The following is a 47,588-nucleotide window of genomic DNA, read 5'->3' as shown; positions in this document are numbered from 1 at the left end:
GGGGGGGCCCGCCCGCGGCCCGCTGCCTTTGGGGGGGGGGCCGGGCCCCCGCCCCCGGCCAACGCGGCGGCCGCAACGACACGCATAAAAAAACGCGGCGCCAGGCGCCGCGTTCTTCGTTGACCCATCGGCCGGCCGATCAGGCCTTGGCGACGGCCTTCTTCGCCACGGCCTTCTTCGCCGGAGCCTTGGCCACGGTCTTCTTGGCGACCGGGGCAGCGGCGCCTACGGCGACCTTGCTCGCGGTGTGCGAACGGGCGTTGCCGTAGCTGGCGTTGTAGCGCTTGCCCTTGGCGGTCTTGCGGTCACCCTTACCCATGTCTTCAACTCCTCAAATGTGAAATCTGGTTACCCCGTGCTGACACGGGTTCGGCGGGGCCGCCTTGCTGGACGCCCCCGCGCACGATCGGAAAGCCTATCACGGAGCGCCTAGTGCGCGCAGCTGGCGTCGTGTACGTGGCTGTGGTTGAGCCGCAGATTGACCAGATGGGCAACGCCGACCAGCAGACCGCCAATGGTCATCACCACCGCGTGCGGCACGGCATTGTGATGCAGCGGGTCGTACAGAACCCCGGCCCACAGCGCGACCAGCCCGGGAATCAGGAACGCCAGCGCGCGCAGGGCGCCATGCCGGCGGTAGCCCCAGACAAGGCTGAACAGACCCAGCAGGGTCACGAACACGACCAGCGCCTGTTCAACGCCATCGCTGAGCCAGAACGACAGGCCCAGCGAAGGCGCCGCGGCCAGCAGCACCGGAATCACCGCACAGTGCACTGCGCACAGCATCGATCCGGTGGCACCGAAACGGTCGAGCAGATGGCGCAGGTGGGAGGAGAGGGACATGACTTCCAGCAGGGTCGGCGAATCGTTATGGAATAATATAACATCCCTCCCTGGTCCGCACGATCTCCTCTCCCCCTGTCCCGCGACGGGATACGTGCGCTTCACAATTGATACACAGTAACAAGGATTTCTCGATGCCCGCCCCTTCCCTGCGGTTCAAGCCGCACACCCTCGCCCTGGCGCTCGCCGCGCTGCTGCCGTCCGCCGCATTCGCCGCAGCCGACGACGATGCGCACCGTGACCGCCACCTGACCGAGCTGTCGTCGGTGCAGGTCACCGCCTCGCCGCTGCAGGGCGATGCCGAGTCGCTGGCGCGGCCGGTCGAAGTGCTCGCCGGCGAGCGCCTGGACGAACAGAAGGCAGGCACCCTCGGCGATACGGTGGCCAAGCTGCCGGGCGTGCAGAGCACCTTCTTCGGCCCCGGTGTCGGTCGTCCGATCATCCGCGGCCAGGAAGGCCCGCGGGTGGCCGTGCTGTCCAACGGCATGGGCAACATGGATGCCTCCACCGTCAGCGCCGACCATGCCACCAGCATCGAGCCGTTCCTGGCTGATCAGATCGAAGTGCTGAAGGGTCCGGCGACACTGCTGTTCGGCAGCGGTGCGATCGGCGGCGCGGTCAACGTCGTCGATGGCCGCATTGCCCGCGAGCTGCCCGACCGTCCGCTCAGCGGCCGCGCTGAACTGCGCGGCAACTCCGTCAATGACGAACGCAGCGGCATGTTCCGCCTCGACGGCGTCAGCGGCAACGTCGTGCTGCATGTCGACGGCCTGGTGCGCAACGGCGACGACTACCGCATTCCCGGCTACGCGGTGATCGACAGCCTGGAAGACCACCACGAAGACCATGACCACGACCACGCGGGCGAGGAAGGCGACGAGCCGCGCCGTGGCCGCCTGGACAACAGCTCCATCCGCACCCGGGCCGGTGGCGTGGGTGCCACCTGGCTGGGCGAGGGCGGCTACTTCGGCGTGTCGGCCAGCACCTATCGCACCAACTATGGCATCCCCAATGGCGCCCACGTCCACGCGGACGGCGACGATCATGACCACGATCATGATCATGATCACGGCGAGGAGGAGGAAGGCGGCGACGAGCATGACGTACGCATCGACATGGTGCAGAACCGCTTCGAGACCAAGGCCGGCATCTACAACCCGGTCTCGTTCCTGAAGAACATCAATGCCCGCGTGGCCTACACCGACTACGAGCATGTCGAGCTGGAGGCCGGCACGCCCTCCACACGCTTCACCAACCGCGGCATCGAAACCCGCCTGGAAGCCGTACAGCAGCAGGTCGGTGGCTGGGACGGCGCCTTCGGCGTGCAGTTCGGCAACAGCGATTTCGGCGCCAAGGGCGAAGAAGCATTCGTGCCGGACACCGGAACGAAAAACATCGGCCTGTTCGTGCTGCAGGAGAAGCAGTTCGGCCCGTTCAAGCTCGAACTCGGCGGCCGCCACGACCAGGTCAAGCTGGACCCGACCGGCGATTACCGCCGCCGGCAGTTCGATGCCACCAATCTGTCCGCGGCCGGCATCTGGAAGCTCAACGACGCGGTCGACCTGCGCATCGGCGTGGACAGCTCCGAACGTGCCCCCACCAATGAAGAGCTGTATGCCGCTGGCGCGCACATTGCCACCCGCTCGCTGGAAATCGGCGACGCCAACCTGAAGACCGAGCGCGGCCAGCGTGTCGAGCTGGGCATCCACACCCACAGCGATCGCCTGGACTTCTCCGCCTCGATCTACCAGACGAAGTTCAAGGACTTCATCTACCTGGCCGACACCGGCGTCACCGAAGGCCTGCCGGTGCGTGCATGGACGCAGCAGGATGCGGTGTTCAAGGGTGCCGAGGCGGAAGCCCTGGTGCATCTGTTCGAAGGCGTCGCAGGCGACTGGGATCTGCGCCTGTTCGGCGATTACGTGCAGGCCAAGCTGGACGGCAACGGCAGCCGCAACCTCGACATCGCGGTGCCGCACGGTGACCACAACCACAACTACACCGTGGAGCTGGCCAACACCGGCTACCTGCCGCGCATCGCCCCGGCCCGCGTCGGTGCCGACCTGCGCTGGGCGAAGGACGGCTGGCGCGCGTCGGTGGGCGCCGTACGTTACAGCCGGCAGAGGGACGTGGCGCAGAACGAAGAGCCGAGCAACGGCTACACGCTGGTCGATGCGCACCTGGCCTACCGCTGGGATCGCAACGACAGCAACAGCTATGAGGTGTTCCTGGATGGCAGCAACCTGACCAACCGTGAAGTGCGCCCGCACACCTCGCTGCTGCGCGACTACTCGCCGCTGCCGGGCCGCGGTGTCGCATTCGGCATCCGTGCGTACTTCTGACCCGTCCAGCAGCAGGACGCCGATCCACTGATCCCTGACGACGCTCGTTGTCGTTCTCTCCCGGGGGGGCCTGCTGGCCCCCCGTTTTTTTTTTGGACACGGTACGGCTTCAGTCGTGAGCCGCATCGTGACGTGATCAACATGGCCGCGTGGCACCTCCCACCTGCCATGGATAAGAATTCACACACCGATCACAAAGATGTGCGTAGGACAACAACCGGACAATCCCGTCACTCAATGTCTCGCACATCGGACACTTCTGTCCGAAAATGAACCCATGACCGCTCAACGCGCTGATGCCGCTGCCCGCCGTGCCCTCATTCTCGACGCCGCCGACCATGTGTTCGGGCAACACGGCGTCACCGCTCCGCTGGACCTGGTGGTCGAACGCGCCCAGGTGGGCCGGGCCACGCTGTACCGCAATTTTCCCGACCGCACCGCGCTGATCCAGGCCCTGCTGCAGCGTGCGGTCGACCGCATCCGCCGCCAGGTGGAGCAGCTGGGCGACCGTGACGACGCCCTGTTCGAGGTGTTCGAGGGGATGGCCCAGCGCATCATCGATTCACCTGCGCTGGCCGATTACTGGCGCGCCGTTGATTCGGACGTGCCCTCCATGCGCGCCGCGCGCGAGACCGTACGCGACCTGCTGGAAGCACCGATCCAGCGGGCCATCGCCGCAGGCCTGTGCCGTCCCGATCTGGAAAAAACGGATATTTCACTGATCTCCGGCATGCTGGGAGCGGCCCTTCGCGGCAAGACCCGTGACGAGCGCGCCCGTCTGGCCGGGCGTGCCCTGCAACTGCTGCGCGGAGGACTCCAGGGAGCAGCCAGCGGAGCACGCTGATGGTGCAGCCGTATCTGAAGCCGGTGCCGGACTGGGAGGAGCATGAGAAGCCCACCATGCCCGGATCGGCTTCCATGCCGTGGCACCCTCCGTACCGGCGTGCAGCCTATGCCCTGGTGTCCCTGCTGGTGGCCATCACCGGCGGCCTCGGCAATGCGCTGGTCACCGCCAACCTGCCGTTCCTGCAGGGGCAACTGCAGCTCACCCCGACCCAGGGCAGCTGGCTGGTGGCCGCTTACGCGATGGTCAACGTCACCGCCAACCTGCTGGCCTTCAAGTTCCGCCAGCAGTACGGCATCCGCCTGTTCGCCGAGATCGGCCTGGGGCTGTATGCCGCGCTGGCCGTGCTGCACCTGTTCGTGGGCAGCTTCGAAACCACGATGCTGACGCGCGCGGCCAGCGGTTTCGCCGGTGCGGCGTGTTCAACGCTGGGTACGCTGTACATGCTGCAGGCGTTGCCGCGGCGCTTCACCGGCAACCTGCTGGTGGTCGGCGTCGGTCTGTCGCAGCTGGCAGTTCCGCTGGCCTGGATCGTGTCGCCCGGCCTGGTCGATACCGGGCAATGGCACCAGCTGTATTCCTTCGAAGCAGGGCTGGCGCTGTGTGCGTTCGCGGCGGTGGTGGTGCTGAAGCTGCCGCCAGGCGTGCAGATCAAGGCCTTCGAGCCCATGGATTTCCTCACCTTCAGCCTGCTTGCCCCGGCGGTTGCGCTGCTGGTGGTGGTGCTGGCCCAGGGCTACACGCGCTGGTGGCTGGACACACCGTGGCTGGGCTGGGCGCTGGTCGCCTCGATCGCGTTGTCGACCACCGCGTTCATCATCGAGCACTACCGGCGCAATCCACTGCTGCAGACGCGCTGGCTGGCCAGCCTGCCGGTACTGCACTTCATCGTGGGTGCGTTCCTCATCCGCTTCCTGACCACTGAGCAGTCCTACGGCGTGGTCAGCCTGATGCGCACGCTGGGCATGGGCCCGGACCAGCTGCGCCCCTTGTTCGTGGTGATTCTGGCAGGGGTTGTCACCGGCATCATCGGTACCGCCGTGACCTTCGGCCCGAAGCGGCTGATCCCGCAGCTGCTGATGGCGATCCTGCTGCTGGGTTCGGCGGCGTTCTTCGACCAGAACCGCACCAGCATGGACCGTCCCCACGATTTCTACCTCAGCCAGTTCCTGGCCTCGGTCGGTGCCGGGATGTTCATGGGCCCGCTGATCATGCTGGGCATCTCCGCCGCCCTGAAACAGGGTGTGGACCACATGATCACCTTCCTGGTAACGCTGTCGATCACCCAGACGCTGGGCGGGCTGGCCGGCTCGGCGCTGCTGGGAACCTTCCAGCTGCATCGCGAACAGCTGTATTCCAGCGCGCTGACCAGCCAGCTTGATCCCGCCGACCCGGTGGTGGCGCAGCGCCTGCGCATCCAGCAGCAGCTGTACGCCGCGCAGATCACCGATCCGGTGCTGCGCAGCGCGCAGGGCACCGCGCAGCTGGCACAGACGACGCGCCGCGAGGCCAATGTCCGTGGGTTCAATGATGTGTTCACCCTGAGCGGCTGGCTGGCGATCGGCTTCCTGTGCTGGTTGCTGCTGCTGTCGCTGCGTACCGCCGTGCTCAAACAGTGGCGCAAGCGCCATCCGCCCTCCTCCGCTGCGGCCTCCCCCGCAGCGCCCCGCTGAGTCCTTCGCCATGCCTCCCGTCCCGCCCCGTCCCGACGATGCCGACAACGTGACTCCACCGCCGCCAACCGACGCGGCACCTGCGCCCACGCCGGTTGAGCCGGCGGTCGCGCCGAAGTACCTCAGACCCAGCGCGCGCAGCGTGGCAGTGATGGTGGTGGTGGCCCTGCTGGGCATCGCACTGATCCTGCGCGCGTGGCACCTGTGGCCGTTTGCCAGCAGCGTGATGGTCACCGACAACGCCTACGTGCGCGGGCAGATCACGGTGATGGCACCCCAGGTCAATGGCTATGTGACCGAGGTGCTGGTGAAGGACTTCCAGCACGTGAAGAAGGGCGAACCACTGCTGCGCATCGATGACCGCATCTATGCGCAGCGCGTGGCGCAGGCACAGGCCACGCTGGACAGCGCGCGCGCGGCGTTGGCCAACTCCGATCAGTCGCAGGCGCAGAACCGCGCGCAGATCGCTGCGGCCCAGGCCACCCTGTCCGCCGGCAAGGCCGAGCTTGAGCGCTCCCGCAACGAGCTGAAGCGATACGAACAGCTCGCCGCACAACGCCTGGTATCGATCAATGACCGCGACCGCTTCCGCACGACCCAGGCGTCGGCGCAGGCCAGCGTGCAGCAGTCACAGGCACAGATCCGCATCGCCGAGGAAACGCTGGTCTCCACCCAGGTGGCACGCAAGAGCCTGGAGGCACAGGTGGAAAGCGCACAGGCGCAGCTGGAACTGGCACGCATCGACCTGGCCAATACCGTGATCCATGCGCCGCGCGACGGGCAGATCAGCGAGGCCAGCGTGCGCACCGGCCAGTACGTGGCCGCCGGCTCGCAGCTGCTGTTCCTGGTGCCCGACGCGCTGTGGGTGGTCGCCAACTACAAGGAGGGCCAGACCTGGCAGATGCGCATCGGCCAACCTGCGACGTTCGCCGTGGACGCGTTCCAGGGCCAGGTGCTGCGCGGCCATGTGGAGCAGATCGCCCCCGCCACCGGCTCGGAATTCAGCGTCCTGCGTCCGGACAATGCCAGCGGCAACTTCACCAAGGTGGTGCAGCGGCTGCCGATCCGGATCTCGATCGATCCGGGGCAGGAGCTGGCCGCGCGACTGCGTCCCGGCATGTCGGTGATCGCACGGGTGGATACGGCGGCCGAGCCTGCGCCGGCCCGGTAGGGTCGAGCTCGTGAAACGGGGGTCAGATCCCTTTTGCCTTGGCAAAAGGGATCTGACCCCACTCGCGCCGGCCGCTCAGCCTGCGCAGCGGGCGCAGAGTCCGTGCACTTCCAGCGTCTGCGCCTGCGGCTGGAAGCCGAGCTCCTTGGCCCGCTTCTCCAGCTGGCCGACGATCTCGCGGTCTTCCAGTTCCACCGCGCTGTGGCAGCTGTTGCAGATCAGGAACGGCACCGAATGCGCCGCACTGCTGGGGTGGTGGCAGGCCACGAAGGCATTCACCGATTCCAGCTTGTGCACGAAGCCGTTGGCCATCAGGAAGTCCAGCGCGCGGTACACGGTGGGCGGGGCATCGGCGCCCACGCCCTTGCCGTTGCGCACCCATTCCAGCAGCTCGTAGGCCTTGACCGGCTTGCCGGCTTCGGCGATCAGCTTCAGTACGTTGGCGCGGATGGGGGTCAAGCGCAGCCCGCGTTCGCGCGAGACACGCTCGACCACCGCCACGAAATCCGATGCGTCATGGACGTGGTGGTGGGGGGCGGTACAGGCAGTGGCAGTCTTGGCGGGCATGCGCGTTCTCCGGTTCGGCCTGGCAAGGATGCCTCAGACCGTTGCTACCTTGGTAATGGCCGCGTCGATGCGTTTCAAGGCCTGCTCACGGCCGGCCAGGTACACGGTGTGGGAAATGTCAGGGCTGACCTGGGTACCGGTGATGGCCACGCGCAGCGGCTGGGCGACCTTGCCCATGCCGATCTCCAGCGCGGCGGCCGTGTCGTGCAGGGCCGTGCCGACCGCTTCGGCCGTCCATTCCGGCAGCGCCGCCAGCAGTTCACGGGCCTTGCCCAGGGCGACCTCGGCCCCGGCCTTGAAGTGCTTGGCCACTGCGGCTTCGTCGTAGTCGTTCAGCGGCTGGTACCAGACCACGGCCTTCTCGGCCATTTCCTTCAGGGTCTGCACGCGTTCACGCAGGGCGATCACCACGTCTACCGGTGCCGGGCCCGCCGCCACGTCCAGGCCCAGCTTCTGCAGCTGGTAGAGCAGGTGCGGCACGATGTCGGCCGGTTCCACGGTCTTCAGGAAGTGCTGGTTGACCCAGCCCAGCTTGGCCATGTCCAGGCGCGACGCCTTGGAGTTGCAGTCCTTCACATCGAACAGGTCGATCAGTTCCTGGCGGGTAAACAGTTCCTGGTCGCCATGCGACCAGCCCAGGCGGGCCAGGTAGCTCAGCAGTGCGTCCGGCAGGTAGCCGGCATCCCGGTACTGCATCACGTCGGCGGCACCGGTGCGCTTGGACAGCTTGGCGCCCTGCTCGTCCAGGATCATCGGCATGTGGCCGAACTTCGGCACCGGTGCACCGATGCCTTCGTACAGGTTGATCTGGCGCGGCGTGTTGTTGATGTGGTCGTCACCGCGGATGACCTCGGTGATGCCCATGTCCCAGTCATCCACCACCACCGCGAAGTTGTAGGTGGGATAGCCGTCCGGACGGAAGATGACCATGTCATCCAGTTCGCTGTTGGCGATCTCGATCCGGCCCTTGATCAGGTCATCGAACACCACCGTACCCTGCAGCGGATTCTTGAAGCGGATGACGCGGTTCGGGTCGTCCCGGTATGGCAGGCCCAGCTCGCGCGCGGCACCGTTGTAGCGCGGCTTTTCCTGCCTGGCCATGGCGGCTTCGCGCATCGCGTCCAGCTCTTCCCGGGTTTCATAGGCGTAGTAGGCCTTGCCGTCGGCAATCAGCTGCTCGGCGACTTCCCGGTAACGGGCCACCCGGTCGGTCTGGTAGATCGGACCTTCGTCGTAGTCCAGGCCCAGCCACTCCATCGCCTCCAGGATGGCGTCGATCGCCCCCTGGGTGCTGCGTTCACGGTCGGTATCCTCGATGCGCAGCACGAACTCGCCGCCGCGGTGGCGGGCCTCCAGCCAGCAGTACAGCGCGGTGCGGGCGCCACCGATATGCAGATAACCGGTAGGACTGGGGGCGAAGCGGGTGCGGCAGGTCATGTGGGGCTCGAGGAACGGGAATTCCCCGATTTTACCACCAGCCCCGCGCCGGCACGGAGGGACGGACGGAGTCCGCCCCTCCGGCTCACGTCACGGCTGCGGCTCGGCCTTGCGCGGGAACGACTGCTCTCGCATCGCCGCGTTGTAGGCAAAGGAGGCCACGATGGCCGCTGCCTGCTTGAGATCTTCGGGCTCGGCGTGGTCCCAGGTGTCCAGATGGCTGTGGTGGACATTGGTGAAGTAATCCAGCCGGTCCTGGATGAACTGGAAGCCGGGCAGGCCGATGCGATCGAAGCTGATGTGGTCGGTGCTGCCGGTGTTGCGGGTCGCCACCGTGGTGGCGCCGACGTCATGGAACGGGGCGAGCCAGGCCTCGAAGATCGGCATCGCCGCCAGGTTCTCCTGCGCGTAGATGCCACGGAAGCGGCCGGAGCCGTTGTCCATGTTGAAGTAGACCTGGAACTTGCTGTAGTCGCGGGTCTTGCGCAGCGGTCCGGTGGGGTCGCGCAGCGAGGCCGGCAACGCCTTCTGCGCAGCGTCCACCGGTTCCGGGAACTGGCCGAAGTGCTTGGCGACGTAGGCCTGCGAGCCGATCAGGCCCTGCTCCTCGCCGCTCCACAGCGCCACCCGGATGGTGCGCCGGGGCTTGGCACCGGTGGCCTTGAGGATGCGCATGGCTTCCATCATCACCGCCACGCCGGCCGCGTTGTCGGCCGCGCCGGTGCCGCTGTGCCAGGAATCGAGGTGCGCGCCGATCATCACCACCTCATCCGGCCTGCTGCTGCCCCGGATCTCCGCCAGCGTGTTGTAGCCGGGCTGATCGCTGTCGTCGGTGAAACGCGCGCTCACGTCCACCCGCAGGCGCACGGGCTGCTTGGCCTCCAGTGCACGCACCAGCGGATTGAAGTGCTCGGCGATCATCGCCAGCTCCGGAATGCCGACCGATTCCCCGGCCTTGCGCGAGCCGCCACCGGCCACGCGGATGATGCCGTTGTCCCAGCTGCTGATGCTGATCGAGGCCAATGCGCCTTCCTCGACGAAGAAGGCGTTGACCTTGGCCGCCAGCGCCTGCCTCTCCTGGTACTCCTTCACCCGCTTGGCGCGCTCGGCGGTGGCGTCCTTGTCCTTGGGCAGGGTGAATTCCTGCAGTCCCTCCAGCGAGGTGGCGTCGTGACGATGCGAGTCCGGCTCGGTACCCCGCTTGTACTCGCGCGCCTCGCCGAGCAGCAGGATCTTCCCGCGCAGCTTGCCGCGGTACTTCTCGATGTCTTCCGGCTTCTTGATGTCCACCTGTACCAGCTCGCCCTCGACCGGTCCGCGGGTGCCCGGCGTCCAGGCCTTGGGCAGTGCGTGCAGCGGCATCACGCGGTCGCCGAGCATCTCCACGCTGGCCGAGGTGAACTCCCAGCCACGGCCGAAGTCATCGAACGCTTCGTCGTGGACATTGTCCAGCTTCCATTCGGTGAACTTGCTGCGGGTCCACGCGTTTGCGCGCCCCATCGCCGGGGAGTTGGTCAGGCGCGGCCCGATGCGCTCGGTGAGATAGCTGAAGGTGTCCATCACCTGCGAGCGATGGAACGCCTCCTGGCGGATGCGGCTGACCATGTCCAGGTCCACCGGCTCGCGCTGCTGCGCCATCGCATTGCCGCTCATCGCCAGCGCAACCGCCAGCACGCCCCACTTCAGCACATCCCACCCCTGCCCTTCGGCTCGATCATCAACCCCTCGAGTCTAGCCAGCGGGGGCGCTTGGCCCCCGTCCCATCGGTCATGGGCGGTGCAGGCGCCTCATCCGCTCCAGCCCAGCCACAACTGGGCGCGCATGGGCAGCAGCAGCAACCAGTGCCGCCGGTCAATGCTGCTGCAGCCGTAAACCGCAGCATGCGCAGGCCAGTCGCCGGGCAGGCCGGCGATGCCGATCTCGGCCAATGCCCCCGGCCCGGCCTTCCAGGGCCGGTAGCGCGGCACCTTTCCACCCAGCACGCCACGTCCCTGCCGTGCACCGTCCAGCCACTCCAGCCCCTGCCCCAGCACTCCTTCGCAGGTGGCCGCTGCCAGCTGGAAGCGGACCAGGCCGGGGGCGATCCGTGCCCCCGGCAGGGCCGCCAGCACGCCATGCGCCTGCAGCAGTGCATCCACTTCGAGCAGGGCCGGAATGCCTTGCTGGGCTCTCAGCCGCAATCCCTGGCGCCATCCCATCGCGTTCTCCTCACTTTGCTTCCGCGCCCAGCGCATACCAGTCCACGCGGCGGGTCACCCACATCGCCAGCGCCAGAATCACGAACAGCAGCAGCGAGCCCATCAGCAGCGCGTTGTTCTCCGAGACCAGCAGCCCGTAAAGCGCGCCATACAGCACGGTCAGCAGCGCGGCGAAGCCCAGGCCGCGCTTCCAGTGACCGAGCACGTTGGCCAGATACACCGCCTGCACGCCGATGCAGGCCGCCGCCGAGACCAGATAGGCCTTCCAGAAGGCGATGTGCTCGGACAGGCTGATCAGCAGCAGGAAGAAGATCGCCAGCGCCAGGCCCACCATCAGGTACTGCAGCGGGTGGATGCGCAGCGATCTGATCAGCTCGAACAGAATGAAGCCGACGAAGGTGAGCAGCACGAACAGCACGCCATACTTGGAGGCGCGATCCGCCTGCGTGTAGGCATCGACCGGATCGACCAGCGACACGCTCACCGACTGCGACGCCCCCGCGCCATCGCTGCGCAGCTGGCGCTGGGCATCGGAGGCCAGCGAGGACACCGCCCAGCGTGCGTCGAAGCCCTGCGCATCGACGCGGCGTTCGTTCGGCAGGAAGGCGCCGGCGAAGGACGGATGCGGCCAGCGCGAACGCAGTGCGATGCGGTTGTCATCGCCTACCGGCACGACCGACAACATCCGGCTGCCGTCCAGCCGCAGCTCCAGCTCCACCGTGCTTGCTGCCAGCTGTCCACCCTGCACCCCGGCAAAGCCGGCCACGGGGGCATGCAGGCCGCGCCCCAGTTCCGCAGCGGCGCCGACACCCGGCAGCAGGCGCACCTGGCGGCCATCCACGCGCAGGTTGGGCGTCCCGACCAGGCCACGCGCGTCAGATACGCCCAACGCCACATAGGGCTGGCCATAGGTACGGCCTGGCTTGACCGGATAGTCGTCAGCCGCGAAAGAGGCCTTCAACTGGCCGTTCCAGCTGTATACCGGCACCTTGAACAGCCCGACCTCACGCTGGCTGGGCAGCATCTCGCCGCCAATGTCGAGCGAGGCCGGCATCTGCAGCCAGTGCCCTTCGCTGACCTGCACCTCGGTCTTCTTGTTGCCCTTGGCGTCGACGACTTCCACCTGCTGGCGCTCCACCCACGGCACCACCCGCACCGGCCCCACCAGCCGCTGCGCGCCGGCGCGGCTGTCAGCGACCCGCGCGAAGGCTTCGTCGCGGTATTGGCTGCGCTCGTTGATCACGCTGCGGATCATCATCAGCGGAATCAGCAGCAGCAGGATCAGTCCGCCGACAATGGCGAACCGCAGCAGCATGTTCAGGGATTTCATGGTCCATCCTCGTTGGAGAGGGCTGCAGCATGGACCGTCGCGGTGAGCGGGGTTTGTGGCGAATTTGAAGCGGATGTGAAGTCAGCGCCGCGTGCGCGGGCCGGGCATGCCCAGCGGCAACCACAGGCTGGCCACGGTCCCGCCGCCGTCGCGGGCCTGCAGCTGGACACGGCCATCGTGCAGGCGCGCTACTTCCTGCACGAACGGCAGCCCGAGGCCGGAGCTGCGGCGGCCACTGCCGGGACGGGCCAGCGAATAGAAGCGCTCGAACACGCGGTCACGGGCATAGTCGGGGATGCCGGCACCCCGGTCGGCCACCTGCAGGCGCACGCCGCCGTCCTCAACCTGTGCCTGCAGCACCACCTCCGTCCCCGATGGAGAGAAGGCAACCGCGTTGTCGACCAGGTTGTTCAGCGCCTGCCGCAGCAGATAGGCATCACCCTGAATGCTCAGATCCGCCACGGCATCAGTGCGTACCTCGACGCCGGCCGCCTGCGCGCGCACCTGCGCGGCTGCGACGGTCTGCCGCAGCAGGTCCGGCAGCGCGATCGGAGCACGGGTCTGCAGCCAGCCATGCTGCTCCACTTCGGCCAGCGCCAGCAGCTTGTCGATGGTTTCGGTCAGCCGCTCCTGCTGCTCGAGGATGCTGCGCGCGAAGTGCGCACGGTCGGCATCGGCCATCGGTTCCTGCAGCAGCTCGGCGGCGCCGCGTATCGCGGCCAGCGGACTCTTCATTTCGTGCGTCAGCGACTGCACGTACTGCTCGACGTAGGCCTTGCCCTCGAGTTTGCGCCGCATGGTCTCCAGTGCCTGGCCGAGATCACCGATCTCATCGCGGCGGCGGCGTGGCGGCGGCACCGGCTCACCGGCGGTGACCGCGCGCGCATAGCGGCTGAGCTGGCCCAGGCCGGTGGTCAACCACATCGTCACCAGCACCCCGACCAGCGCCGAGAGTCCTATCAGCCATGCGCCGCGTTCGATGATGGCGCGCTGGCTGGCCGCAATGAACGGATCGATGCTGCGGTTGGGCTGGGCCAGGGTGAGCACGCCGATGAGGGTGCGGCCATCGCCCGGGTCGTACACCGGCGCGGCCACATGCATCACGGTGTTGCCCTCCTCGCCCGGCGTCTCCGGGCTGGAGCGGGCGCCGTACTCGCCGCGCAGGGTGCGGTAGACATCGTTCCAGCGCGAGTTGTCACGACCGACGTCGCGGCCCAGCGAATCGTAGATCACGATGCCTTTCGCATCGGTGATCGTCACCCGGTAATCGAGGGCGCGCTTGGGAAAGCGCCACACCATCGCTTTCAGGTCGCGCTGCCGCGCCTTGGCCAGGTTGCGGGTGAAACTGCCACTGTTGATGGTGCCCGCCTTGACGTCCGCCGCCGCCATCTCGGCCAGCACGTTGGCCGCATCGACCAGGGTCGATTCCATCGCCTGGCGCACGCCCGGCTTCACTTCGTTGACGAACACGCGCATGACGAAGAACGCGGCGATGCCCACGATCAGGAAGAAGCCCAGGAACAGCTTCATCACCAGACGCATCGCTCACACCTCCAGGGCGTAGCCCAGGCCACGGTGGGTCCGGATCGGGTCGGTGCTGGCGCCGGCCGCGCGCAGCTTGGCACGCAGGGTCTTGACGTGCGTATCGACCGTGCGGTCGGCGCTGTCGGCACTGCTGTCCCAGCCGCGGTCCATCAGCTGGGCGCGGCTGAGGATGGCCCCGGGGCGTTGCAGCAGGGCTTCTAGCAGGGCGTACTCGTAGCGGGTCAGGTCCAGCGCCTGGCCGTGGAAGCGGACACGCCGGCCCTCGCGGTCGATGGCGAAGGCGCCATGCGTCTGCCAGCCTGCATCGGTGTCGCTGGCAGCAGGCGCCGCCCGCCGCAGCCGCGCGCGTACCCGCGCCACCAGCTCGCGCGGCGAGAACGGCTTGGCCATGTAGTCATCGGCGCCCAGCTCCAGGCCCAGCACCCGGTCCAGTTCGTCGTTGCGGGCGGTCAGGAAGATCACCGGCAGCTGCGCCTGCGGCCCGGGCAGCGCACGCAGCCGACGACAGACCTCGAAGCCGCTCAGGTCCGGCAGGCCCACGTCCAGCACCACCACATCGATGCCACCGTCCCGCAGCCGCTGCAGGGCATCGCTGCCGAGCAGGCAGTGACTGGCCAGGTAGCCCTCGCTGCGCAGCGCGTAGAGCACGGTTTCGGCGATGGCGGCTTCGTCCTCGACCACCAGGACATGGGCAACGGGAGCTGTCATGGCGCGCAGCATAGCCGCTGCGGCCGCCGCCCCGTACACTGCCCGCATGAATTACCGCCATGCCTTCCACGCCGGCAACCATGCCGATGTCCTCAAGCACATCGTGCAGCTGGCCCTGATCGACAGCTTCAAGCGCAAGGACAGCCCGTTCTTCGTGCTGGACACCCACGGCGGCGCTGGCCGCTATCTGCTGGCCAGCGAAGAGAGCCGCAAGACGCTGGAGGCCGAATCCGGGGTCATGCGCCTGATGGCGCAGCCGAAGCTGCCGGACGTGGTCGAGCGCTACCTGAAGGCCGTGCAGGCCGACAATCCGGTCGGCGCGCTGACCAACTACCCCGGCTCGCCCCTGCTCACCGCCCAGGCCATGCGTGCGCAGGACCGGATGGCGGTATGCGAGCTGCAGGAAGACGAAGCAGGCACGCTCAAGGCCCTGTTCGCCCATGACAGCCGGGTCGGCGTGCACCCGGGCGACGGCTATGCACTGCTGCGCTCGCTGCTGCCGCCGAAGGTCAACGGCAGCAAGATCGGCCGCGGCCTGGTGCTGATCGACCCGCCCTACGAGGCCCAGGACGCCGAGTACCAGCGCATCCTGGCAGCGCTGGCCGAGACGCTGGCGCGCTGGCCGCAGGCCACCTGCGCGGTGTGGTTCCCGATCAAGCAGCGCCGCACGATCCTGCATTTCCTGCGCAAGGCCACTGCCCTGCCGGTCAAGTCGGCAGTGACCATCGAGTTCCTGGTACGCCCCGACGACTCACCGCTGCGCCTCAACGGCAGCGGCATGCTGGTGCTCAATGCCCCCTGGCAGTTCGACCGGGCGGTCGGTCCTGCCCTGCCGGCGCTGCGCCAGCACCTGGGTGAGCCCGGTGCCAGCACCCGCCTGGATTGGCTCAAGGCACCTGAATAATGGCCTTCACGAGGCTGTACGCCCGTGAGCCTTTTGTTCACGGAAGACAGCCCCGGTGATGCCACAATCGATGGACCACCAAGGAATCACCCGGTATGGCCACTCGCAACCGCATGCCGCCCTGGCATGAGATCTTCAAGGCTCCCAGCGGCCACGAGCTGCTGATCCGCCCCATCCGCCCGGAAGACAGCGCGCCGCTGCAAGCGGCCTTCAGCCTGTTCGGGCCGGAAGAAATCCGCGACCGTTTCCTGCAGGCGGTGACCGAGCTGTCACCGGAAACCACCCAGCGCCTGACCCATCCGAATCCCAAGACCGAGATCACCCTGGTCGCGGCCGAGTCCCTGCCCGCCGGTGAGGCCGTGGTCGGTGCGGTCGCCCGGGCCTCGATCATCCCCGGTACCCGCGAAGCCGAGTACGCGATCCTGATCAGCCGCTTCCTCATCGGCCAGGGCCTGGGCCGGCAGCTGATGCGCAAGCTGGTGAAGTGGGGCCGGGGCAAGTACCTGGATCGCCTGTACGGCGATGTGGCGGCCGAGAACGAGCCGATGAAGCAGCTGGCCGCCTCGCTGGGCTTCAAGCCCGTTCCGCACCCGAACGGCACCGAAGGGCTGGTGCGCATGGTGCTGGAACTGGACAACTGACGGTGACGCCGGGCGCGGCCCGGCGATGCCGTTGCAGCCACTGCGCACGCCGGGCATGGCCCGGCGCTGCCCGCTCACGCAGCAATCATGGGGCGGGTGGAGGCTTCTGCTAAAATCTGCGGTCCATGTCGCGTACTTCATACCCCGCCCCGCCGCTGCCGCGCGCCGGCCAGCTCCGCGCCTGGTGGCGCGCCCCCGCTTCACCGACCGCCCTGGCCTGGTACCTGGCCCAGGCGGCGCGCGCGCATGACGCGCCGTTGCTGGTGGTTGCCCGTGACAACCACGGCGCCAACCAGCTCGAAGCCGATCTGCAGACCCTGCTGGGCAACGATCCCGCGCTGCCGGTGATCGCCTTCCCGGACTGGGAAACCCTGCCCTACGACCGCTTCAGCCCGCATCCGGACATCATCTCGCAGCGCCTGGCGGCCCTGCACCGCCTGCCTTCGCTCAAGCGCGGCCTGGTGGTGGTGCCGGTCCAGACCCTGCTGCAGCAGCTGGCCCCGCGCAGCTACGTGATCGGCGGCAGCTTCGACCTGAAGGTCGGCCAGCGCCTGGACCTGGAGGCCGAGAAACGCCGCCTGGAAAGCGCGGGCTACCGCAACGTGCCGCAGGTGATGGACCCCGGTGACTTCGCCGTGCGCGGCGGCCTGCTCGATGTGTTCCCGATGGGCGCCGACGAGCCCTTGCGGGTGGAGCTGCTGGACGAGGACATCGACTCGATCCGCGCCTTCGACCCGGAAAGCCAGCGCTCGCTGGACAGGGTCGAGTCGGTGCACATGCTGCCCGGCCGCGAAGTACCGATGGATGAGGCCAGCATCGGCCGCGTGCTGGCCACCCTGCGTGAGCGCTTCGATGTCGACACGCGCCGCAGCGCGCTGTACCAGGACCTCAAGTCCGGGTTGGCCCCGGCCGGCATCGAGTACTATCTGCCGCTGTTCTTCGATCGCACCGCCAGCCTGTTCGACTACCTGCCTGCCGGCAGCCTGCCGGTGGTGTGTGCCGGCGCCGGCGAAGCCGCCGACGCGTTCTGGGCACAGACCGGCGAACGCTACGAGCAGCGCCGCCACGATGTCGAGCGCCCGCTGCTGCCGCCCTCGGCGCTGTACCTTTCGCCTGAGCAGCTGCGCGAGCGGCTGAACGACGCGCCACGCATCGAAGTATGGGCCGCCGACCATGCGCGCATCGCCGATGCACATGCGCTGGGCGACCAGCCCCTGCCGGCGCTACCGGTAGCGGCCCGCGAAGCGCCCGCTGGCGACGCGCTGAAATCCTTCCTCGGCCACTACCCCGGCCGGGTACTGATCGCCGCAGATTCACCGGGCCGCCGCGAAGCCCTGCTGGAAGTGCTGCAGGCGGCCGAACTGAAGCCGCCGGTGGTTGCCGACCTGCCCGCCTTCCTCGCCAGCGATGTGCGCTTTGCCATCACCGTGGCGCCGCTGGAAGATGGCTTCGCCCTGGACGATCCGCGCCTGGCGGTCCTGACCGAACGCCAGCTGTTCCCCGAGCGCGCCGGCAGCACCCGCCGCACGCGCCGCGCCGGCCGCGAACCGGAAGCGATCATCCGTGACCTGGGCGAGCTGACCGAAGGCGCGCCGATCGTGCACGAGGATCATGGCGTGGGCCGTTATCGCGGCCTGATCGCGATGGACGTCGGTGGCATGCCGGGCGAGTTCCTGGAAATCGAGTATGCCAAGGGCGACCGCCTGTACGTTCCGGTCGCACAGCTGCATCTCATCAGCCGCTACTCCGGCGCATCCGCCGAGACCGCGCCCCTGCATTCGCTCGGGGGCGAGCAGTGGACCAAGGCCAAGCGCAAGGCCGCCGAGAAGGTGCGCGACGTCGCCGCCGAACTGCTGGAAATCCAGGCGCGCCGGCAGGCACGTGCCGGACTGGCCCTGCAGGTCGACCGCGCGATGTACGAACCATTCGCCGCCGGCTTCCCGTTCGAGGAGACACCCGACCAGCTGGCCGCCATCGACGCGACCCTGCGCGACCTCGCCAGCAGCCAGCCGATGGACCGCGTGGTCTGCGGCGATGTCGGCTTCGGCAAGACCGAGGTCGCCGTGCGCGCCGCGTTCGCCGCCGCCAGTGCCGGCAAGCAGGTGGCGGTGCTGGTGCCGACCACGCTGCTGGCCGAACAGCACTACCGCAACTTCCGCGACCGCTTCGCCGATTACCCGCTCAAGGTGGAAGTGCTGTCGCGCTTCAAGAGCACCAAGGAGATCAAGGCCGAACTGGAGAAGGTCGCTGCCGGCACCATCGATGTCATCGTGGGCACCCACCGCCTGCTGCAGCCGGACGTGAAGTTCAAGGATCTGGGCATGGTCATCGTCGACGAGGAACAACGTTTCGGCGTACGCCAGAAGGAGGCGCTGAAGGCGTTGCGTGCCAACGTGCACCTGCTGACCCTGACCGCCACGCCGATCCCGCGCACGCTGAACATGGCCATGGCCGGCCTTCGCGACCTGTCGATCATCGCCACGCCGCCGCCGAACCGGCTGGCGGTACAGACCTTCATCACGCAATGGGACAACGCGCTGCTGCGCGAGGCCTTCCAGCGCGAACTGGCGCGTGGTGGCCAGCTGTACTTCCTGCACAACGACGTGGAGAGCATCGGCCGCATGCAGCGCGAGCTGTCCGAACTCGTGCCGGAAGCGCGCATCGGCATCGCCCATGGCCAGATGCCGGAGCGCGAACTGGAGAAGGTGATGCTGGATTTCCAGAAGCAGCGCTTCAACGTGCTGCTGTCGACCACGATCATCGAGTCGGGCATCGACATCCCCAACGCCAACACCATCATCATCAACCGCGCTGACCGCTTCGGCCTGGCCCAGCTGCACCAGCTGCGCGGCCGCGTGGGGCGTTCGCACCACCGCGCCTACGCCTACCTGATCACGCCTGACCGCCGTGCGATCACCCCGGATGCCGAGAAGCGCCTGGAAGCCATCGCCTCCATGGACGAGCTGGGCGCCGGCTTCACCCTGGCCACGCACGATCTGGAAATCCGCGGTGCCGGTGAACTGCTCGGCGAGGACCAGAGCGGGCAGATGGCCGAAGTCGGCTTCAGCCTGTATACCGAGCTCCTGGAGCGCGCGGTACGCAGCATCAAGCAGGGCAAGCTGCCGGACCTGGATGCCGGCGAGGAAGTGCGCGGTGCCGACGTCGAGCTGCATGTGCCGGCCCTGATTCCGGAAGACTACCTGCCGGACGTGCATACCCGCCTGACGCTGTACAAGCGCATTTCCAGCGCGCGCGACAACGATGCGCTGCGCGAGCTGCAGGTCGAGATGATCGATCGCTTCGGCCTGCTGCCGGACCCGGCCAAGCACCTGTTCGCGGTTGCCGAGCTGAAGCTGCGGGCCAACGCGCTGGGCATCCGCAAGCTGGACCTGGGCGAAAACGGTGGCCGCATCGTGTTCGAATCGAAGCCGGACATCGACCCGATGGCCGTGATCCAGCTGATCCAGAAGCAGCCGAACCTGTATGCGATGGAAGGCCCGGACAAGCTCCGCATCAAGCACCCGCTGCCCTTGCCGGAAGACCGCTTCAATGCGGCCCGCGCCCTGCTGACGACCCTCGCCCCGGGTTGATTTCCCACCGCCACCATCCCGCACCGGCCCCACCCGGTGCGGGCGGACGACCATGCTGCCTGACGCCGTACCCGCCCCCGACCTGCTGCACGCACAGGCCTGCCTGATCGATGCCCTGGCCATGTCGCTGCAGATGCGCGACGCTTACACCCGCCATCACTGTGACCGGGTCGGCCAACTGGCGCAGCGCCTGGCCCTGCACTGCGACCTGGACCAGGAGGCCGGCACGCGGGTCGCGCTGGCCGCGCGATTCCATGACATCGGCAAGATCGGCATTCCCGACGACGTGCTGCTGAGCCCTCGTCGGCACACCGAGCAGGAGCGCGCGATCATGCGTGAGCATCCCGTGCGTGGCGAGCACATCTTCCTGACCACCGGCCGCAGCGATGCCGCCGCGGTGGCCAGGCTGATCCGGGCCCATCACGAGGCATTCGACGGCAGCGGCTATCCCGACGGCCTGCACGGCGAGCACATCCCGCTGGGCGCGCGCATTGTCACGCTCGCCGACGCCTACGATGCGATGACCAGTGATCGTCCGTACCGGGCGGCGATGGCGCACGGAACGGCACTGCGCATCCTCGATGACCAGGCCGGCGGCCTGATCGACCCCTACGTGCTGCAGCGCTTCCATCGCCTGCTGGCGCAGGAACCTGCGCTGGCCTGAGATCCGGCGCCACCGGGCGAACAGACAAAAGGCCCGGCTTGCGCCGGGCCTTTCGCATCACGCTTCACGTGTGATCGGTTACCAGATCACCACGCGCTTGTCGTCGGCACGCACCATCGCGTCACCGGCCTTGCACTGGAACGCAGCCGCGAACGACGGCATGTTCGAGGGCGCACCGTTGGCGCGGAAGTTGGCCGGCGCGTGCGGATCGGTGTTCAGGCGCACGCGCAGTTCGCCATCGGTGAAGTTGCGACGCCACACGGTGGCCCAGTTCATGAAGAAGCGCTGGTCCTGGCTGTAGCCATCGACCTCGACGTTCGCCTTCGGATCTTCCTTCAGCGCCATCTGCAGCGCGTCATAGGCAACGGTCAGGCCGCCCAGGTCGCCGATGTTCTCGCCCAGGGTCAGCTTGCCCTTCACATTCACGCCGGGCACCGCTTCGTAGCCATCGAACTGCGCGACCAGCTGGTCGGTACGTTCGGTGAACGCCTTGCGGTCGGCATCGGTCCACCAGTTGTCGAAGTTGCCGTTGGCGGCGAACTGGCTGCCCGAATCGTCGTAGCCGTGCATCATCTCGTGGCCGATCACCGCGCCGATGCCGCCGTAGTTCAGTGCCGGATCGGCCTTGGCGTCGAAGAACGGCGCCTGCAGGATCGCTGCCGGGAACACGATCTCGTTCTTGGTGGCGTTGTAGTAGGCGTTGACGGTCTGCGGCGTCATGCCCCACTCGGTCCTGTCCACCGGCTTGCCGATCTTGTCCAGCATGTAGCGGTAGTTGAACGCGCGCGCCGCCTGCATGTTGCCGAGGTAGCTGTCGCCGTTGGTCTGCAGGCCTGCCCAGTCACGCCACTTGTCCGGGTAACCGATCTTCGGGGTGAAGCTGGCCCACTTCTCCAGTGCCTTCTTCTTGGTTTCCTCGCCCATCCACGGCAGCTGCTCCAGGCGCACCTTCAACGCCTGCGACAGGTTTTCCACCAGGTGCTGCATGGCCACCTTCGACTCGGCCGGGAATACGGCGTCGACGTACAGCTGGCCCAGCGCCTCGCCCATGCCGCCGTTGACCGACTCCAGCACGCGCTTCCAGCGCGGCTGCATTTCCTTCTGGCCACGCAGGGTGGTGCCATAGAAATCGAAGTTGGCCTTCTCGAACTGGCTGCTCAGGTACGGCGAGGCGTCGTCGATGGTGTGGAAGCGCAGGTAGGCCTGCCAGGTGCTGGCCGGCACATCGGCCAGCATCTTGTCCATCTCGGAGAAGAAGCCCGGCTGGGCCAGCGAGAACTTCTGCGCGGCCGGCACCTTCAGGGTGTCGAACAGCGCGGTCCAGCTGAAATTCGGGGTCAGCCTGTCGGCGTCGGCAGCACTGAGCGGGTTGTAGCGCTTGGCCGGGTCACGCATTTCGATGCGCGACATGGACGCCTTGGCCAAGCGGGTTTCGAAGGCCATCACGGCCTTGGCCTGCTCGGCGGCCTGCGCGGCGTCCACGCCGGACAGGGTCAGCACCTGCGCGATGTAGGCCACGTAGGCGTCGCGGATCTTGGCCTGCGCATCATCGAAGTAGTAGCCCTTCTCCGGCAGGCCGAGGCCGCCCTGGCCGACGTAGGCGATGACATTGGCCGAATCCTTGTAATCGGCATTGGCGAACAGCGAGAACAGCACGCCCTTGCCCTCGGCCTGGCTGTCGCGCAGGTACTGGGTGAGGGTGGCGGTGTCCTTCAGCGCGGCGATCTTGTCGAGCTGCGGCTGCAGCGGTGCCAAGCCCGCAGCCTCGATCTTCGCTTCGTCGTTGCCGGTCTTCCAGATGTCGCCGATCTTGGCTTCCACCGAACCGGTCTTGGCCTGGCTGGCGGCAGCCTGCTGTACCAGCGCATGCTGCACTTCCAGCGAGCGCTCGCGCAGGATTTCGAAGCTGCCCCAGGTGGTCTGGTCGCCCGGTACCGGATTGGCCTTCAGCCACTTGCTGTTGACGAAGCCATTGAGGTCGGTGCAGGCCGCGATGGCCGGATCGAGATCGGCGCTGTTGAGCGAGATCAGCGGCGTCTTGATCTGTGACAGGTCGAAGGCCGGCGTAGCGTCGGCACTGGTCGCCGGTGCAGTTTCGTTCTTGCCACACGCAGCCAGGGAGGCGGCGATGGCGATGGTCAGGCCCAGCGGGGCCAGGTTGCGGACGTTCATGAGGCTCTCCTGCGGGTAATTCCACAGGGTAGACGGGGACACCCGCGGCAGGGACCGGCCAAAGGTCACAGAGCGCTCGTCATGTGGCGCCGAGCCCTGCTCTGCGCCACAAAAAAGCGAAGGCCGGCGTGCGCCGGCCTTCCGATGGTTACCTGGCCTTGCCCTGGTTGGCCACGGCCTCAGCGGCCTTCCGCGCCGCTTCCGGGTCGCCCAGGTAGCGGAACGACTGCACGGTCAGGTCATCGTTCAGTTCGAACAGCAGCGGAATGCCGGTCGGAATGTTCAGCTCGAGGATTTCCTCGCGCGAAACATTGTTGAGGTACTTGTACAGCGCGCGCAGCGAGTTGCCGTGGGCGGTGACCAGCACCGTCTTGCCGTCCTTCAGCTGCGGCGCGATGGCGTCGTGCCAGTACGGCAGCACGCGGTCGAGGGTGGTGGCCAGCGATTCGGTACCCGGCAGCGCGTTGCGATCCAGCCCGGCGTAGCGACGGTCGTGGATCGGATGGCCCGGGTCTTCCAGATCCATCGGCGGCGGCGGGATGTCATAGGAGCGACGCCACACCTTGACCTGCTCCTCGCCGTGCTTTGCAGCGGTCTCGGCCTTGTCCAGGCCCTGCAGGCCGCCGTAATGGCGCTCGTTGAGACGCCAGGACTTGTTCACCGGCAGCCAGTCCTGCTCCAGCTCGGCCAGCGCACCCTGCAGGGTGTGGATGGCGCGCTTCAACACCGAGGTGTGGGCGACGTCGAACTGCAGGCCTTCCTCGCGCATCAGGCGGCCCGCGGCAGCCGCTTCCCGGCGCCCCTGCTCCGTCAGGTCGACATCGACCCAGCCGGTGAAGCGGTTGTCCAGGTTCCACTGGCTCTGGCCATGGCGCAACAGTACGAGTTTACGGGTCACTGCAGGATCTCCAACGCGAGGAAAGGCAGGCCGCCATTGTAGCCCCGGGGCCGCTCACCGTGCCGTGGCGCGGCCCATGCGATGCTGTGATCGATGAATACCGTGATCGATCCCGGGCGCTGGCAGGGCAGCGTCGTCGCCGCACGCGAGCAACAGCTGCGGCTTGCGGCGCGGGTGGAGCGCAGCGACCGCCTGCCGGGTACCGTACGCTGGCTGGCCGGGCTGGACGTCGGCTTCGAGGACGACGGCCGCACCACCCGCGCCGCAGCCGTGCTGCTGGATGCCGCCACCCTGCAACCGGTGGCCCGGGAGATCGCCCGCATTCCCACGGTGATGCCTTACATCCCTGGCCTGCTCAGCTTCCGCGAGCTGCCCGCCCTGCTCGCTGCACTGGCCCTGCTGCCGCGTTCGCCGGACCTGGTCTTCGTCGACGGGCACGGCATCAGCCATCCGCGACGGCTGGGCGTGGCGGCGCACCTGGGCGTCGTCACCGATCTGCCGAGCATCGGCGTGGCCAAGTCGAAACTGGTCGGTCGCTTCGTCGAGCCCGCAGACGAGGCTGGCGCGCATACGCCCCTGCTCGATGGCGATGAACAGCTCGGCTGGGTGCTGCGCAGCAAGGTCCGCTGCAGGCCGCTGTTCGTCGCTGGCGGGCACCGCATCAGCGCCGATACCGCACTGCAGTGGGTGCAGCGCACGCTGCGTGGCTATCGCCTGCCGGAGCCGACCCGCCTGGCGGATCGGCTGGCGTCGCGACGGGACGCGTAGCGGCAGATCAGTGGTGCACGTGGCCGCGATGGCCCTGCGCGTCCTCGCCGTGGTCGTGATCGTGCCGCGCATCCGGTGCGGCCGCACTGGGCGGCGCGGGATCTCCGCATGCCTCTCCGCAGTGATCCGCTTCAATCTGCAGGGTCACATGCTCGATGCCAAAGTCATCGTGCAGGCGACCTCCCAGCTCACGGCGCAGCACGTCGGCGTCGGTACCGTCGCGCATCACGACATGCGCGGTCAGCGCCGGCGTGCTCGAGGCCAGTGCCCACACATGCAGGTCATGCACGTCCAGCACCGCGGCATGACCGGACAGGCTGTCGCGGACCTTCGCCACATCCATGCCCTTGGGCACGCCTTCCAGCAGCACGTTGATCGCCTCGCGCATCAGCACATAGGTGCGTGGCAGCACCCACAGGCCGATCAGCACCGCCAGGATCGGGTCGATCGGCTGCCAGCCGGTCCAGCGGATCAGCAGCGCGCCGACGATCACCGCCACCGAGCCGAGCATGTCGGCCCACACTTCCAGGTAGGCACCTTTGACGTTGAGGCTTTCACCGCTGCCGGCCTGCAGCAGGCGCATCGAGATCAGATTGATGACCAGGCCGGCGGCGGCGATCACCAGCATGCCGGTGGAGGCAATCTCCTGCGGTTCGCGGAAGCGGCCGACCGCTTCCCACAGGATGTAGCCGGCCACCACGAACAGCATCGCGCCATTGATCATCGCGCCAAGGGCTTCCAGCCGCGCATAGCCATAGGTGCGGCGCGCGTCCGGCGGACGCCGGCTCAAGCGCACCGCGACCAGCGCGATCATCAGTGCCAGCGCGTCGGTGGCCATGTGGGCCGCATCGGACAGCAGCGCCAGGCTGTTGGTCCAGAACGCGCCGACGACTTCGACGACAAGGAAGGTGGAAGTCAGCCCCAACGCCCACCACAACGGCTTCTCGTGGCGGATCTGGGACGGCAGGTGATCGTGGTCGTGGCCCATGCAACAGCTCCTGTGCGATGCGGTCAGGCTACGGCGTGGCTGCGAGGGAGACTATTACGATGTTTATAACATTGCAGCTGTGCGGCGCCGGTCGCGCCGGGCGCGGCCCGGCGCTCGCCGATTGCACCGGGCCATGCCTGTCAGGCACCGCGTGCGCTCAGAAGCCGAAACGCAGGCTGGCCCAGTATGCGCGGCCCGGCTCGTTGTAGGTCGCCGCGCCAGCGTCGCTGCTGTTGGCTTCGCGGAACAGGCGCTTATCGGCCAGGTTGTTCACGCCGAAACCGAAGCTGACCGTCCCGGTAACCCTGTAGCGCGCGCTCACGCCCCAGATGTTGTATGCCCCCCGATCCTGCAGCACCACCGACGGATCGCAGCTTCCGGTGCAGCGAGGATCGTTGTTGATGTTGGTGGTGGCCGGCTCCTGCCTGCCGTAGAAGGTGCCGGTGAGCAGCAGCGACAGCTTTTCGGTGGCCTGCCAGTCCAGCATCGTGTTGACCGTGTACCGCGGTATCACCGACAGCGGCTGGCCGGTGCTCTTGTTCTCGTTCTCCACCATGTAGGTGAAGTTGCTGCTCCACTTCAGCCGGTCGCCCTGCTCGCCCAGCAGCGGCACCACCAGGTTGCCCTCCAGGCCCTGCACGATGGCCTTCGGTGCATTTTCCCAGCGGAAGATCCGGCCACGGGTATCGGCGGTGAGGCCGACCTGGGTATACCCGGCCTCGATCTTGTCCTTGTAGTCGTTGTGGAAGTAGGTCAACGAGGCCTGCCAGCCACTGTCCGGAGCCCATTCCACGCCCAGTTCCTTGTTCAGGCTGGTCTCGGCGTCCAGCTCCGCGTTGCCCTGCAGGTAGCAGCCCGCGCCCAGGCTCGGCAGTGCGTTGGGACAGCCGTTGCCACGGGTGTAGTACAGGTAGTCCGGATTGGACTGGTAGAGGTTGGGAGCCTTGAACGCGCGTGCGATGCCGCCCTTCACCACCCAGTCGCCATTGATGCGGAACTGCGCATTGAGGCTGGGGCTGGCGTTGTTGCCGAACTGGCTGTGGTGGTCGAAGCGCAGGCCCGGCGTCACGATCCAGCGTTCACCCAGGTAGATGTTGTCTTCGACGAAGACCGCCGTGGTCTGCGCATCGGACTTGCCGCGCGCGCGATCGGCCGACAGGCCCGGCAGGCCACCGCCACTGCTGCCGGACTGGCTCATCGAATACGGATCGGTCAGGCGGCTGTCGAGATGCTCGAAGCCCAGCGTCCAGACATTCTCCGCCGCGCCGATCGTGGTCGGGAAACTGACCTCGCCGTCGAGCTGGTAATTGCGCAGGCGGGAGGTGGACCAGTCGGTGCCGTTGAAGCTGCCCTCGGGGCCACCGGCCAGGCCTTCGTTGATGCGCGAATTGTTGACCGCTTCCACCGCAGCAGTAACGCGCGAGGTCACATCGCCCCAGCGGCCACGATGGGTGATCGCCCCGGTGGTGCGGTACATGCGGTTGGTCTCTGCCTCGCTCTCGGCCAGCGCCGCCAGATCGACCGGCGTGGAGGTACCGGTGTTGCTCACGGCACGGTCGCCCGCATAGATGTTGCCCTGGCGGCTGGTACCGGCTTCGAATTCCACCACCTGGCCGGCGTTGATGTCCCAGCGCAGCAGCGCGTTGACATCGCGGTTCTTGACGCCCTCGCGGCCTGCGGGAGGTACGGTGCCCGGCGCGGTGGCGAACGCGCGATTGAGTTCGAGCGAATCGGCGTCGGTCCTGTTGAGGTTGCCATACAGGCGGAAGGACAACGCATCGGTCATCGGGCCGCTCAACTGCAGGCCCACGCGCTCACTGCCACCTTCGGCGCTGTGCTCGGGTACCAGTCCGTACAGATCGACCGCTCCGGTCAGATCGCCCGTCGGGCGCTTGGTGATGATGTTGACCACGCCGCCGGAGGCGCCGGATCCATAGCGCGCCGCTGCCGGACCACGCAGCACTTCGATGCGCTCGATCATCTCCGCCGGCACCCAGTTGGTGTCGCCACGGGTATTGCGCTCACCACTGCGGCCCATGCGCACGGCGTCGCGGGCGCCGACGCGTTTGCCGTCCACCAGGATCAGCGTGTTCTCCGGCCCCATGCCGCGCAGGTCGATCTGGCGGTTGTTGCCGTACTGGCCGGACGCACTGTTGCCGGTGAGATTGACGCCGGGCATGGTCCGCAGCAGCTCGGCGATGTCGTTGGCAGGAGGACGGCGCGCGATGTCCTCGGCGGTGATTGTCGATGTACCCAGTGCTTGGCGCGCGATCTGCGAGGCGGTGACGTGTACCGTATCGATATCGGTCGCGTCGGTCTGCGCATGGGCACCCAGGGCACTGCCCGCAAGCAGGGCAGCAACGGCAAGCGCCAACGGGCGCGGCGGCGGAACAAGGACGGCAGACATCTTCAACACCTTCTGGCAGGGCAACGGGACCTCTGGCAAAGGGCTTGAGGCGACGACGGGGGAGTGGGAGCGGCGCCGCACATCTTCCGCAGGCCGATCCATGCGCGCATTCTCCCATCAATGCGATTGATTCTCAAATGCGTCAACTCAGTGCAAGCGCTTCGCAAATGTGCATGGGGCCAAGTACGCTCGTTCGCCGTACCCCTGCTGATGGGTACTACGCAGGAGGCCGGTGGCCGCCGGGGTGACGCGCTGCCGGTGCAGCGGCATGCAACGCCCACCATGCCAGCGCTGTCACCGCGATGCCTGCACCGAGTGCACAGACCCTGGTCCAGCCGTGGTGCGCCTGCATCCACGTACCGGCCGCAGCACCGACGCCGCTGCCGACCGCGTAGAACAGCATGTACAGCGCCACCAGGCGACCGTGCTGTTCGGCAGGCGCGCGCAGCAGCAACGCCTGGTTGGACACATGCAGTGCCTGTCCTCCCAGATCGAGCACCACCACGCCCAGCAGCAGCCATGCCAGGGCGTGCGGCAGACCCAGCAGGGGCCACCACGCAAGCAGCATCAGCAGCAGCGCCCCCAGGCTCACCCGCAGGCTGAAACCCCGATCCATCCAGCGCCCCACCCGTGCAGCCAGCAGCGCACCGACCATGCCGGCCAGACCGAGCGCGCCGATGGCCGCGGTCGACCAGTTCATCGGTGATGCCGACAGGGGCAGCGGTACGGCCGCCCAGAACACGTTGAGGCCGGCGAACAGCAGCAGCGCCAGAGGGCCACGCTCGCGCAGCGTGCGATCACTGCGCAGCATCGTCATCATCGAGCCGAGCAGGGCGCGCCAGGCCGGCGGCTGCGAGGGAACAGGCACGGCAGGCAGGCGTCGCCACAGCAGCATCGCCAACGCCGCCATCATCACTGCTGACAGCAGGTACACCGCGCGCCAGCCGGCCAGGGCCGCCACCGCGCCGGATACCACACGCGCAGCCAGCAGGCCGATGAACACCCCGCCCTGCACCATGCCAACCACGCGCCCCCGCTGCCCCGACGGTGCCAGCGTGGCTGCATAGGCGATGAGTCCCTGGGTGAGCGCCGTCCCGAGCAGGCCCGCCAGCAGCATGCCCCCCAGCAGCCAGGCGGTACTGCGTGCTGCCGCCAGTCCCAGCAGCACCATCACCAGTGCCAGCAGCTGCACGCGCAGCAGGCGGCGACGATCGCCGCGGTCGGCCAGCGGCAGCAGGCCGAGCAGGGCCAGCACGCTGCCGGCCTGGGTGGCGGCAACCACAGCGCCGGCCGTCGCGCGCTCCATGGCGAAGGCCTGCGCCAGGCGCTCCAGCAGCGGCTGTGCGTAATAGACATTGGCCACACTGGCACCCGCCGCGATGGCCAGCAGGCCCAACAGGGCGCGCGGAAGGACGGAAACGGGCATGAATGTGGTTGCATATTGAAACTGGATGCACCCTATCGACAATGGTTTTAAAATGCAACCACATCGTCACGAGCCTTGCCCATGCATGCCGACAGCCCCTGCCCCGTTGCCCGCAGCGCCGATCTGCTCGGTGATCGCTGGGCCCTGCTGATCATCCGCGATGCCCTTGATGGCGTTACCCGCTTCAGTGACTTCCAGCGCAGCCTCGGCGCAGCGCGCAACATCCTCAGCGACCGCCTGCGGCGTCTGGTCGAGGCCGGGCTGCTCCTGCAGCAACCTGCCAGCGATGGCAGCGCCTACCAGCAGTACGTGCTGACGCCAGCCGGACGCGAACTTTTCCCGGTGCTGGTGGCGCTGCGCCAATGGGGCGAACGCCATCGTTTCGCAACGGGTGAGGCGCACTCGCAGCTTGTCGAGCGTGCCAGCGGAGCGCCCCTTCCCTACATGCAGCCGCATGACCACACCGGTACGCCGCTGCTGGCGGAACAGACCGCGGTCCGCAAGGTGGACATGCGCTAGCCCGAGCCTCGCGTGCCGTTCCACCTGAGCGCGATGCGCCGGATCGATGATCCGCCTCCCACGGCAAAGCCTGCGCGCCGCCCGCGCATGCAGCGTGTAGCAATGCCAGCGTAGGATCACGGGCGGGCCCTGCGGCCCGCCCTTCCGTTGCTGCCTAGGACTCCGCCCATGCTCCGCCGTGCCCTGCCCCGATCCGCGTCCGTGCTGCTGCCCCTGCTCCTGCTGTGGGGCGTGCCAGGCGCGCAGGGCCGCGAAGTCGCCGCGCCTGCCGCCCACGTCGAGGCCGATGGCCCCTACGTGTTCCGCAACGGCGATCAGCTGCAGGCCAAATGGATCTGCGCTGACGCTGTGCAGACCCGCTCGCTGGGCACCGCCACGGGAGCTGCCGATGTCGCGCCCCTGTGCGGCTACCCGCACAGCGTGCACGTGCTGCCACCGGTCGCGCCTTCGGTGTCGGAGCTGCCTGCGGTACCGCGCATCGTCGCCCTGTCCGACATCCACGGCCAGTACGACCTGCTGGTACGACTGCTGCGCGCCCACCATGTGATCGATGCGCAGGACCGCTGGGCCCTCGGCCAGGACACCCTGGTGGTCGCTGGCGACGTGTTCGATCGCGGCCCGCAGGTCACCGAAGCGTTCTGGCTGTTGTATGGCCTGCAGCAGCAGGCGGCGGCCGCCGGCGGTGCGGTGCACTTCGTGCTCGGCAACCACGAGACCATGGTCCTGTACGACGACCTGCGCTATGTCAATCCGAAGTACCTGCGCAGCGCGCAGCTGCTCGGGCGCAGCTATCCGCAGCTGTACGGCGCTGATTCGGTGATCGGGCAATGGCTGCGGACGCGGCCGGTGCTGCTGAAGATCGGCGGCACCCTGTTCCTGCATGGCGGCATCTCGCCCGAAGCGGTGGAACTGGCACTGCACCCGGCACGCACCAACGCCGCCTACCAGGCCTCGCTGGGATTGCCCAAGGCCGAAGTGAAGGCCGACCCCGCAACTGCACCGCTGTACGACGGCAAGACCAGCCCCATCTGGTACCGCGGCTACTTCGATGGGCGTCTCGATGCACGGGGCGTGCAGGACGTGCTCGACACGCTGCAGCTCAAGCGCATCGTGGTCGGCCACACGTCGATGCCGCATGTCAGCACGTTCCATGGTGATCGCGTGATCGCCATCGACAGCAGCATCAAGAACGGCGAGAACGGCGAGCTGCTGTTCATCGAGGATGGCCGGCTCAGCCGCGGTCTGCTGGACGGCTCACGGGTGCCGCTGGTCCAGGGTGAACCCGGCCTGCGGGACTGACCACGAAAGTGGCGGCACCCTGCCGGCGTACACTGCCGGCTCACCCCTGCGAGCCACCATGATGCGCCAGACCGTCATCCCGCAGCTGCGCATGCGCCACGCCGATGCCAGCCTGCCCTTTTACGTGCAGGGCCTGGGCTTCGTCGTCGACTGGGAGCATCGGTTCGAGCCGGGGTTTCCGTTGTTCGCCCAGCTCACCCGCGACGGCCAGACGCTGTTCCTCACCGAGCACAGCGGCGACTGCGAAGTGGGCGGCGCGGTCTACTTCATCGTCGAGGATGTCGACGCGCTGCACCGCGCCTTCAGTGCCGCGGGGGTACCGATCGAACAGCCGCCGCATGACACCGAGTGGGGCAGCCGCGAAATGCTGCTGCTCGATCCGGACCACAACCGCCTGCGCTTCGCCACCGCAACGGACTGAGTCCTCGCAGGCTTGAGAGGGATATACGAAACATATACGATACGTATATTCCTCTTACCTGGATCCGCCCATGGGCATCGTCAACATCGATGACACCCTGCACGACCAGCTGCGCCGTGCCTGCACCGTCTCCAGCCGCTCGATCAACGCCCAGGCCAGTTTCTGGATCCGCGTGGGCATGCTGTGCGAAATGAATCCGACGCTGAGCTTCCAGGACATCGTGGCCAGCGAACTGCGCGCCGCCGGCGTGCAGCCACAGCCGCTGACACCCGCACGGGCCTGACGTGAGCATCATCAAGCGGCCCGACGAGATCGCGCTGATGGCCGAATCCGGCCGCCTGCTGGCACAGGTGTTCGCCGCGCTCGACAGATGGCCGCTGCAGGGTCGCAGCACGATGGAGATCAACGACTTCGTCGAACGGATGATCGTCGACGAGCTGCAGGCGCGGCCTGCCAGCAAGGGCCAGTATGGCTTTCCGTACGTGCTCAACACCTCCATCGACAACGTGGTCTGCCACGGGGAGCCCAGTACCGCAGACGTGCTGCGTGAGGGCCAGATCGTGAATCTCGACATCACCCTGGAAAAGAACGGCTACATCGCCGATTCCAGCACCACCTACCCGGTCGGCGCGGTCACCCCTTCCGCACGGCGGCTGGTGCGGACCGCCTACGAAGCGATGTGGAAAGGCATCGCCGTGGTACGGCCCGGCGCGCGCCTGGGCGACATCGGCCACGCCATCGCCCGCTACGCACGCCGCCACGGCTACAGCGTAGTCAAGGAATACTGCGGCCATGGCATCGGCCGGGAGATGCACGAAGAACCGCAGATCCTGCATTACGGCCATCCCAACACCGGCAGGGTGCTGGAAGAAGGCATGGTGTTCACCATCGAACCGATGCTCAACCAGGGCAGGCCGGCGATCCGCCAGCGCGCGGGCGAATGGCCGGTCTATACCCGCGACGGCACGCTGTCGGCACAGTTCGAGCACACCGTGGCCGTGACCCGCACGGGCGTGCGGGTGCTGACGCTGCGCCCCGACGAGACGCCGTTGTGCGCGGTGGACGCGGCCTAGAGCGGACGCAACAGCAACAGGGTGGCGAGGCAGAACATGAAGATCGCCACGCCGGCATCCAGCACCCTCCACGCGCTCGACCTGCGGAACACCGGCTGCAGCAGGCGCGCGCCATAGCCCAGCGTGCAGAACCAGGCCACGCTGGCCACGCAGGCACCGGTGGCGAACGCCCAGCGCAGATCGCCCGGATAGCGCGTGGACAGGCTGCCCAGCAGCACCACGGTATCCAGGTAGACGTGCGGGTTGAGCAGGGTGAAGGCCAGGCAGGTCAGCAGTACCTCGCGCCCGCTGCCGCCCTGCGCCTCGGCGGCGGCCAGCGCACTGCCACCACGCCACGCGCGTAGTCCCGCCTGCAGGCCATACCACAGCAGGAACGCCGCACCACCAAAGCGCAGCACCTGCAGCAGCAGCGGCCACTGCAGCACCAGCGCGCCCATGCCACCGATACCGGCCAGTATCAGCACGATGTCCGCGCCGGCGCAGGCCAGCACCACCTTTCCCACATGACGCTGCTGCAGGCCCTGCCGCAGTACGAAGGCGTTCTGTGCACCGATGGCGATGATCAGGCCGGCACCTGCGAACAGGCCGGCGGCGGCAGCGGCGATCCACATGGGGACAGGCCTGGCAGGGAGGGGATGCGCAGAGTGCGGCCGCCGCCCCTGTTTAGACAATCTGATTTTTCTTTATCCTGTGCAGAGAAACTGAAGAGGCACCGGCATGGATCTGCTACATCCACAACTGGCTGCGTTTGCTGCGGTGCTGGAGGAAGGCAGCTTCGACGCTGCAGCCCGACGCCTGTCGATCAGCCCGTCGGCGCTGTCGCAACGGATCAAGGCACTGGAGGACCGGCTCGGCCAGGTACTGGTGGTACGTCAGGCACCGTGCCGACCCACCGCCACAGGTGAAGCGCTGCTGCGCAGGGTGCGACCGATGCAGACGCTGGAGGCCGAGGCGCTGGCCGAACTGCTGCCCGAACGCGGCAGCGATGCCCCGCGCACACCGATCCCGTTGGCGGTCAACGACGACTCGCTCGATACCTGGTTCGTGCCGGCCATCGCCGAGCTGCACCAGCGCCATGGCTATCTGTTCGACCTGCGCATGGATGATCAGGACCACACCCTGCAGTTGCTGCGAGATGGCAGCGTGCTCGGCGCGGTCACCGCCGAAAGCCAGCCGGTGAAGGGCTGCAACGTGCATCCGCTCGGCGCCATGCGTTACCACGCCATCGCCTCGCCCGGCTTCGCCCGCCGGCACTTCAGCGAGGGCATGCAGGCTGCGGCGCTGGCACGTGCGCCGATGCTGGTGTTCAACCGTAAAGATGAACTGCAGTGGCGCTTCGTGCGGCGGCTGACCCGTGCGCGGCTGCAGCCACCGCTGCATTATCTGCCCTCCTCGACCGGCTTCGTCGAAGCCGCCGTGTGCGGACTGGGCTGGGGCATGGCCCCGGAAACCCTGGTGGGGCCTGCCGTGCATGCCGGCCGCGTGGTGGTACTGGAACCCCGCCGCTGGCTCGACGTGCCCTTGTACTGGCAGCACGCGGCCGTGCGCTCAAGCACGCTGCAGCACATCACCCAGGCATTGCGCACGGCGGCCAGCGGCGCCCTGCGCTGAGGTCCATACGATGACCGCAGACCCGGGCTTCACGCGCAGACCACTAACGTTTGCTCACTTCTTAACTACAGGAACGGCATGCGTGTGAGCCGCCCACGGACAAGGATGCGCAGCGCGATGGGCGTCGCCGGCATGGCCTTTGCGGCCTGCTTGCCCTTTGCCACGTCAGCGCAGGCCATCACCGATACACCGGCATTGGACTGGGAACAGGCGCGGCAGCGGTTGGAACAGGTTTCCGACGCGCTGGCCGCGGCCGACGCCGCCGTCCGCAACAAGCAGGATCTGCAGGAGGCCACGCGCCTTCTGCGCCTGCCGGAGATCACCGGCGAGGTCCGCCGCCTGCAGTTCCAGAAGACCCTGACCCTGCCACTGGGCTCGCTGGCACCGGTGGCCGAGGCCTTTGGCATCGATTCCCCCCTGTCGTTCACCGAACGCGACTGGCGCACCCGCCCGGTCGTCACCGCTGTGCTGCCGCTGTACACCGGTGGCGTCATTCCTGCCGCACAGCGTGCCGCCAGCGCAGCCCACGAGCAGGCCAGCGCGGAACGCGAAGCACAGCGGCAGTCGTTGACCGTGCAGCTGGCCCAGGCCTACTTCGGCCAGCGCCTGGCCGAGCAGGCGGTGGACGTGCGTCGTGACGTCCGTGATGGCCTGGAACGCCACCTGGCCGATGCGCTGAAGCTGGAGCGCGAAGGCTTCGCCACCCGCGCGCAGCGACTGCAGGCCACCGTGGCGCGCGACAAGGCAGAGCGCGAGTACCAGAAGACCGTCAACGACCTGGCCACGTTGAAGGCCGCGCTGGCCACCCTGCTGCGCAGTGGCGGCGAGGTGCAGCCGGTATCACCCCTGTTCGTGCAGCGCGTGCCGCTGGAGCCGGCCGCCAGCTTCGAGCGCATCGCGCAGGCACGGCAACCCCAGATCGCACGGCTGCGGGCCATGGTGGCGCAGGCCGAACAGGGCGTGCGCGTACAACAGGCCAAGCTCAAGCCGCAGATATTCGCCTTTGGCCAGTACGACTTCCGTCGCCGCGACGAGATGCTGACCGATCCGGACTGGGCGTTCGGCATCGGCCTGAAGTACACCTTCCTGTCGCCGAACTCGCGACCGGCGCAGATCAGCGCGGCACGTGCGCAGCAGGAGCAGGCGGAAGCCGGACTGCGCGAAGCCGAGAACCAGGTCGCGCTCGGCGTGCGCAAGGCGTGGAACGAGCTGGAAACGGCACGCCAGCAGTTCGTGCTGCTCGACAGCAGCATCGCCCAGGCACAGGAGAACCTGCGCCTGCAGGAGCTGGCATTCCGCGAGGGGCAGTCCACGTCGCTGGACGTCATCGATGCGCGGCTGGGTCTGGGAGGCGCTCGCGTGGAGCGTGCACAGGCCGCCTACCAGTACGATGTCGCGCTGGCACAGCTGCTGGAGATCAGTGGGCAGATGGACCGCTTCGAGGAATTCCGGCGTCGCGCAGATGAGGTGATCGACCATGAGTGACGTATTGCAGGATGAAGCGACACCACCAGGCAAGCGCCGGCTTGGCCGGATCCTGCTCGTGGTGCTGCTGGTAGTGGTGGCGCTGGGCCTGTGGCTCGCCTGGCGCAGCCCGGCCGACCAGATCCAGGGCATGGCCGACGCGGACACGATCAACGTCGCAGCGAAGATCACCGCCCGTGTCGCCGAGCTGAAGGTTCGCGAAGGCGACCGCGTGCAGGCCGGTCAGGTCGTGTTCCTGCTCGACAGCCCCGAAGTGACGGCGAAGGAACAGCAGGCACGCGGCGCTCTGGCCGCTGCGCAGGCGGTGGCCGACAAGGCTGCCGAAGGTGCGCGCAGTGAGGACATCCGTGCTGCCGAAGCCAATTGGAAGCGTGCCGAAGCCGGAGCAACGCTGGCCGAAGCCACCTACCGCCGCGTGGAGAACCTGTTCAACGAAGGGGTGATGACCCGGCAGAAGCGCGACGAAGCACTCGCCCAGTCCACCAGCTCGCGCGAGCTGGCCCGTGCCGCCCGTGCCCAGTACGACATGGCACTGGCCGGTGCGCGGGAACAGGACAAGCGTGCCGCGCAGGGCCAGGTACAGCAGGCGCAGGGCGCCGTGGCCGAAGTGGATGCGGCCCGCGTCGAAGTGGAGGGCCGTGCACCGGTGGCCGGCGAGATCAACAAGCGCATGGCCGATCCCGGCGAACTGGTACCCGCCGGCTACCCGGTATTCACCCTGGTCGACATCGACCGCATGTGGGTATCGATGAACCTGCGCGAATCACAGATGCAGGGCCTGAAGGTCGGCAGCACGCTGCGTGGCAGCGTGCCGGCCCTCGGTCAGGACAGCGAGTTCAAGGTCTACTTCATCAACCCGGCCGGCGACTATGCCACCTGGCGTACCACCCGGCAGTCGTCCGGCTACGATGTCCGCAGCTTCGAGGTGCGGGTGCGCCCGGTACGCCGCATCGAGGGCTTCCGCCCCGGCATGAGCGTGCTGTTCGCATGGCCCCAGCACTGAGCCCTGGTGGCAACGGCTTTGCTGCTGCCTGGCAGCGCGAGCTGCGGGGTCTTGGTGGCAACCGTGCCGACCTGGCGCTGGTCACGGTGCTGCCGCTGCTGATGCTGGTACTGATGGCCTGGATGTTCACGCCATCGGTCATGCGCGATGTACCCATCGCCGTGGTCGACCTCGATCACAGCAGCGACAGCCGGCAATTGCTGCGCATGCTCGATGCCAGCCCGGGGGTCCGCGTCGCCCGCCAGCCCGCCGACATGGACACCGCGCGCTCGCAGCTGCGCAGCCTGGAGGTGTTCGCAGTGGTGCTGGTGCCGCGCGACGTGACCCGTCAGGCCCTGCGCGGCCGCCAGGGCACGGTGTTCGCCTATTACAACGCCACCTACATGACCACCGGACAATCGGCCGCGCGCGATATCGCCGATGCGGTGTCGGCCTGGAATGCACGCATGCTGCGCGAGCGCATCGGCCTGCAGGTGGGGCCCGCAAAGCTGCGCGCCGCCCCGATCGCCGTGCAGTCCGACATCCTCTACAACCCGGCACGCAGTTATGAGCTGTTCCTGCTGCCGCTGATCTTCCCGGCCGTCCTGTCGCTGGTGCTGGCACTGGCCGTGGCCGGAAGCGTGGGCCGGGAAATCCGCGATGGCACGCTGCCGGCCTGGCTCGGTGACACCCCGTGGGCCTCGATCGCCGGCAAGCTCGCGCCCTACGTACTGTTGTTCGCGTTGTACGGCGCGCTGGGCGTCGGCTACCTCGCATGGCTGCGCGGGGACGGCATCGCCGGCAGTCTGCTCCTGCTGCTGGCTGCGCAGCCGGCGTTCTACCTGGCCACGGCCGCATATGCGCTGTTCTTCGTCGGCCTTGCCCGTGACATGGGTACCGCGCTGTCGGTGGTCGGCCTGACCATCGGCACCGCGCTGGCCTTCTCCAGTGCCACCTTCCCGGTACTGGATGGCCCGCTGTTCACCCGCATCTGGCACCAGCTGCTGCCACTCAGTGCGTACATCAAGGTGCAGACCGAGCAGCAGTTCGTCGGCGCACCGCTGTCCGTCTCGCTGTGGCCATTGGCCACGCTGGTGTTGATGTCGGTGGTGGCCGGCGGCATCGGCAGCCTGCGGTTGATCGCTTTCGGCCGCACCCCGGAGGCCGCGCGACCGGCCGGAGCCGACGCATGAGCACGGTCTGGCGCAGCCTGCGGCAGACCCTGCTGGCGGTGCTCGGCGACCGCTATGCCATCGTGGTGATGGTCGGTGCGGTCATCCTGTACTCGTTCTTCTATCCCGCCGCGTACCGCCACCAGGTGGCCGGCAATCTGCCGGTGCTGGTGGTCGATCAGGATCACAGTGCCACCAGCCGCGAACTGCTGCGCATCCTCGATGGCCTGCGCGTGGCGCGCGTGGTTGGCCAGCCGGCGGGCCTGGACAGCGCGCGCCGTCAGCTGGAAGCGGGGCATGCCGAAGGCATCGTGCTCATCCCCGCGAACCTGGAGCGCGACATCCTGCGTGGCCAGCCAGCCAAGCTGGTCCTGCTGGGCAATGGCGCCTACCTGGGACGCGCCAGCTGGGTGCTGGGCAGCATCGCCGATGCGCTGGGCACATTCGGCCGCGACGCCGCCGTGACCCAGGCCGCGTTCATGGGCGCGCCGCAGGCAGCGCCGGTCACGCTCGTGCAGCGGCCCCTGTACAACACGCAGGAAGGCTATGGCAGCGCCATCGTACCCGGCGTGGCCGAACTGATCGTGCACCAGACACTGCTGATGGGCATCGGGGTACTGCTGGGAGGGCGGCGTCTGGTGCTCGGCCGCCGGCTGCACTTCGATCTGCCGACCCTGGCAGGCATGGCGATGGGCTTCGGCCTGATCGGGCTGTTCGGCCTGTTCTACTACGCCGGCTTCACCGCCTGGGTACAGGACTACCCGCGCGGCGGAAATCCGCTGGGCCAGCTGCTGGGCGGCACGCTGTTCATTGCCGCCACCGTGGCCTTCGGGCTGTTCATCGGCAGCTTCTTCCGCACCCGCGAACGCGCCTTCCAGTACATCATCGCCACCTCCATTCCTCTGTTCTTCCTCGCCAACCTCTCCTGGCCGGCGGTGATGACGCCCCGCCCGCTGGTGTGGCTGGCGCAGCTGCTGCCGACCACCTCCGGCATCAATCTGATGGTGCGGTTGAACCAGATGGACGCACGCCTGGACGAAGTCAGCCGTGAACTTGCCACGCTCGCGGCGCTGCTGGTGATCTACGGCGGTCTTGCCATCTGGCGGCTGCATGGCAGGCCGTCGGGCGGGGTGCGCCCCTGAGCACAGACAAACGCCGGCACGGAGCCGGCGTTCGTTGCATCACTACGTGGAAGGGGAAAACGGCGATCAGCGGTAGACGCGCTCGCAGCGACGTTCCACCACCCGATCGCCGGTCTTCTGCTGGTGGTTGCCCTGGATCTGTCGTCCGGCGGCGCCGCCGGCGACTGCACCGGCGACGGTGGCGAGCTTCTTGCCATTGCCTCCGCCCACCTGGTTGCCCAGCAGGCCGCCCACCACCGCACCTGTGGCAGTACCGGCAATGCGGTTCGGATCGCGCGAGTTGCGCTGGACTTCAACGTTCCTGCATTCCACACGGCTGCCGTCGTTGAACTTGCGGCCTTCATCGCGGGGCCCGTAGGTCTGCGCACCCGCCATCGACGATGCCGCCATCAGGGTGCCCAGCACGAGCAGTCGGGTCGAGGTCTTCATGGCCAGCTCCTGTCTTCCGGGATGGGTCCAGTCTCCGCCTGCCGCTGGCAACTACGAGTGAAATCGGTGTCATCAGGACTTCATCGGCAATGCGTCGTTCATGAAGAGAACCGCGGCCATGGAACGATCCAGCGCCTGGCAGAGGCTTCCGTTCGGTCGCCGCGAAGGGAATCGGCCCCCTGCATCGGTGCGCCGACCCGCGCGGCCCCTCCCGGGGGCAGCGCGCATGCGGCTATGATCAACCGACAAAGGGCGCAGGCATCTGGACGTGGATGTGCAGGAATCAGAAAGCTTGAGGGTAGCGGTACTGGAGGACGAGCCTGCCCTGCGCGAGCGCATCATCCTGCCAGGCCTGGCGCGCTATGGATTCCTGGCGACCGGCTACGCCAGCGTCGCCGCCTTCCGCGCCGGAATGGAGAGACAGCCCGCCGACCTGCTCGTGCTCGACGTGAGCCTGCCTGACGGCGATGGCTTCAGCCTGGCGCGCGAAATGCGCCAACGACAACCGGGCCTCGGCGTCATCATGCTGACCAGCCTTGCCGATGTGAGTGATCGTATCCGCGGCCTGACCGAAGGTGCCGACGTGTATTTTTCCAAGCCGATCGAGATCGATCTGCTGGCGGCGGCACTGCACAGCCTGGCACGACGGATCGCCACGCCGGCAACAGGGAACCGGTCACTGCCCGGCTGGAGGATGAGTGAGGACCAATGGGGCCTGATCGCGCCCGACGGCACCTCGGCCGCGCTCACCCGCAGCGAGCGCAGCCTGTGCGCGGAACTGTTCCAGCACGCCGGAGCGCTGGTGTCACGCGAGCAGCTGATCCTGGCCATTGCAGATGATTCAGACGATTTCGATGCGCACCGGCTCGACGCCATGGTCTACCGGCTGCGCGTGAAGGCACGCAAGCGCTGTGGCATGGAACTGCCTCTTACGGTGGTTCATGGCCGGGGATACATGCTGAATCCTGCCGGGCGCACGGCAGGCTGATCAGGAACGTCGTTCCTTCGCCACAGATGCTCTCGACGCCGATGCCACCGCCGGCCTCTGTCACCAGCTCGTTCACGACCGCCAGCCCCAGTCCCGTGCCCGAATCCGCCGGCTTGGTGCTGAAGAAGGGTTCGAAGATCCGGGCCGCCACCTCGGCGCGCATGCCGCTGCCATTGTCACGCAGGTGGATGCGGACGCGATCTCCATCGCGGTCGATGTCGATCTCGAACCGCCCGTGATCGCTGAGCGCATCGCGGGCGTTGGACGCGATGTTCAACAGCATCAGCTCGAACTGGCTGCGGTCCATCCGCACCGGCGCCGCTTCACCATCGCTGCGCACGGACAGTACGATCCCCGGCCCAAGCAACTGGCGCAGCATCGACTCAAGTTCCCGGACCGCCTGCGCGGCATCAAACACGACGGCCTGCTCGCCATCACGACGGCTGAAACGGAGCAGCCGCCGGCTGATGGCCATGCCACGCCGCGCGGTCTCCTCCACGTCTGACAGGTGGCCTTCAAGCTGCACCAGACGCTGCCGGCTGCCTTCGCCGTCGTCTTCATGCCGCTGGTTGGCGAAGCCGACGATCACCGCAAAGATGTTGTTGAAATCATGCGCCATGCCGCTGGCCATGCGTTCGGTGATCTCCTTCTTCTGCGCATGGATCAGCTGGGCATGGGTGCGCTCGCGTTCGCGCATCTCTTCGGCAAGTTGCCGCCCGCGCTCGTTCGACTCGCGCAGGCTTTCGCGCAGGGCCTGGGTCGTCCGGTCGATCAGCAGTGTGACCAGCAGGTAGGTGAACAGCAGTGGGGGCAGGTTGTAGAACGCACGCGCGGGAGCGTCCGCGAAGACGCTCATCGCATCGCGTCCTGCACCCAGCACTACGCTGCCCACCAGGACCGCCAGCGTGGTCCACAGCGCGCCACGACCAAGCACCAGACCACTCAGCACGAGCACCAGCATCTGGGCGAGCTGGTCGGGCATCTGCCGTTGCAGGCCGTTCACGCCCAGATTGATCGTCGTGACCAGCAGCATGGCACCGATCAACAGCTTGACCGCCGCAGCGAACGCACCACGCCGCGTCAGTGCCAGTCCGATCCATGCGGCGGCGCCGATGGACAGGCTCATCGCCAACGAGGCATGCGTCGACCAGTGCACCTCGCTCGAGACCAGTTGGGACCAGGCCACGATCACCGCGAAGGCCAGGGTCGCCGGGATGGTCACCCCCAGGAACAGGAGCAGCAGCTGGATGACGCGCGCGTTGCGGCGGTCCACCGGGTCTTCGATCGGCGCCCGGTCCAGCCAGCGCAGGAATGAACGGAGCATGGGCGGCGTGAAGAGATGGCGAGAAACCGATCATATTTCTGTCAGGAGTTGCAGTCGACATGCCCCCTCGGTGGGCCTACGTTCATGTTGTCGGCGGGCGCCTACGCCACTGCCGTGACACGACGACTACACCGCCCCACTCGTCGACCCCCTGCGGGCAGCCACGACGAAGGGCCTGCACTCCAGATCGAGGATCAGAGCAATGAACCGGATTTACCGTATCGTGTGGAACGCCGCGCTGGGCCGGCAGGTGGTTGTGTCCGAAATCGCGTGCAGCCGGACGCGGTCCGGGCGCCGCCGTCAGGTCGCGGCGCTGCTGGCCACCGGCTCGCTGCTGGTGTCCTGCTCCGCCCTGGCCAGCGGGATCGTTACGGCGCTGGGCGTCGAGCAGGTGTCCGCGCCGGAGCAGATCGTGTACGCCGCCGATGTCGAGGCTGATCCAGTGCCCTACCTCGCCGCCACCGGCAGCGAGGACAGCAATGCCGGCGCCTACGCCGACGGCGACAACGCGCTGGCCGCAGGCGAGGCGAGCGCCGCGGTCGGGGAAGGCACGACCGCGCTTGGCGCCGGCAGCGTGGCCTACGCCAACCGCGCCACCGCGGTGGGCAATGAAGCGCTGGCCATCGCCGACTCGAGCACCGCGATCGGCGGCATGCTGGACATCGACTACCAGTCGCAGAACCCGTATGGCGTAGTGCTGTTCCAGCAGACCGCCGCCACTGGCGTGGCGTCCACGGCGCTGGGCGCCGGCGCGCAGGCCGAAGGTGACTTTGCCACTGCCGGGGGCGCCGGCGCCCTGGGCAGCGGCAAATCCAGCGTGGCGATCGGCGGCATTGCCGACGATCTGGAGGACCAGATCGGGGAAGGTTTTGCCGGCCAGCTGCTGCAGAACACGCAGGCCACCGGTCGCCTTTCCGTGGCCGTCGGCGGCGGCGCGCAGTCCACCGCCTATGCAGCCATCTCCCTGGGCGGGCTGGCCAGTGCCAGCGCTATCCGCTCCACCGCGATCGGCTACCGCGCGGTGGCCAGCGCATATGACGCCATGGCCGTCGGTGACCGGGCCCAGGCTCTGGGCGAGTTCTCCAATGCGTTCGGTTCGGGCGCACTGGCCCTGTACGACCTGACCGTGGCCGTGGGCAGCAATGCCCGGGCGGGCGCGCTCAACACCACGGCCCTGGGCGCCAACGCGCTGGCCCTGATCGAGGGCGCCACCGCAGTCGGTTATGGCGCCTGGGCCGCCGGCAAAGGCAGCGTGGTGGTCGGTGACGGCATGACCTGGAATGGCGATTTCTGGGGGGATACACCGCGGCTGTTCACCAACAGCGTGGCGATCGGCACGGATTCGGACGTGTGGGGCAGCGAGTCGGTGGCGATCGGCGGCGGCGCAACCGTGGGCGACCCGTCGTTCGTCGACGGCGTGACCCACCCCGTCGACCGCGCGGTGGCGCTCGGTGCAGGCTCTTACGCCGATCGTGACAACACCATCTCGGTGGGACGCGCAGGCAGCGAACGCCAGATCGTCAACGTGGCGGCCGGTACGGCGGCAACCGATGCGGTCAACAAGGCACAGCTGGATGCGGTGTCGGGTGCGCTCGGCAATTTCGCCGACAGTTTCGCAGCCATCGATGTGCAGATCGGCAGGCTGACCACCCGACTGGATGACATCGAGGCGGACGTCGGTGCAGGTCATGGCCGCAACGATCAGGTCGCCGTGGGAGGCGATTCCGCAGCCCAGGCGGGCGAAGGGACCAACGCTGTGGCAGTGGGATCCGGCGCGACCGCCAACGCGGACAACAGCGTGGCGCTGGGCGCCGGCGCCTACGCCCATGGACCCAACGACACGGCGTTGGGCGGCAACGCGCGGGTCAATGCCGACGGCAGCACGGCCGTCGGTGCCAACAGCCGCATCAGTGCCCAGGCCAGCAACGCCGTGGCCCTGGGTGAGTCGGCCTCCGTCAGCAGCGCTTCCGGCACCGCACTCGGCCAAGGTGCCAGCGTCACCGCCGACAACGCCGTCGCATTGGGGCGCGGCTCGGTCGCCGATCGCGCCGACACGGTGTCGGTCGGTGCCAGCGGTGCGGAGCGCCAGATCACCCATGTGGCCGCCGGTACCCAGGCGACCGATGCGGCGAACGTGGGCCAGGTCAATGCCGGTGTCAACGCGGCGAAATCCTATACCGATGCACGGTTCACCGCATTGAACGATTCCTTCGAAACCTATCGTACGGACGTGGACCGCCGCCTCAGCTCGGTCGATCGCCGCCTGGACCGCCAGGGCGCGATGAGCGCGGCGATGCTGAACATGGCGACCAACGCCGCAGGCACCCGCAGCGAACGCGGGCGCATCGCGGTCGGTGCGGGCTTCCAGAGCGGCGAGCAGGCGCTGTCGGTGGGCTATGCACGGAAGATCGGGGAACGCGGCTCCTTCAGTCTGGGCGGGGCCTTCAGTGGTGGCGAATCCTCCGCAGGCGTGGGCTTCGGCATCGACCTGTGACAGAGCGACACCGACCACTCCCGCTCCGACGCGCTTCACCCTTTTCCTGGAGACCCACCATGTCCATCCACACCTCACTGGCCGCTGCAATCGCTTCGGTGTTGATCACCACCAGCGCCGCCCATGCCGCACCACGCCTGGATACCAGCAAGGTGATCAAGCGCAACGTGGCTGCCGCCACATCGACCGCCCAGCCGTCGGTCGGCCAGCGCTTCATCGTCAAGACGACCGGCACCACCACCCAGTCACGCAGCCTGTTGACGCAGTCGCTCGCCAGCTCGGCGCAGCGTTCAGGCATCACCACGGCGGCTGCGGCGACGGCACGCGCAGCCGCCCGTCCGGCCGCCAGGGCCAGTGTCCTGCGCAACATGGCCGTACCTGGCTGGTACGTGGTGCAGACCTCACGCCGGCTCAACTCCGCCGAGACGGCAGCCTTCGTCCGCGAGCTGGCGGCCGAACCCGGCGTGACGTCGGTCGAAGTGGACCGGCTCTACCAGGCGCTCGACACCGGGCGCGGCATGGTGCAGCCGAAACTGATCCCGAATGATCCTCAATATGCCCAGCTGCAGTGGAACTTCCACGATCAGACAGGTGGAGTACGCGCCGACCAGGCGTGGGACATCTCCACCGGCGCAGGCGTCGTGGTGGCGGTGATCGACACCGGCGTCGTGGAAAACACGCCCGACCTGAAGGACAACGTGCTGCCGGGCTATGACATGATCTCCGACCGCTTGATCTCCCGTCGCGACACCGACGCCCGCGTCGCCGGTGGCTGGGACCAGGGCGACTGGATGGAAGCCAATTACTGCACCGCGCTGGGCGCGCCTCCGCACGCCGCCCGCGACAGCTCCTGGCACGGCACCCACGTCTCCGGTACCGTCGCGCAGCAGACCAACAACGGTGTCGGTCTGGCCGGTCTGGCCCACAACGCCAGGATTCTGCCGGTGCGTGTGCTGGGTTCGTGTGGCGGGTACGGCAGCGACATTGCCGATGGCATGTTGTGGGCGGTCGGCGCGACCGTTGCCGGCCTGCCGGTCAATGCCAATCCGGCGGAAGTGCTCAACATGAGCCTGGGCAGCAATGGGCCCGACGCCTGCCCGCAGATCTACCAGGACGCCATCGACGAAGTGAACCGACGCGGTGCGATGGTGGTGGTGGCAGCCGGCAACTCCAACGCCGATGCCGGCACCTACACGATGTCCTCCTGCAAGGATGTGATCAGCGTCGGCGCCACGCGTGTCACCGGCGGCAAGGCCAGCTACTCCAGCTGGGGCAACCGGGTGGATCTGTCCGCGCCAGGTGGCGGTGGAGGTGTAGATGGAGATCCGAACGGCTACATCTTCCAGATCGTCAACACGGGCACCACCCGCCCCACGACCGAGTTCGGCATCGGAGGATATACCGGTACCTCGATGGCATCGCCCCATGTGGCCGCCGCAGCAGCGCTGGTCCAGAGCGTGGCCACCACGCCGCTGCGCTGGGACCAGATGCGGGACCTGCTGAAATCCACTGCGCGTCCTTTCCCGGCCAGCATTCCCACCAGCACACCGATGGGCGCGGGAATCCTCGACGCCAATGCACTGGTAACCGCCGCGACCACCGAACCCTGCGATCCCACCGTCGAGAGCTGCACCCCGCCGAATGTGGAACTGAGCAACGCAGTAGAACTGCGCGGGCTGTCAAGCACCTCCGCAGAGCGGACCTACAGTTTCACCGCCCGGGCCGGCACACCGTTGACCATCATGACGCTGGGCGGCAAAGGCGACGTATCGCTGTATGTAGCGGCGCAGCGCGTCCCCAGCGCCTCCGATTACGATGCGAAATCAACCCGACCGACCAATTCGGAGTCGGTGCGGATCGGCTCGCCCTCGGCGGTCACCTACATGATCCGCCTCACGGGAACATATTCCGGGTTGACCCTGGTAGCCCGGCAGTAAGCCTCAAGGGCGGCGCCACTGCGCGCCGCCCGCGATGCCCGGGGTCCTTCGATGGATAGCCTGCCCAGGAAACTCTCCTTGACTGATCGGCGCACGTTGCCGTCCCTCATCGGGGCGGTGACACGCCCCCTGCGGCCGCATGCGTTGTCCAGCCGCCACGGGACCTCCAGCGGGCTGCTGGACAGACAAACCTTCACGATCGACTACACCACACGATCACGCCGGTTGCCGGGCCGATCGCCCGTCGCCGTCCTCGTCGATGTCCTTGACCTGCCGAATGCCGAGCCCTGTCAGGCCTTCGGCATGGCCTCGCTGGAGACGCGGGTCAGGCAGGACGCAGCACGCATCGAGGCCGCCCTGGACGGCCAGGCGGACGTCCACCATATGGGCGGCAGCCGTTTTGCCTTCCTCGTGGAGCTGCCCACCCGTGACGACATCGAGCGCCTGGTGGAAGCGCTGCACCTGCGCCTGACGCAGCCCAGGGAGGATGCAGCGCAGCCCCTCCGGCCTCTCGTCCACGTCGGCCTCTGCCAGGCCGAAACCGGCAAGGACAGCGCCGACGACATCATCCGCAGGATGTTCGTGGGACTTCACTGGGCGGTGTCCAGCCAGGTCACCTACTGCTGGTACTCCGCTCGGCGCGATGAAAGTCTGCGGCGCGAGTATCACCTGCTTGCCGGTGCCCGCGACGGCCTGCGCCACGACGAATTCCATCTGCTCTACCAGCCTCGTTTCCGCGGGTCTGATCTCAGTGCGGTGTCAGCGGAGGCGCTGATCCGCTGGGATCATCCTCGGCTTGGCCCGGTCAGCCCTGCCGAATTCATCCCGGCATTCGAACGTAACGCACTGATGGAGAAGGTCACGGAGTGGGTCGTCGACCGAGCGCTGAAGCAGCTGTCATGCTGGAAACGCGACGGCATCACGCTGGGCCTGTCGATCAATCTGTCTGCACGGAATGTGGCCCGTGCCGGCATGGCCGATGCGCTGGTCGCCAGGATCCATGCCGAGGGGCTGCGCTGCAGCGACCTCGAAATCGAGATCACCGAAGGAGAATGGTTGCGGGTGAACTCCCTGCCCGGCGAGCAGCTCAGGCGGATGGCATCGGCGGGAATCCGCCTGGCATTGGACGACTTCGGCAGCGGCTACAGCAACTTCGCCTACCTGACCGAACTGCCGATCCACACGCTGAAGCTGGACAAATCGCTGATTGATGGAATCTCGACCGACACGCGGGCCCGCCTGAAAGTCCGTGCCATCATCGGCCTGGCCCATGATCTGGGCTACACCGCCGTCGCTGAGGGGGCTGAAACCGCCGACCAGGTCACCACGCTGCGGGAGCTCGGATGCGACCAGATCCAGGGCTTTGCATTGTGCAGGCCCATCAGTGCGACCGAACTGACCGATAGACTCACTGTTGCACCCCACCTGCTCGAATGAGCCAGGCCTGCACCCGCGGATGGACTGCGCGGCGTGCGTTTGATCCCTTCATGGAAGCCGCCGAGAATCCCGGGGCAGTTGCCTGCTCCTGATCCATCCGAGAAGTCTGCCAGTGGCCAACACAGGTTCCTTTCTGCTTCGCCTTGTTCAGGGAGACCT

Annotated in this window: 40 protein-coding genes; 23 read left to right on the top strand and 17 right to left on the bottom strand. The window is 67.5% G+C overall.

The window, feature by feature from the left end:
• Positions 1 to 139 precede the first annotated feature (139 nt).
• Both ACVOME_RS03005 and ACVOME_RS03000 read right to left on the bottom strand, forming a co-directional pair.
• Positions 140 to 319, bottom strand: coding sequence for a 30S ribosomal protein THX (locus ACVOME_RS03005; protein WP_004150462.1), 180 nt, complete (start codon positions 317 to 319; stop codon positions 140 to 142).
• A gap of 110 nt (positions 320 to 429) precedes the next feature.
• On the bottom strand, positions 430 to 843 hold the full coding sequence (locus ACVOME_RS03000) for a MerC domain-containing protein (protein ID WP_053518754.1): 414 nt from the start codon (positions 841 to 843) through the stop codon (positions 430 to 432).
• 134 nt (positions 844 to 977) lie between these two features.
• Here ACVOME_RS03000 and ACVOME_RS02995 point away from each other — a divergent pair, with 134 nt between their 5' ends.
• The 4 genes from ACVOME_RS02995 to ACVOME_RS02980 all read left to right on the top strand — a co-directional run bounded on the left by ACVOME_RS02995 (position 978) and on the right by ACVOME_RS02980 (position 6,873).
• Entirely contained in the window at positions 978 to 3,185 is a 2,208-nt protein-coding gene (locus tag ACVOME_RS02995; RefSeq protein WP_481504705.1) for a TonB-dependent receptor, read from the top strand.
• A gap of 277 nt (positions 3,186 to 3,462) precedes the next feature.
• Positions 3,463 to 4,029, top strand: a complete 567-nt coding sequence (locus ACVOME_RS02990) for a TetR/AcrR family transcriptional regulator (RefSeq protein WP_053518751.1) — start codon at positions 3,463 to 3,465, stop codon at positions 4,027 to 4,029.
• Complete coding sequence (locus ACVOME_RS02985; RefSeq protein ID WP_074900903.1) at positions 4,029 to 5,702, top strand: MFS transporter; 1,674 nt, start codon at positions 4,029 to 4,031, stop codon at positions 5,700 to 5,702. The genes ACVOME_RS02990 and ACVOME_RS02985 overlap by 1 nt, the downstream gene beginning before the upstream one ends.
• Before the next feature lie 10 nt (positions 5,703 to 5,712).
• Positions 5,713 to 6,873 carry an HlyD family secretion protein gene (locus tag ACVOME_RS02980; RefSeq protein ID WP_065174666.1) on the top strand — a complete coding sequence of 387 codons (1,161 nt, stop codon included), beginning with the start codon at positions 5,713 to 5,715 and terminating at the stop codon, positions 6,871 to 6,873.
• A gap of 75 nt (positions 6,874 to 6,948) precedes the next feature.
• Here the strand turns inward: ACVOME_RS02980 and ACVOME_RS02975 are convergent, their stop codons facing one another.
• The 7 genes from ACVOME_RS02975 to creB all read right to left on the bottom strand — a co-directional run bounded on the left by ACVOME_RS02975 (position 6,949) and on the right by creB (position 14,670).
• Complete coding sequence (locus ACVOME_RS02975) at positions 6,949 to 7,440, bottom strand: Fur family transcriptional regulator (RefSeq protein ID WP_053517393.1); 492 nt, start codon at positions 7,438 to 7,440, stop codon at positions 6,949 to 6,951.
• 33 nt (positions 7,441 to 7,473) lie between these two features.
• On the bottom strand, positions 7,474 to 8,877 hold the full coding sequence (gene gltX, locus ACVOME_RS02970; RefSeq protein ID WP_481504704.1) for a glutamate--tRNA ligase: 1,404 nt from the start codon (positions 8,875 to 8,877) through the stop codon (positions 7,474 to 7,476).
• Between the two features lie 90 nt (positions 8,878 to 8,967).
• Positions 8,968 to 10,566, bottom strand: a complete 1,599-nt coding sequence (locus tag ACVOME_RS02965; protein WP_111185835.1) for a M20/M25/M40 family metallo-hydrolase — start codon at positions 10,564 to 10,566, stop codon at positions 8,968 to 8,970.
• 98 nt (positions 10,567 to 10,664) lie between these two features.
• On the bottom strand, positions 10,665 to 11,075 hold the full coding sequence (locus tag ACVOME_RS02960; RefSeq protein ID WP_065181152.1) for a hypothetical protein: 411 nt from the start codon (positions 11,073 to 11,075) through the stop codon (positions 10,665 to 10,667).
• A gap of 10 nt (positions 11,076 to 11,085) precedes the next feature.
• On the bottom strand, positions 11,086 to 12,405 hold the full coding sequence (creD, locus tag ACVOME_RS02955) for a cell envelope integrity protein CreD (RefSeq protein WP_481504703.1): 1,320 nt from the start codon (positions 12,403 to 12,405) through the stop codon (positions 11,086 to 11,088).
• Between the two features lie 81 nt (positions 12,406 to 12,486).
• Complete coding sequence (gene creC / locus ACVOME_RS02950; protein ID WP_481504702.1) at positions 12,487 to 13,947, bottom strand: two-component system sensor histidine kinase CreC; 1,461 nt, start codon at positions 13,945 to 13,947, stop codon at positions 12,487 to 12,489.
• Between the two features lie 3 nt (positions 13,948 to 13,950).
• Complete coding sequence (creB, locus tag ACVOME_RS02945; RefSeq protein ID WP_111185841.1) at positions 13,951 to 14,670, bottom strand: two-component system response regulator CreB; 720 nt, start codon at positions 14,668 to 14,670, stop codon at positions 13,951 to 13,953.
• Positions 14,671 to 14,704: 34 nt separating this feature from the next.
• On the opposite strand from creB, the gene ACVOME_RS02940 reads away from it, so the two are divergent.
• From ACVOME_RS02940 to ACVOME_RS02925, 4 genes are all read left to right on the top strand, one after another.
• Complete coding sequence (locus tag ACVOME_RS02940) at positions 14,705 to 15,562, top strand: 23S rRNA (adenine(2030)-N(6))-methyltransferase RlmJ (RefSeq protein WP_053517399.1); 858 nt, start codon at positions 14,705 to 14,707, stop codon at positions 15,560 to 15,562.
• A gap of 95 nt (positions 15,563 to 15,657) precedes the next feature.
• Positions 15,658 to 16,203 carry a GNAT family N-acetyltransferase gene (locus ACVOME_RS02935; RefSeq protein WP_053517384.1) on the top strand — a complete coding sequence of 182 codons (546 nt, stop codon included), beginning with the start codon at positions 15,658 to 15,660 and terminating at the stop codon, positions 16,201 to 16,203.
• Between the two features lie 125 nt (positions 16,204 to 16,328).
• A complete protein-coding gene (gene mfd / locus ACVOME_RS02930) occupies positions 16,329 to 19,793 on the top strand; it encodes a transcription-repair coupling factor (protein WP_262101108.1) in 3,465 nt (1,154 codons plus the stop codon).
• Positions 19,794 to 19,845: 52 nt separating this feature from the next.
• Complete coding sequence (locus tag ACVOME_RS02925; RefSeq protein WP_481504701.1) at positions 19,846 to 20,457, top strand: HD-GYP domain-containing protein; 612 nt, start codon at positions 19,846 to 19,848, stop codon at positions 20,455 to 20,457.
• A 78-nt stretch (positions 20,458 to 20,535) separates the two neighbouring features.
• On the opposite strand, the gene ACVOME_RS02920 is transcribed toward ACVOME_RS02925, so the two are convergent.
• Together ACVOME_RS02920 and gpmA are read right to left on the bottom strand one after the other, a co-directional pair.
• A complete protein-coding gene (locus ACVOME_RS02920) occupies positions 20,536 to 22,629 on the bottom strand; it encodes a M13 family metallopeptidase (protein ID WP_197571884.1) in 2,094 nt (697 codons plus the stop codon).
• 148 nt (positions 22,630 to 22,777) lie between these two features.
• On the bottom strand, positions 22,778 to 23,527 hold the full coding sequence (gene gpmA, locus ACVOME_RS02915) for a 2,3-diphosphoglycerate-dependent phosphoglycerate mutase (protein WP_053517379.1): 750 nt from the start codon (positions 23,525 to 23,527) through the stop codon (positions 22,778 to 22,780).
• Between the two features lie 93 nt (positions 23,528 to 23,620).
• Between gpmA and nfi the strand changes: the two genes are divergently transcribed.
• Positions 23,621 to 24,295, top strand: a complete 675-nt coding sequence (gene nfi, locus ACVOME_RS02910; RefSeq protein ID WP_481504700.1) for a deoxyribonuclease V — start codon at positions 23,621 to 23,623, stop codon at positions 24,293 to 24,295.
• A 7-nt stretch (positions 24,296 to 24,302) separates the two neighbouring features.
• Here the strand turns inward: nfi and ACVOME_RS02905 are convergent, their stop codons facing one another.
• The 3 genes from ACVOME_RS02905 to ACVOME_RS02895 all read right to left on the bottom strand — a co-directional run bounded on the left by ACVOME_RS02905 (position 24,303) and on the right by ACVOME_RS02895 (position 29,116).
• On the bottom strand, positions 24,303 to 25,283 hold the full coding sequence (locus tag ACVOME_RS02905; protein ID WP_053517376.1) for a cation diffusion facilitator family transporter: 981 nt from the start codon (positions 25,281 to 25,283) through the stop codon (positions 24,303 to 24,305).
• Between the two features lie 157 nt (positions 25,284 to 25,440).
• Complete coding sequence (locus ACVOME_RS02900; protein ID WP_461287651.1) at positions 25,441 to 27,690, bottom strand: TonB-dependent siderophore receptor; 2,250 nt, start codon at positions 27,688 to 27,690, stop codon at positions 25,441 to 25,443.
• A 217-nt stretch (positions 27,691 to 27,907) separates the two neighbouring features.
• Positions 27,908 to 29,116 (bottom strand): MFS transporter, encoded by a 1,209-nt coding sequence (locus tag ACVOME_RS02895; protein ID WP_481504699.1) that lies wholly within the window; start codon positions 29,114 to 29,116, stop codon positions 27,908 to 27,910.
• Between the two features lie 81 nt (positions 29,117 to 29,197).
• Here ACVOME_RS02895 and ACVOME_RS02890 point away from each other — a divergent pair, with 81 nt between their 5' ends.
• From ACVOME_RS02890 to map, 5 genes are all read left to right on the top strand, one after another.
• Complete coding sequence (locus ACVOME_RS02890) at positions 29,198 to 29,635, top strand: winged helix-turn-helix transcriptional regulator (protein WP_481504698.1); 438 nt, start codon at positions 29,198 to 29,200, stop codon at positions 29,633 to 29,635.
• A 168-nt stretch (positions 29,636 to 29,803) separates the two neighbouring features.
• Positions 29,804 to 30,934 (top strand): metallophosphoesterase, encoded by a 1,131-nt coding sequence (locus ACVOME_RS02885; RefSeq protein ID WP_481504697.1) that lies wholly within the window; start codon positions 29,804 to 29,806, stop codon positions 30,932 to 30,934.
• 61 nt (positions 30,935 to 30,995) lie between these two features.
• Positions 30,996 to 31,355 (top strand): bleomycin resistance protein, encoded by a 360-nt coding sequence (locus ACVOME_RS02880; protein WP_065181379.1) that lies wholly within the window; start codon positions 30,996 to 30,998, stop codon positions 31,353 to 31,355.
• Positions 31,356 to 31,425: 70 nt separating this feature from the next.
• Positions 31,426 to 31,638, top strand: coding sequence for a ParD-like family protein (locus ACVOME_RS02875; protein ID WP_180875697.1), 213 nt, complete (start codon positions 31,426 to 31,428; stop codon positions 31,636 to 31,638).
• Positions 31,639 to 31,645: 7 nt separating this feature from the next.
• Complete coding sequence (gene map / locus ACVOME_RS02870) at positions 31,646 to 32,428, top strand: type I methionyl aminopeptidase (protein WP_262219305.1); 783 nt, start codon at positions 31,646 to 31,648, stop codon at positions 32,426 to 32,428.
• Here the strand turns inward: map and ACVOME_RS02865 are convergent.
• Positions 32,425 to 33,039, bottom strand: coding sequence for a LysE/ArgO family amino acid transporter (locus ACVOME_RS02865; RefSeq protein WP_262219263.1), 615 nt, complete (start codon positions 33,037 to 33,039; stop codon positions 32,425 to 32,427). The two genes, map and ACVOME_RS02865, sit on opposite strands and share 4 nt — an antisense overlap.
• A gap of 106 nt (positions 33,040 to 33,145) precedes the next feature.
• On the opposite strand from ACVOME_RS02865, the gene ACVOME_RS02860 reads away from it, so the two are divergent.
• The 5 genes from ACVOME_RS02860 to ACVOME_RS02840 all read left to right on the top strand — a co-directional run bounded on the left by ACVOME_RS02860 (position 33,146) and on the right by ACVOME_RS02840 (position 38,820).
• On the top strand, positions 33,146 to 34,039 hold the full coding sequence (locus ACVOME_RS02860) for a LysR family transcriptional regulator ArgP (protein WP_283219469.1): 894 nt from the start codon (positions 33,146 to 33,148) through the stop codon (positions 34,037 to 34,039).
• A gap of 78 nt (positions 34,040 to 34,117) precedes the next feature.
• Complete coding sequence (locus ACVOME_RS02855; RefSeq protein WP_053517367.1) at positions 34,118 to 35,524, top strand: TolC family protein; 1,407 nt, start codon at positions 34,118 to 34,120, stop codon at positions 35,522 to 35,524.
• A complete protein-coding gene (locus tag ACVOME_RS02850; protein ID WP_253118974.1) occupies positions 35,517 to 36,527 on the top strand; it encodes an HlyD family secretion protein in 1,011 nt (336 codons plus the stop codon). The genes ACVOME_RS02855 and ACVOME_RS02850 overlap by 8 nt, the downstream gene beginning before the upstream one ends.
• The gene (locus tag ACVOME_RS02845) at positions 36,512 to 37,699 is read left to right on the top strand and encodes an ABC transporter permease (protein ID WP_164150758.1); all 1,188 of its coding nucleotides are present in this window, start codon (positions 36,512 to 36,514) and stop codon (positions 37,697 to 37,699) included. The genes ACVOME_RS02850 and ACVOME_RS02845 overlap by 16 nt, the downstream gene beginning before the upstream one ends.
• The gene (locus tag ACVOME_RS02840; RefSeq protein WP_164150756.1) at positions 37,696 to 38,820 is read left to right on the top strand and encodes an ABC transporter permease; all 1,125 of its coding nucleotides are present in this window, start codon (positions 37,696 to 37,698) and stop codon (positions 38,818 to 38,820) included. Before ACVOME_RS02845 ends, ACVOME_RS02840 begins: the two co-directional genes overlap by 4 nt.
• Before the next feature lie 66 nt (positions 38,821 to 38,886).
• Here the strand turns inward: ACVOME_RS02840 and ACVOME_RS02835 are convergent, their stop codons facing one another.
• A complete protein-coding gene (locus tag ACVOME_RS02835; RefSeq protein WP_081284341.1) occupies positions 38,887 to 39,249 on the bottom strand; it encodes a glycine zipper 2TM domain-containing protein in 363 nt (120 codons plus the stop codon).
• A gap of 292 nt (positions 39,250 to 39,541) precedes the next feature.
• On the opposite strand from ACVOME_RS02835, the gene ACVOME_RS02830 reads away from it, so the two are divergent.
• On the top strand, positions 39,542 to 40,237 hold the full coding sequence (locus ACVOME_RS02830; protein WP_481504696.1) for a response regulator transcription factor: 696 nt from the start codon (positions 39,542 to 39,544) through the stop codon (positions 40,235 to 40,237).
• On the opposite strand, the gene ACVOME_RS02825 is transcribed toward ACVOME_RS02830, so the two are convergent.
• Positions 40,179 to 41,561, bottom strand: coding sequence for a sensor histidine kinase (locus tag ACVOME_RS02825; RefSeq protein ID WP_197571951.1), 1,383 nt, complete (start codon positions 41,559 to 41,561; stop codon positions 40,179 to 40,181). The genes ACVOME_RS02830 and ACVOME_RS02825 overlap by 59 nt on opposite strands.
• Positions 41,562 to 41,763: 202 nt before the next feature.
• Here ACVOME_RS02825 and ACVOME_RS02820 point away from each other — a divergent pair, with 202 nt between their 5' ends.
• Genes ACVOME_RS02820 through ACVOME_RS02810 form a run of 3 tightly spaced genes read left to right on the top strand, consistent with a single transcriptional unit; the run spans position 41,764 to position 47,429 of the window.
• Positions 41,764 to 44,055, top strand: coding sequence for an ESPR-type extended signal peptide-containing protein (locus tag ACVOME_RS02820; protein WP_111185865.1), 2,292 nt, complete (start codon positions 41,764 to 41,766; stop codon positions 44,053 to 44,055).
• Between the two features lie 59 nt (positions 44,056 to 44,114).
• A complete protein-coding gene (locus ACVOME_RS02815; RefSeq protein WP_164150750.1) occupies positions 44,115 to 45,992 on the top strand; it encodes a S8 family peptidase in 1,878 nt (625 codons plus the stop codon).
• A 51-nt stretch (positions 45,993 to 46,043) separates the two neighbouring features.
• The gene (locus ACVOME_RS02810) at positions 46,044 to 47,429 is read left to right on the top strand and encodes an EAL domain-containing protein (RefSeq protein ID WP_481504695.1); all 1,386 of its coding nucleotides are present in this window, start codon (positions 46,044 to 46,046) and stop codon (positions 47,427 to 47,429) included.
• Positions 47,430 to 47,588: the final 159 nt, after the last annotated feature.

It is taken from the genome of Stenotrophomonas sp. STEN008, from assembly GCF_056760435.1.
This window is presented reverse-complemented; position numbering and strand designations above follow the sequence as displayed.

What these genes read in the sequence shown, in the direction of transcription:
- ACVOME_RS02825 (WP_197571951.1), bottom strand. Translation starts at nt 41,561, where the DNA reads ATGCTCCGTTCATTCCTGCGCTGGCTGGACCGGGCGCCGATCGAAGAC.
- ACVOME_RS02820 (WP_111185865.1), top strand. Translation starts at nt 41,764, where the DNA reads ATGAACCGGATTTACCGTATCGTGTGGAACGCCGCGCTGGGCCGGCAG.
- ACVOME_RS02940 (WP_053517399.1), top strand. Translation starts at nt 14,705, where the DNA reads ATGAATTACCGCCATGCCTTCCACGCCGGCAACCATGCCGATGTCCTC.
- nfi (WP_481504700.1), top strand. Translation starts at nt 23,621, where the DNA reads ATGAATACCGTGATCGATCCCGGGCGCTGGCAGGGCAGCGTCGTCGCC.
- ACVOME_RS02960 (WP_065181152.1), bottom strand. Translation starts at nt 11,075, where the DNA reads ATGGGATGGCGCCAGGGATTGCGGCTGAGAGCCCAGCAAGGCATTCCG.
- gltX (WP_481504704.1), bottom strand. Translation starts at nt 8,877, where the DNA reads ATGACCTGCCGCACCCGCTTCGCCCCCAGTCCTACCGGTTATCTGCAT.
- ACVOME_RS02975 (WP_053517393.1), bottom strand. Translation starts at nt 7,440, where the DNA reads ATGCCCGCCAAGACTGCCACTGCCTGTACCGCCCCCCACCACCACGTC.
- ACVOME_RS02855 (WP_053517367.1), top strand. Translation starts at nt 34,118, where the DNA reads ATGCGTGTGAGCCGCCCACGGACAAGGATGCGCAGCGCGATGGGCGTC.
- ACVOME_RS02900 (WP_461287651.1), bottom strand. Translation starts at nt 27,690, where the DNA reads ATGTCTGCCGTCCTTGTTCCGCCGCCGCGCCCGTTGGCGCTTGCCGTT.
- ACVOME_RS02850 (WP_253118974.1), top strand. Translation starts at nt 35,517, where the DNA reads ATGAGTGACGTATTGCAGGATGAAGCGACACCACCAGGCAAGCGCCGG.
- creD (WP_481504703.1), bottom strand. Translation starts at nt 12,405, where the DNA reads ATGAAATCCCTGAACATGCTGCTGCGGTTCGCCATTGTCGGCGGACTG.
- ACVOME_RS03005 (WP_004150462.1), bottom strand. Translation starts at nt 319, where the DNA reads ATGGGTAAGGGTGACCGCAAGACCGCCAAGGGCAAGCGCTACAACGCC.
- ACVOME_RS02885 (WP_481504697.1), top strand. Translation starts at nt 29,804, where the DNA reads ATGCTCCGCCGTGCCCTGCCCCGATCCGCGTCCGTGCTGCTGCCCCTG.
- ACVOME_RS02810 (WP_481504695.1), top strand. Translation starts at nt 46,044, where the DNA reads ATGGATAGCCTGCCCAGGAAACTCTCCTTGACTGATCGGCGCACGTTG.
- ACVOME_RS02890 (WP_481504698.1), top strand. Translation starts at nt 29,198, where the DNA reads ATGCATGCCGACAGCCCCTGCCCCGTTGCCCGCAGCGCCGATCTGCTC.
- creB (WP_111185841.1), bottom strand. Translation starts at nt 14,670, where the DNA reads ATGCTGCGCGCCATGACAGCTCCCGTTGCCCATGTCCTGGTGGTCGAG.
- ACVOME_RS02895 (WP_481504699.1), bottom strand. Translation starts at nt 29,116, where the DNA reads ATGCCCGTTTCCGTCCTTCCGCGCGCCCTGTTGGGCCTGCTGGCCATC.
- ACVOME_RS02880 (WP_065181379.1), top strand. Translation starts at nt 30,996, where the DNA reads ATGCGCCAGACCGTCATCCCGCAGCTGCGCATGCGCCACGCCGATGCC.
- creC (WP_481504702.1), bottom strand. Translation starts at nt 13,947, where the DNA reads ATGCGTCTGGTGATGAAGCTGTTCCTGGGCTTCTTCCTGATCGTGGGC.
- ACVOME_RS02860 (WP_283219469.1), top strand. Translation starts at nt 33,146, where the DNA reads ATGGATCTGCTACATCCACAACTGGCTGCGTTTGCTGCGGTGCTGGAG.
- mfd (WP_262101108.1), top strand. Translation starts at nt 16,329, where the DNA reads ATGTCGCGTACTTCATACCCCGCCCCGCCGCTGCCGCGCGCCGGCCAG.
- ACVOME_RS02920 (WP_197571884.1), bottom strand. Translation starts at nt 22,629, where the DNA reads ATGAACGTCCGCAACCTGGCCCCGCTGGGCCTGACCATCGCCATCGCC.
- ACVOME_RS02875 (WP_180875697.1), top strand. Translation starts at nt 31,426, where the DNA reads ATGGGCATCGTCAACATCGATGACACCCTGCACGACCAGCTGCGCCGT.
- ACVOME_RS02865 (WP_262219263.1), bottom strand. Translation starts at nt 33,039, where the DNA reads ATGTGGATCGCCGCTGCCGCCGCCGGCCTGTTCGCAGGTGCCGGCCTG.
- ACVOME_RS03000 (WP_053518754.1), bottom strand. Translation starts at nt 843, where the DNA reads ATGTCCCTCTCCTCCCACCTGCGCCATCTGCTCGACCGTTTCGGTGCC.
- ACVOME_RS02935 (WP_053517384.1), top strand. Translation starts at nt 15,658, where the DNA reads ATGGCCACTCGCAACCGCATGCCGCCCTGGCATGAGATCTTCAAGGCT.
- ACVOME_RS02845 (WP_164150758.1), top strand. Translation starts at nt 36,512, where the DNA reads ATGGCCCCAGCACTGAGCCCTGGTGGCAACGGCTTTGCTGCTGCCTGG.
- ACVOME_RS02980 (WP_065174666.1), top strand. Translation starts at nt 5,713, where the DNA reads ATGCCTCCCGTCCCGCCCCGTCCCGACGATGCCGACAACGTGACTCCA.
- ACVOME_RS02905 (WP_053517376.1), bottom strand. Translation starts at nt 25,283, where the DNA reads ATGGGCCACGACCACGATCACCTGCCGTCCCAGATCCGCCACGAGAAG.
- ACVOME_RS02990 (WP_053518751.1), top strand. Translation starts at nt 3,463, where the DNA reads ATGACCGCTCAACGCGCTGATGCCGCTGCCCGCCGTGCCCTCATTCTC.
- ACVOME_RS02835 (WP_081284341.1), bottom strand. Translation starts at nt 39,249, where the DNA reads ATGAAGACCTCGACCCGACTGCTCGTGCTGGGCACCCTGATGGCGGCA.
- ACVOME_RS02995 (WP_481504705.1), top strand. Translation starts at nt 978, where the DNA reads ATGCCCGCCCCTTCCCTGCGGTTCAAGCCGCACACCCTCGCCCTGGCG.
- ACVOME_RS02815 (WP_164150750.1), top strand. Translation starts at nt 44,115, where the DNA reads ATGTCCATCCACACCTCACTGGCCGCTGCAATCGCTTCGGTGTTGATC.
- ACVOME_RS02985 (WP_074900903.1), top strand. Translation starts at nt 4,029, where the DNA reads ATGGTGCAGCCGTATCTGAAGCCGGTGCCGGACTGGGAGGAGCATGAG.
- ACVOME_RS02840 (WP_164150756.1), top strand. Translation starts at nt 37,696, where the DNA reads ATGAGCACGGTCTGGCGCAGCCTGCGGCAGACCCTGCTGGCGGTGCTC.
- ACVOME_RS02925 (WP_481504701.1), top strand. Translation starts at nt 19,846, where the DNA reads ATGCTGCCTGACGCCGTACCCGCCCCCGACCTGCTGCACGCACAGGCC.